Annotated in this window: 70 protein-coding genes and 1 pseudogene (1 of these 71 cut by a window edge); 55 read left to right on the forward strand and 16 right to left on the reverse strand. The window is 40.6% G+C overall.

Annotated features, from left to right (window positions below; translation table 11 throughout):
• Positions 1-197 precede the first annotated feature (197 nt).
• The gene (locus CL181_RS12035; RefSeq protein WP_097299554.1) at positions 198-929 is read right to left on the reverse strand and encodes a glucose-6-phosphate isomerase family protein; all 732 of its coding nucleotides are present in this window, start codon (positions 927-929) and stop codon (positions 198-200) included.
• 180 nt (positions 930-1109) lie between these two features.
• Between CL181_RS12035 and CL181_RS12040 the strand changes: the two genes are divergently transcribed.
• The gene (locus CL181_RS12040) at positions 1110-1304 is read left to right on the forward strand and encodes a hypothetical protein (protein ID WP_097299555.1); all 195 of its coding nucleotides are present in this window, start codon (positions 1110-1112) and stop codon (positions 1302-1304) included.
• A gap of 259 nt (positions 1305-1563) precedes the next feature.
• Positions 1564-2922 carry a sulfatase-like hydrolase/transferase gene (locus tag CL181_RS12045; RefSeq protein ID WP_097299556.1) on the forward strand — a complete coding sequence of 453 codons (1359 nt, stop codon included), beginning with the start codon at positions 1564-1566 and terminating at the stop codon, positions 2920-2922.
• On the opposite strand, the gene purH is transcribed toward CL181_RS12045, so the two are convergent.
• On the reverse strand, positions 2919-4523 hold the full coding sequence (purH, locus tag CL181_RS12050; RefSeq protein WP_097299557.1) for a bifunctional phosphoribosylaminoimidazolecarboxamide formyltransferase/IMP cyclohydrolase: 1605 nt from the start codon (positions 4521-4523) through the stop codon (positions 2919-2921). The genes CL181_RS12045 and purH overlap by 4 nt on opposite strands.
• 123 nt (positions 4524-4646) lie before the next feature.
• Between purH and trmY the strand changes: the two genes are divergently transcribed.
• The 11 genes from trmY (at position 4647) to gltA (ending at position 13903) form a co-directional block, all read left to right on the forward strand.
• Positions 4647-5228 carry a tRNA (pseudouridine(54)-N(1))-methyltransferase TrmY gene (gene trmY / locus CL181_RS12055; RefSeq protein WP_097299558.1) on the forward strand — a complete coding sequence of 194 codons (582 nt, stop codon included), beginning with the start codon at positions 4647-4649 and terminating at the stop codon, positions 5226-5228.
• A gap of 233 nt (positions 5229-5461) precedes the next feature.
• Positions 5462-6301: a hypothetical protein gene (locus CL181_RS12060; protein WP_097299559.1), complete on the forward strand. Its 840-nt coding sequence runs from the start codon at positions 5462-5464 to the stop codon at positions 6299-6301.
• A gap of 39 nt (positions 6302-6340) precedes the next feature.
• Positions 6341-7579 (forward strand): tRNA pseudouridine(54/55) synthase Pus10, encoded by a 1239-nt coding sequence (locus CL181_RS12065; RefSeq protein ID WP_097299560.1) that lies wholly within the window; start codon positions 6341-6343, stop codon positions 7577-7579.
• Positions 7580-7607: 28 nt separating this feature from the next.
• Complete coding sequence (locus CL181_RS12070; RefSeq protein ID WP_097299561.1) at positions 7608-7898, forward strand: 50S ribosomal protein L21e; 291 nt, start codon at positions 7608-7610, stop codon at positions 7896-7898.
• Between the two features lie 11 nt (positions 7899-7909).
• Positions 7910-8260 carry an RNA polymerase Rpb4 family protein gene (locus CL181_RS12075; protein ID WP_097299562.1) on the forward strand — a complete coding sequence of 117 codons (351 nt, stop codon included), beginning with the start codon at positions 7910-7912 and terminating at the stop codon, positions 8258-8260.
• Between the two features lie 80 nt (positions 8261-8340).
• Positions 8341-8931 carry a DUF655 domain-containing protein gene (locus CL181_RS12080; RefSeq protein WP_097299563.1) on the forward strand — a complete coding sequence of 197 codons (591 nt, stop codon included), beginning with the start codon at positions 8341-8343 and terminating at the stop codon, positions 8929-8931.
• Entirely contained in the window at positions 8928-9686 is a 759-nt protein-coding gene (gene rsmA / locus CL181_RS12085; RefSeq protein WP_097299564.1) for a 16S rRNA (adenine(1518)-N(6)/adenine(1519)-N(6))-dimethyltransferase RsmA, read from the forward strand. The genes CL181_RS12080 and rsmA overlap by 4 nt, the downstream gene beginning before the upstream one ends.
• A gap of 52 nt (positions 9687-9738) precedes the next feature.
• A complete protein-coding gene (locus CL181_RS12090; RefSeq protein WP_141398893.1) occupies positions 9739-10536 on the forward strand; it encodes an HAD family hydrolase in 798 nt (265 codons plus the stop codon).
• A 77-nt stretch (positions 10537-10613) separates the two neighbouring features.
• Entirely contained in the window at positions 10614-11570 is a 957-nt protein-coding gene (gene thiL, locus CL181_RS12095) for a thiamine-phosphate kinase (protein ID WP_097299566.1), read from the forward strand.
• Positions 11571-11690: 120 nt separating this feature from the next.
• Positions 11691-12536 (forward strand): sulfide/dihydroorotate dehydrogenase-like FAD/NAD-binding protein, encoded by an 846-nt coding sequence (locus CL181_RS12100; protein ID WP_097299567.1) that lies wholly within the window; start codon positions 11691-11693, stop codon positions 12534-12536.
• Positions 12530-13903 (forward strand): NADPH-dependent glutamate synthase, encoded by a 1374-nt coding sequence (gene gltA, locus CL181_RS12105; protein ID WP_176505199.1) that lies wholly within the window; start codon positions 12530-12532, stop codon positions 13901-13903. The genes CL181_RS12100 and gltA overlap by 7 nt, the downstream gene beginning before the upstream one ends.
• 10 nt (positions 13904-13913) lie before the next feature.
• On the opposite strand, the gene CL181_RS12110 is transcribed toward gltA, so the two are convergent.
• Genes CL181_RS12110 through CL181_RS12120 form a run of 3 tightly spaced genes read right to left on the reverse strand, consistent with a single transcriptional unit; the run spans position 13914 to position 15160 of the window.
• Positions 13914-14705 (reverse strand): hypothetical protein, encoded by a 792-nt coding sequence (locus tag CL181_RS12110; RefSeq protein WP_097299569.1) that lies wholly within the window; start codon positions 14703-14705, stop codon positions 13914-13916.
• A 24-nt stretch (positions 14706-14729) separates the two neighbouring features.
• Complete coding sequence (locus tag CL181_RS12115) at positions 14730-14948, reverse strand: DUF2283 domain-containing protein (RefSeq protein WP_097299570.1); 219 nt, start codon at positions 14946-14948, stop codon at positions 14730-14732.
• Positions 14945-15160 carry a DUF4258 domain-containing protein gene (locus CL181_RS12120; protein ID WP_097299571.1) on the reverse strand — a complete coding sequence of 72 codons (216 nt, stop codon included), beginning with the start codon at positions 15158-15160 and terminating at the stop codon, positions 14945-14947. The genes CL181_RS12115 and CL181_RS12120 overlap by 4 nt, the downstream gene beginning before the upstream one ends.
• Positions 15161-15319: 159 nt before the next feature.
• Between CL181_RS12120 and CL181_RS12130 the strand changes: the two genes are divergently transcribed.
• Positions 15320-16006: a thymidylate synthase gene (locus CL181_RS12130; RefSeq protein ID WP_176505200.1), complete on the forward strand. Its 687-nt coding sequence runs from the start codon at positions 15320-15322 to the stop codon at positions 16004-16006.
• A gap of 129 nt (positions 16007-16135) precedes the next feature.
• Here CL181_RS12130 and CL181_RS12135 read toward each other — a convergent pair whose 3' ends face one another.
• Positions 16136-16855 (reverse strand): winged helix-turn-helix transcriptional regulator, encoded by a 720-nt coding sequence (locus CL181_RS12135; RefSeq protein WP_097299574.1) that lies wholly within the window; start codon positions 16853-16855, stop codon positions 16136-16138.
• 180 nt (positions 16856-17035) lie between these two features.
• On the opposite strand from CL181_RS12135, the gene CL181_RS12140 reads away from it, so the two are divergent.
• The 23 genes and pseudogenes from CL181_RS12140 (at position 17036) to CL181_RS12240 (ending at position 33005) form a co-directional block, all read left to right on the forward strand.
• Positions 17036-18022, forward strand: a complete 987-nt coding sequence (locus tag CL181_RS12140) for a DUF4367 domain-containing protein (protein ID WP_176505201.1) — start codon at positions 17036-17038, stop codon at positions 18020-18022.
• 31 nt (positions 18023-18053) lie between these two features.
• The gene (locus CL181_RS12145) at positions 18054-18260 is read left to right on the forward strand and encodes a hypothetical protein (protein ID WP_097299576.1); all 207 of its coding nucleotides are present in this window, start codon (positions 18054-18056) and stop codon (positions 18258-18260) included.
• Positions 18261-18285: 25 nt separating this feature from the next.
• Positions 18286-18873 carry a MarR family transcriptional regulator gene (locus tag CL181_RS12150; RefSeq protein WP_097299577.1) on the forward strand — a complete coding sequence of 196 codons (588 nt, stop codon included), beginning with the start codon at positions 18286-18288 and terminating at the stop codon, positions 18871-18873.
• Positions 18863-19828 carry a hypothetical protein gene (locus tag CL181_RS12155; protein ID WP_097299578.1) on the forward strand — a complete coding sequence of 322 codons (966 nt, stop codon included), beginning with the start codon at positions 18863-18865 and terminating at the stop codon, positions 19826-19828. Before CL181_RS12150 ends, CL181_RS12155 begins: the two co-directional genes overlap by 11 nt.
• A gap of 53 nt (positions 19829-19881) precedes the next feature.
• Complete coding sequence (locus CL181_RS20455; protein ID WP_176505202.1) at positions 19882-20031, forward strand: hypothetical protein; 150 nt, start codon at positions 19882-19884, stop codon at positions 20029-20031.
• On the forward strand, positions 19992-20417 hold the full coding sequence (locus CL181_RS12160; protein WP_141398894.1) for a hypothetical protein: 426 nt from the start codon (positions 19992-19994) through the stop codon (positions 20415-20417). The genes CL181_RS20455 and CL181_RS12160 overlap by 40 nt, the downstream gene beginning before the upstream one ends.
• A gap of 301 nt (positions 20418-20718) precedes the next feature.
• Positions 20719-21909: pseudogene (locus tag CL181_RS21195) on the forward strand (S-layer protein domain-containing protein).
• 1 nt (position 21910) lies between these two features.
• Positions 21911-22441 (forward strand): hypothetical protein, encoded by a 531-nt coding sequence (locus tag CL181_RS12175; protein WP_097299582.1) that lies wholly within the window; start codon positions 21911-21913, stop codon positions 22439-22441.
• Between the two features lie 233 nt (positions 22442-22674).
• Positions 22675-23283 carry a hypothetical protein gene (locus CL181_RS12180; RefSeq protein WP_097299583.1) on the forward strand — a complete coding sequence of 203 codons (609 nt, stop codon included), beginning with the start codon at positions 22675-22677 and terminating at the stop codon, positions 23281-23283.
• 16 nt (positions 23284-23299) lie between these two features.
• Positions 23300-24040 (forward strand): PGF-CTERM sorting domain-containing protein, encoded by a 741-nt coding sequence (locus CL181_RS12185; RefSeq protein ID WP_097299584.1) that lies wholly within the window; start codon positions 23300-23302, stop codon positions 24038-24040.
• The gene (locus tag CL181_RS12190) at positions 24030-24977 is read left to right on the forward strand and encodes a hypothetical protein (protein WP_097299585.1); all 948 of its coding nucleotides are present in this window, start codon (positions 24030-24032) and stop codon (positions 24975-24977) included. Before CL181_RS12185 ends, CL181_RS12190 begins: the two co-directional genes overlap by 11 nt.
• Positions 24978-25002: 25 nt before the next feature.
• Positions 25003-25164: a hypothetical protein gene (locus tag CL181_RS20460; protein ID WP_176505203.1), complete on the forward strand. Its 162-nt coding sequence runs from the start codon at positions 25003-25005 to the stop codon at positions 25162-25164.
• 375 nt (positions 25165-25539) lie between these two features.
• A complete protein-coding gene (locus tag CL181_RS12195) occupies positions 25540-26112 on the forward strand; it encodes a TIGR00730 family Rossman fold protein (protein WP_097299586.1) in 573 nt (190 codons plus the stop codon).
• A 48-nt stretch (positions 26113-26160) separates the two neighbouring features.
• Positions 26161-26334, forward strand: a complete 174-nt coding sequence (locus tag CL181_RS12200) for a winged helix-turn-helix domain-containing protein (RefSeq protein WP_141398895.1) — start codon at positions 26161-26163, stop codon at positions 26332-26334.
• A 116-nt stretch (positions 26335-26450) separates the two neighbouring features.
• The gene (locus CL181_RS12205; RefSeq protein WP_097299587.1) at positions 26451-27332 is read left to right on the forward strand and encodes a hypothetical protein; all 882 of its coding nucleotides are present in this window, start codon (positions 26451-26453) and stop codon (positions 27330-27332) included.
• A 15-nt stretch (positions 27333-27347) separates the two neighbouring features.
• The gene (locus tag CL181_RS12210; RefSeq protein WP_097299588.1) at positions 27348-27860 is read left to right on the forward strand and encodes a hypothetical protein; all 513 of its coding nucleotides are present in this window, start codon (positions 27348-27350) and stop codon (positions 27858-27860) included.
• A gap of 169 nt (positions 27861-28029) precedes the next feature.
• A complete protein-coding gene (locus tag CL181_RS20465; RefSeq protein WP_176505204.1) occupies positions 28030-28206 on the forward strand; it encodes a hypothetical protein in 177 nt (58 codons plus the stop codon).
• 90 nt (positions 28207-28296) lie between these two features.
• The gene (locus CL181_RS12215) at positions 28297-29100 is read left to right on the forward strand and encodes a PLDc N-terminal domain-containing protein (RefSeq protein WP_097299589.1); all 804 of its coding nucleotides are present in this window, start codon (positions 28297-28299) and stop codon (positions 29098-29100) included.
• A 20-nt stretch (positions 29101-29120) separates the two neighbouring features.
• Positions 29121-29933 (forward strand): hypothetical protein, encoded by an 813-nt coding sequence (locus CL181_RS12220; RefSeq protein ID WP_097299590.1) that lies wholly within the window; start codon positions 29121-29123, stop codon positions 29931-29933.
• 3 nt (positions 29934-29936) lie between these two features.
• A complete protein-coding gene (locus CL181_RS12225) occupies positions 29937-30212 on the forward strand; it encodes a hypothetical protein (RefSeq protein WP_141398896.1) in 276 nt (91 codons plus the stop codon).
• Entirely contained in the window at positions 30209-30619 is a 411-nt protein-coding gene (locus tag CL181_RS12230) for a hypothetical protein (RefSeq protein WP_097299592.1), read from the forward strand. The genes CL181_RS12225 and CL181_RS12230 overlap by 4 nt, the downstream gene beginning before the upstream one ends.
• 9 nt (positions 30620-30628) lie before the next feature.
• Positions 30629-31846 (forward strand): hypothetical protein, encoded by a 1218-nt coding sequence (locus tag CL181_RS12235; RefSeq protein ID WP_097299593.1) that lies wholly within the window; start codon positions 30629-30631, stop codon positions 31844-31846.
• Positions 31815-33005, forward strand: coding sequence for a hypothetical protein (locus CL181_RS12240; RefSeq protein WP_097299594.1), 1191 nt, complete (start codon positions 31815-31817; stop codon positions 33003-33005). Before CL181_RS12235 ends, CL181_RS12240 begins: the two co-directional genes overlap by 32 nt.
• A 37-nt stretch (positions 33006-33042) precedes the next feature.
• Here CL181_RS12240 and CL181_RS12245 read toward each other — a convergent pair whose 3' ends face one another.
• Positions 33043-33609, reverse strand: a complete 567-nt coding sequence (locus CL181_RS12245) for a hypothetical protein (RefSeq protein ID WP_097299595.1) — start codon at positions 33607-33609, stop codon at positions 33043-33045.
• Between the two features lie 150 nt (positions 33610-33759).
• Here CL181_RS12245 and CL181_RS12250 point away from each other — a divergent pair, with 150 nt between their 5' ends.
• From CL181_RS12250 to CL181_RS12325, 17 genes are all read left to right on the forward strand, one after another.
• A complete protein-coding gene (locus CL181_RS12250) occupies positions 33760-34206 on the forward strand; it encodes a hypothetical protein (protein ID WP_097299596.1) in 447 nt (148 codons plus the stop codon).
• Positions 34203-34922, forward strand: coding sequence for a DUF1673 family protein (locus tag CL181_RS12255; RefSeq protein ID WP_097299597.1), 720 nt, complete (start codon positions 34203-34205; stop codon positions 34920-34922). The genes CL181_RS12250 and CL181_RS12255 overlap by 4 nt, the downstream gene beginning before the upstream one ends.
• Complete coding sequence (locus tag CL181_RS12260; RefSeq protein WP_097299598.1) at positions 34919-35917, forward strand: hypothetical protein; 999 nt, start codon at positions 34919-34921, stop codon at positions 35915-35917. Before CL181_RS12255 ends, CL181_RS12260 begins: the two co-directional genes overlap by 4 nt.
• Positions 35918-35930: 13 nt before the next feature.
• Positions 35931-36704, forward strand: coding sequence for a hypothetical protein (locus tag CL181_RS12265; RefSeq protein ID WP_097299599.1), 774 nt, complete (start codon positions 35931-35933; stop codon positions 36702-36704).
• 1 nt (position 36705) lies between these two features.
• Entirely contained in the window at positions 36706-37407 is a 702-nt protein-coding gene (locus CL181_RS12270; protein WP_097299600.1) for a DUF1673 family protein, read from the forward strand.
• Positions 37404-38138 (forward strand): DUF1673 family protein, encoded by a 735-nt coding sequence (locus tag CL181_RS12275; RefSeq protein WP_097299601.1) that lies wholly within the window; start codon positions 37404-37406, stop codon positions 38136-38138. The genes CL181_RS12270 and CL181_RS12275 overlap by 4 nt, the downstream gene beginning before the upstream one ends.
• Positions 38135-38833 carry a hypothetical protein gene (locus CL181_RS12280; protein ID WP_097299602.1) on the forward strand — a complete coding sequence of 233 codons (699 nt, stop codon included), beginning with the start codon at positions 38135-38137 and terminating at the stop codon, positions 38831-38833. Before CL181_RS12275 ends, CL181_RS12280 begins: the two co-directional genes overlap by 4 nt.
• The gene (locus CL181_RS12285; RefSeq protein ID WP_097299603.1) at positions 38830-39276 is read left to right on the forward strand and encodes a DUF1673 family protein; all 447 of its coding nucleotides are present in this window, start codon (positions 38830-38832) and stop codon (positions 39274-39276) included. The genes CL181_RS12280 and CL181_RS12285 overlap by 4 nt, the downstream gene beginning before the upstream one ends.
• Positions 39277-39290: 14 nt before the next feature.
• Positions 39291-39806 (forward strand): DUF1673 family protein, encoded by a 516-nt coding sequence (locus CL181_RS12290; protein ID WP_097299604.1) that lies wholly within the window; start codon positions 39291-39293, stop codon positions 39804-39806.
• Between the two features lie 34 nt (positions 39807-39840).
• The gene (locus tag CL181_RS20470; RefSeq protein ID WP_176505205.1) at positions 39841-40011 is read left to right on the forward strand and encodes a hypothetical protein; all 171 of its coding nucleotides are present in this window, start codon (positions 39841-39843) and stop codon (positions 40009-40011) included.
• Positions 40012-40068: 57 nt separating this feature from the next.
• Positions 40069-40638 carry a DUF1673 family protein gene (locus tag CL181_RS12295; RefSeq protein ID WP_097299605.1) on the forward strand — a complete coding sequence of 190 codons (570 nt, stop codon included), beginning with the start codon at positions 40069-40071 and terminating at the stop codon, positions 40636-40638.
• An 87-nt stretch (positions 40639-40725) separates the two neighbouring features.
• Positions 40726-41004, forward strand: coding sequence for a hypothetical protein (locus tag CL181_RS12300; RefSeq protein WP_141398897.1), 279 nt, complete (start codon positions 40726-40728; stop codon positions 41002-41004).
• Positions 41001-41798 (forward strand): DUF1673 family protein, encoded by a 798-nt coding sequence (locus CL181_RS12305; RefSeq protein WP_097299607.1) that lies wholly within the window; start codon positions 41001-41003, stop codon positions 41796-41798. Before CL181_RS12300 ends, CL181_RS12305 begins: the two co-directional genes overlap by 4 nt.
• A 21-nt stretch (positions 41799-41819) precedes the next feature.
• The gene (locus tag CL181_RS12310; protein WP_097299608.1) at positions 41820-42263 is read left to right on the forward strand and encodes a hypothetical protein; all 444 of its coding nucleotides are present in this window, start codon (positions 41820-41822) and stop codon (positions 42261-42263) included.
• A gap of 256 nt (positions 42264-42519) precedes the next feature.
• Positions 42520-42978, forward strand: coding sequence for a DUF2178 domain-containing protein (locus CL181_RS12315; RefSeq protein WP_097299609.1), 459 nt, complete (start codon positions 42520-42522; stop codon positions 42976-42978).
• A gap of 119 nt (positions 42979-43097) precedes the next feature.
• Positions 43098-44144 carry a DUF4367 domain-containing protein gene (locus tag CL181_RS12320; protein ID WP_097299610.1) on the forward strand — a complete coding sequence of 349 codons (1047 nt, stop codon included), beginning with the start codon at positions 43098-43100 and terminating at the stop codon, positions 44142-44144.
• Positions 44145-44501: 357 nt separating this feature from the next.
• Complete coding sequence (locus CL181_RS12325) at positions 44502-46565, forward strand: sodium-translocating pyrophosphatase (RefSeq protein WP_097299611.1); 2064 nt, start codon at positions 44502-44504, stop codon at positions 46563-46565.
• A 165-nt stretch (positions 46566-46730) separates the two neighbouring features.
• Here CL181_RS12325 and CL181_RS12330 read toward each other — a convergent pair whose 3' ends face one another.
• Both CL181_RS12330 and CL181_RS12335 read right to left on the reverse strand, forming a co-directional pair.
• Complete coding sequence (locus tag CL181_RS12330) at positions 46731-48140, reverse strand: hypothetical protein (RefSeq protein WP_097299612.1); 1410 nt, start codon at positions 48138-48140, stop codon at positions 46731-46733.
• A 171-nt stretch (positions 48141-48311) separates the two neighbouring features.
• The gene (locus tag CL181_RS12335; protein ID WP_097299613.1) at positions 48312-48983 is read right to left on the reverse strand and encodes a hypothetical protein; all 672 of its coding nucleotides are present in this window, start codon (positions 48981-48983) and stop codon (positions 48312-48314) included.
• 285 nt (positions 48984-49268) lie between these two features.
• On the opposite strand from CL181_RS12335, the gene CL181_RS12340 reads away from it, so the two are divergent.
• The gene (locus CL181_RS12340) at positions 49269-50357 is read left to right on the forward strand and encodes a hypothetical protein (protein ID WP_097299614.1); all 1089 of its coding nucleotides are present in this window, start codon (positions 49269-49271) and stop codon (positions 50355-50357) included.
• Positions 50358-50475: 118 nt separating this feature from the next.
• Here the strand turns inward: CL181_RS12340 and thiC are convergent, their stop codons facing one another.
• The 7 genes from thiC to CL181_RS12375 all read right to left on the reverse strand — a co-directional run.
• Complete coding sequence (gene thiC, locus CL181_RS12345) at positions 50476-51756, reverse strand: phosphomethylpyrimidine synthase ThiC (RefSeq protein ID WP_097299615.1); 1281 nt, start codon at positions 51754-51756, stop codon at positions 50476-50478.
• 83 nt (positions 51757-51839) lie between these two features.
• Positions 51840-53300 carry an RtcB family protein gene (locus CL181_RS12350; RefSeq protein WP_097299616.1) on the reverse strand — a complete coding sequence of 487 codons (1461 nt, stop codon included), beginning with the start codon at positions 53298-53300 and terminating at the stop codon, positions 51840-51842.
• A gap of 225 nt (positions 53301-53525) precedes the next feature.
• Complete coding sequence (locus tag CL181_RS12355; protein WP_097299617.1) at positions 53526-53987, reverse strand: archease; 462 nt, start codon at positions 53985-53987, stop codon at positions 53526-53528.
• Entirely contained in the window at positions 53987-54286 is a 300-nt protein-coding gene (locus CL181_RS12360; protein WP_097299618.1) for a hypothetical protein, read from the reverse strand. Before CL181_RS12360 ends, CL181_RS12355 begins: the two co-directional genes overlap by 1 nt.
• 110 nt (positions 54287-54396) lie before the next feature.
• A complete protein-coding gene (locus tag CL181_RS12365) occupies positions 54397-54576 on the reverse strand; it encodes a 30S ribosomal protein S27ae (RefSeq protein ID WP_255251561.1) in 180 nt (59 codons plus the stop codon).
• The gene (locus tag CL181_RS12370) at positions 54573-54917 is read right to left on the reverse strand and encodes a 30S ribosomal protein S24e (RefSeq protein ID WP_097299620.1); all 345 of its coding nucleotides are present in this window, start codon (positions 54915-54917) and stop codon (positions 54573-54575) included. The genes CL181_RS12365 and CL181_RS12370 overlap by 4 nt, the downstream gene beginning before the upstream one ends.
• 2 nt (positions 54918-54919) lie before the next feature.
• Positions 54920-55261, reverse strand: partial view of a GTP-dependent dephospho-CoA kinase family protein gene (locus CL181_RS12375; protein ID WP_255251559.1) — the 3' portion only. Its footprint extends 192 nt past the window's final position; the window shows 342 of its 534 coding nt (coding positions 193-534); its start codon lies off the right edge, out of view; the stop codon is at positions 54920-54922.

A 55261-nucleotide genomic window follows, 5' to 3' on the forward strand; every position in this document is an offset into this window, starting at 1 on the left:
AACGGAAGGGATAGCGCACGGCAATGCACGATGTAACTTCTTGTCACGAGCACAACAGGATAATTACCAACATAAATTGAAGCAAATTTTATATCGTACATTAGGCTGACATATAGTAATATCCGAGACCTTTATCATGGGATCGGTAAATATCCCGCTTATTTAAAAATCCCGCCCAAAATTAGAATCTATTGCAATTATTCACCAAGCACTTCTTCGAAAACCCATGCATACTCATGAGGTTTTGTGAGGAATTCGAGTGTTTTTAAATCCCGCACGAGCCCGTACATCTCTTTGCTTTTCTGCAATCCTATTTCTTTAAGATTTGCGGGTTTGCCAGGCTTAATTTCAGGCACATGTTCATATCGCGGATTTTTAACCATTCCTTTATCCAGAATGAAATATGCGCCTCCGCCCTTTTCTTTTATTGGCTGGTATATGGACTCAAAGTCGCGCGCCACCCAGTTAGCCATTTTCAATACTTTATTTGATGCATTGATGGTAAGATGCCCGTAGCCTGGAGGGATTATTACCTTATCGCCTGCACCTGCTTTTACCAGGATCACATCATTTATTCCTTCATTATCCGGTTTTTGCAGTATATACGTTGCTTCGCCGCCCAGTACTTCATATATTTCAGGATACGTGATTTGCGTTCCGGGAACAAGAGGATGGTAATGACCTGCTGTTTTTACAAATTCATTTCCCAGCATCTGAGGCGGGATTACTGTGATATCGTACCTCAGGCCATGTTCTTTCATGGCAGCGGCATCTTTTTTGCTCAGTGACAGCTCCCGGTACATATAATATAATTCCGAATTTTCTGCTTTTGAAAGCCATTTGCGGTCATAAATGACATCTTTCATGTCAAAAAGCCTGCGTACACCCGGTTTAACACCCTTAGATATGATATCCGATATCGACTCCATTATACACTAATTGGTGTAGTTTATTATATATATTCTACCTAGTGTCTTGTCAAGTGTCAATTAGCAACAAATAACCGAAATAAAATGATCTATAGTATTCCGCAAACTTCTGAAAAATGAAGACTTTTTTTCCTGAAGAAAATACATTGTTAGTTCTGGAAAAAGATTCTGTTGATTGCTATGGGGTCTGAAGAAAACAAACCGCAGATAAACGCAGATGAACGCAGATTTGTAGCATCAAATCCAGTGCATCTTATCGGTTCGTGGGATTTAGCGTTCTTCCTATTTTTAAGTTTCTCATATGTGTATGCTTCGGGAACGATTCGGCGCGTGGGAGAATATGGTTTTGGGGTTATTATTTTTCAAAAACCGTAGCATTAAATCTGCGTTCATCTGCGTTCATCTGCGGCTAATTTTTTCAAAAGCTGAACATAGTAATTCTTGCATGCCACAATTGCGCCGCATCCATAACAGTTGATCACGTTTTTTATATAATTTGCGGAAAACTATAATTATCTCGATCTCATTTGACAATTTAGCCTTGACAGGACACTAGTGATGATTATTGTATGGAATTGTGTTATTCATTTGTGTTGCGCAATCTTTTTATTTTATTCCCGCTAATCAGCGCCATATGATAAAAAATTTTGTAATTATATTATTATGTATATTATTATTTTCAACACCATACACCGCATTAGCGGTATCTGAGGTAACATTGAACGAAGTGAAAAGACCGCAAAGCGCTATCCTTTTCATAGTTGATGGTTTTGGCTCTTCATATTATTATCCTGAAACTTCACCTTTGGCATTAGACGGCTCTCTTCTTTCAAAAGCAAAGACCGGGAACCTGTCATTCGGGGCAAGGATCGCGGATATAAGGACAAAACATCCTGTAACGGGTATTGCGCATTCTATGATCGTAACAGGTTTTTCTGATGCAAATGAGGAGACTGTGGGTTATCCGGGGGCAACAATATTTGACATCACAAGAGAACATGGCTTTGTAAATCTTGCTATAATGCAAAGAGGGGATTTTATGAATATGCGAAGCGAACAGGATATAATTCTATTTGCGGAAAATAATTCTATTGATGAGCCCCTGATGTCAATGCAAACAAAGAATGCGCCTGATGGCGTTTATGATCTGATGTATGAGTGGAAGATGAAACTTCCTGCTTATCTTGATGATAAAAAAGGTGTGGATAAATATTCTGCATATAACAGATGGGGCATTGATGCTGCAAATGCCGCAGCTTCAGACATGATAAAAAAACATCCCTCCCGGAGATTCCTCCTGACCGTGAATATCGGAGCAATTGATAGCGGAGGACATAATATGGGGGATGATGATTACATGAAGTTGATCGAGAGCCTTGATTCGGATATCTATCCCCTTTATAAAACAGCGCTTGACAATAATATTGCATTCTTCCTGACAGCAGATCATGGCATGTCTTTTGCAACAATGAATTCACGACGTGGAGGTCATAGTTCCGATAAATATTCAACAAAGATTGAAAGCCTGAAAATACCTCTTGTAATACTCTCCCCGAATGCTGTAACGGGAATCATCGGGGGTGAATATCAACAGGAAGACCTCGCTCCCACGCTTCTGGGTGTGCTTGACCTTCCAGATAATCTCCAGTACGGAGATGGCAATGCCATCAATATAAAAAAATATGCCAGTATCTATGTAAAAGCTGATTCGAAGTACCAGGTCTCATTATGGAATAATGACCAGAAACTATCCGAGCGCTCGGATTCCGAACTTATTTTCTCTGGCCTCCCCCTGAATTCAAGTTATACCCTGAAAGCAACAGGAGATGGCGGTACATTTGAAGAAATAGTGTCGCTTGATTCTGATAAACAATTCAGTTTTAAAAAACCGGAGAGTTCATTCAATATCAGTAACAGGAGATTGATAGCAATTATTCTCATATTGATAGTTAATATTGCAGGATTGATTATCATAAGACGGATCAAGGATTAATGGTAAAAATGCCTCATACCCGTAAACACAAGCGATACTCCCAGCCTGTTAGCCGTAGCAATAACTTCCTTATCCCTTATCGAGCCTCCCGGGGACACGATGTACCTTATATGATTCCCGGCTGAATGAATGATGCTGTCATCGAACGGGAAGAATGCATCTGATACCATGACGCACTCACTCATGATGTTTTTAACAAATTCATCCTCGCTTATATCCGGTTTTTCCCTTTCATAAAGGATCTTCAGGTTCTCTCTTGCTTTTGTGGCAGCCAGTTTCTTTATCGAATCCACCCTGTTTGGCTGTCCAGCACCTATCGCAAGTATCTGGTAACATCCTTTTTCATACTCCCTGGCAATAACTACTGCATTTGATTTTGTATATTTGCAGGCATTCAATGCAAACTCAGAAAGTCCCTTCTTTTCTTCGGGAAATTGATGCTGCGTCACAACATCCCATTTTTCATATAATCCCCGGTTCCTTGACTGGACAAGCATTCCTCCCACGATATAGCGGTATGTATTCTCAAGCGGCTTTCCATCATCCATTGATAATTCAAGGATACGAAGGTCTTTACTCTTGTTTTTGAGGTAAAAAAGCCCTTCTTCATCATATCCCGGGGCGATAATAAGTTCCACGAACCTGCCTTTTAAAAATTCAAGAGCAGAAAGATCAGGTTTGCGGGTCATGCAGATTATACTGCCAAACGATGAAACAGGATCCCCGTCCCATGCCCTTGACAGCGCTTCCTTCAAGGTATTGCCAGTTGCAAGTCCACATGGATTGCTGTGTTTTACGATCGAAACTGCTATTTTCTTTTTGCATCCGAGAACCACATTCAGGGCGCTTTCCGCATCCACATAATTGTTGTAAGAAAGCGCTTTTCCATGCAGTTGTTTTGCATTTGCGATCGTGGGTTCTGTTACGCCGGGCTCTTTATAAAATTTCGCGCTCTGGTGCCAGTTCTCACCATACCTGAGAGTTGTTCCTCCAACGAATTTCATGCGAAGGATATCTTCATTCCCAAGGGCGCAGCTTAAGTATGTGTCAATCGCGCAATCGTAATCTGCAATTCTTCTAAAAGCTTTGACTGCAAGCTTTTTCTTAGTTTCAGGGCTTATAGCACCTTTTTTAAGTTCTTCCAGGATCAAAGGATAATCTGCTGTGTCAGTAATTACAGCTACATGATTGTAATTTTTTGCAGCAGCCCTTACAAGAGCCGGTCCTCCGATATCTATATTTTCAATAGCATCTTCAAGGTTTGCTTTACCTTCCACTGTTTTTTCAAATGGGTAAAGGTTAACAGCCACGATATCAATAAATTCAATACCATGTTCCCTGGCATCCTTTACATGGGATGGTTTATCCTGTAATGCAAGAATAGCGCCGTGGATTTTCGGGTGAAGTGTTTTTACTCTACCGTCCATCATCTCAGGGAATCCCGTAATATCGGAAACATCTCTTACATTTATCCCGGCTTTCTTTAATACCGAGTAAGTCCCGCCTGTCGAAATAATCTCAAATCCGAATCTGGCGAGCCCGGAGGCAAAATCAATTATACCATTTTTATCAGAAACGCTAATTAAAGCTTTCTTGGGCAGAAAATATCACCTTACCTTAATGGAAAATCAAAGTTATAAGTTTTTCTGACGATGAAAATTGAATTTTCGTCATCTTCCAAATCTTAATATACATTTAATATGCTTCAGGCATTTCTCCCTTACATGAAAGATTTTATAATCATCGGACATAAAGCAGTCACAGGAACGTTTTCCCTCAACGACCTTCCAGGGGCTGCCGGGCGCATGGACATCCTGTGCAGGTGCGTTAATGCCGCGCTATTTCTTTCTCATGATCTGAGAAGAGATGTTCGTGTTTTTCTTGTACTGAAAGGTGAACCATCCCCCCCAAAACTGATATGTTTTGATGGCAGCGCGGTCAGGTACCTGAGTCCTGATGAACGAAGCGCCGCATCATTAATAAAAAAAGCGCTTGAAAAGAATGCACAGGATTTCTGGACTGAATCCACGCCAGGAGTTAGCGTGAGAAAAGGAGATCTGGATATTCTTTTAAAGGAGCTGGATAAGAAAATCATATATTTACGGGAAGATGGCGAAGATATCCGCAAAAAGAATTTCGGTGAAGCTTTAGGTCCTTTATTTTTACTTGGAGACCATCTGGGTTTGACTGAGGATGAGGAGAGAATAGTTGCGGGATATAATCCTGAAATAATCAGCGTAGGGCCGCTCTCTTTGCATGCAGACCACTGCATCGTATTATTGCATAACGAGATGGATAGGAAATAGTTACTTTCAGATCGTCAGGCCAACAGGTTTCATAATTTTTATATTTTTTATATTTTTTGATGGAAAGTTTTAAAACGGATTAACAATATATTGTTGTTTATTATAATACTTATGATTATGTAACCAGTTTTAAGAAAAGATGGTTTACGTTTTTCATAAGACCCGAATAAAAAAGATTGAGCAGTGTCCTGTCGCCAAACGTGGCACTGCCCAGGCCCCCTTTGGAGAGAGCGATGAATCTATTAACCGCGTCGGTATTAATCCTTTCCGGAATACTTGCGCTTCAGCTCGTATTTGTGGGCGCGCAATCCCAGGCTGTAAAAGGAGCAAATATTGTATTGCCAGAACCTGAAACACCTGCCTGGGCGGCTGCTGATATTCAATTACAAACTACGGCCGCTCTGCTTCCTGAACCAATGGAAATAACATATCCTGAACCAGCATCCATACCGGCTATGAGGCCCTACCGGATCAATAAAGACCACGATATCTGGCATGCAAGTGATCCTGCTTCATATATTGATCCGGATAATGAATGGGTAAAGTACTATGCTTCAAAATTATACATAGATTATGATGGAAGGTTGCGATATAAGAACAAACCGGTTCCGCTGAGAGTTGATACGGAAGGCAATGTTCTCCAGTGGACGGATGAGCCATTTATCAATACATATGTTTCAGATAATGATCAGTTCCATTACCCTCCGGACGAAGATGCGTGGGTCATGCCCGAATATTACCTGACCAATGGAATGAAGGATGACTGCGATGGCTGGATGGTTACAGTCACAAGTATGATGCAAAGCGGAGAACTATCTGTTAAGGAAAATTCAAGTTTTATGAAGAAAGTTATTCCTTCTAAAGCTGTTCTTGGATATATGGGACAATACAGGGATGGGTGGACTGAATATAAGGCTTACGACAAGACCTTTTTGACAACTACAGCGTTAGTGAGTACTGGTTTTAATGAGAAGCAGTCAGCCACTGAGTTCATAGAGAAAAAAGACAAATCAACTGCAAGACCTGTTTTTGAATTTGATAATAAGCATTTCGGGGATTATAAAGCCTGGTAATGGAAACATATTTAGAACACCATGCATAATGTGAGCCAGATGACAATCCTTGATACAGCCCGTAAGATCGTTCATGAAGGTCCGATATGCGACCACTGCCTGGGCAGGCAGTTCGCAAAGCTTTCCACCGGGCTTTCCAATGACATGCGCGGGGCCGCACTGAAACTTGTGCTTGCTATGCATGCAGGAGCAGAAAAAGACAAAGAACTGCAGGATGAGCTTGCCAGAAGCAGGGGTGAAATAAAATGCTGGGTATGCAATAATCTTTTTTTGAAAATAGATCCGTGGGTAACAAAGTCTATTGAGGTTCTTTCGGATTATGAATATAATAATTTCCTGGTAGGAACAAAGGTTACAGGACTTCTTGCTGAGAATGAAGAGATCCTGTGGGCAGAAAGCGGGACTACGTTTGCCGAACCTTTGAAGACAGAATTGAACCGGGAAGTCGGGAAAAGGATAGAAAAACTTACGGGAAAGAGGGCAAACCTTAAAAAACCACAGGTTGTGGTGCTTCTTGACCTTGAAAATGATACTGTTGATGTAGAAATAAATTCGCTTTACATCTACGGCAGGTATCGGAAACTTATCCGCGGAATACCCCAGACAAGGTGGCCATGCCGGGAATGCGGAGGGAGAGGATGTGAACGATGCGATAATACCGGAAAGATGTACCAGGAATCAGTGGATGAATTGATAAAGCCGCATCTAATGTCAGCAGCGCGATGCGCAGATACTGCTTTTCATGGCGCAGGGCGCGAGGATATCGATGCCCTTATGCTTGGGGATGGGCGGCCATTTGTTGTTGAGGCAAAAAGACCCCATATCAGGAGTCTTGACCTGGAAGCCCTGGAAGCCGGAATAAACCGTGGTGCACAGGGTAAGATCGAAGTGCTTGGATTAAAATTCGTTGAGAGTGAAACTGTTGAACAGCTAAAATCCATGAAAGCGGATAAAGTATATCGTCTCAAGGTCACCCACAATACAACAGAGGAAAAACTTAAATCATCCATTAACGTAATAAGCCAGACTCTCATCAAACAGAAAACACCCACCAGAGTACTTCACAGGCGCGCGGACCTTGAACGAGTACGAAAGGTACACTCGGTCGAACTCGAATCGTATAATGAAAATACTGCTGTCCTCGTCATTAATTGTGAAGGCGGACTATATGTCAAGGAGCTGGTTTCTGGCGATGGCGGGCGCACAATACCCAGTGTAGCTTCACTGACAGGAAGCGAGGCAAAAGTTATTGAACTTGAAGTAATTAAAGTAGGATAAAATAACAATCATAGTTCGGAGAAATATTATGGCAAAAACCCACGGAACAAGAAGAAAATCACGATATAAATTAAAGAAAACAGTCAGAGAAAAAGGATTATCACCGATCAGCAGGGCGATCCAGGAGTTCCATGAGGGAGACATTGTGAACATTGATCTTGACCCGAGCATCCAGAATGGAATGCCTCATCCCAAATTCCAGGGCAGGACCGGAAAAGTCATGACCCAGCGTGGCCGGGCCTATATTGTTGAAGTCAGGGATGGCGGACTGATGAAAGAAGTTATCATTCTTCCAGAGCATTTAACCCCCCAGAACTAACTGGTGAAACAATGTTAGTGAAGCAGATAATCAGTGAAGATATTTTGACTCTTGGCGAGGTAAGGAGCCTGCTTGAAGAGGTTAGAGAAGAGAGGGCAAAGGAAGACAAGGAACTCGGATATGAGTTGCGTAAGGCGATCTCTCATGCTGAAATGTTTGCCAGGCTGGAACCAGGGAAATCCCGGGAATTAATGAACGAGTTATTAAAACTTGAAAAAATGAAACCGGAGATAGCTGTAAGGATAGTCGATATCCTTCCTCTGACCAATGATGAGGTCAGGTCGATCTATGCGAAAGAACGATATACCCTGAGTGAAAAAGAACTGAAGGATATTCTTGAGCTAGTGATGAAATATACCTGAAACTAATTATAAAACTATATAAACATCTTTCTATATATTAACAGTTTGAATTAGAGAAATTCCAAAGCGAGTGGTATTTGATGATAACCCTAGGAAAAAGGCAAGAAAAAGAAGACACAGCTTACATTCTGGATTATCTACATTATGGGCGTTCTGATGATTCCCGCCCGATGTATCAAAAAAAGCCCCTTATTCATGCAATCGGGGAAAAACATTTTGTTTTGATGGAGCTTATACCTAAAGAGAATGTAGTCCCTAATGTCTATGATAAAGTTTATATCGGGGATGGAGATCGTCCTGTTATCGATCATGTCAAGAGGCGTATCACTTATAATGAGCTTACCCATGGAGCACAGCTGGAGCTTCCCGCTGTTATTGAAAAAATAGTTCTTGCAAATGAAATCCGGTTTTTGGCTTTCTTTAATGATGCATATCCGATAACAACGCGTCTTCATATGCTTGAGCTATTACCAGGAATTGGAAAGAAGCTCATGTGGGGAATAATAGAAGAGAAAAAGAAGGGTAAATTTGAAAGTTTCAAGAATCTTGTTGAAAGGGTAAAAGGTCTTCATGCTCCTGAAAAACTTATTGCGCACAGGGTTCTGGATGAATTGAAGGACGATAATATTAAATATCGTGTTTTTACAACCCCTATGCCCCCCAGAAGATGAAATGGTATAAAAAGGACCAGCATTTCTTAATTGATGAACACGTCCTTGGCAGGATCACCGAGTACGGAAATTTAAATAGTTTGGATACTGTTCTTGAAATAGGCGCGGGATTCGGTAACCTGACAGAAAAACTTGCACGCAAGGCAGGGAAAGTCATCGCGATTGAAGTTGATCCGGAACTCGCATCTTCCCTGAACAGGTTTGATAACGTTGAAGTTATTGTAGGGGATGCGATGAAACAGGATTTTCCCCATTTTAATAAAGTGATCTCTAATTTGCCTTATTCAATCTCATCACCTGTGACCTTCAAACTGCTGGAAAATAAATTCGATATGGGTATTCTTATGTATCAGCATGAATTTGCAGAAAGAATGGTTGCTATACCAGGCAGTAAGGATTATGGCCGGCTTTCGATAGCAGTCCAGTATCGGGCAAATGTTGAGATCATGGAAGTCGTGCCACGGCTGGCTTTCAGTGCTCCTCCTCAAGTCAATTCAGCGATTGTCAGGCTTGTACCGCAACCTCCCCCTTATGAAGTGAATGACGTGGATTTTTTCATGAAATTCGTAACAGCAGCTTTTTCACAGAGACGAAAAAAACTTAAGAACGCCATATTAAATAATGCAGCATTTCTTGGGATCAGTGATAAAGCGCTGGAAAAACTGCCTCCTGATATGATTGACAGGAGGGCGGAAACCATTTCTCCGGAGGAACTGGCAAAACTATCTGACATTCTTTTTGAGGAGAAAATTTAAATACCCTGTTTTCTTAGAAAAGGTAATTATTCATAAAAACGTGTGTAGGGCTATGAAAATTGCTGTGGTCTTTGACAGTGCAGGAACACTGCTTCGCATGTACCGGGTGGCAAAGAACGTAAATACTGGCGCTATTCTAGATGAGGTCGTTTCAACAGAACTTGTTGGTAAAAAACCATATTGCGCGCTTCTTGTAATGCAGATCGATTCTAACAGGCTCGAAAAATGCCCTCCAGGTATGCTGGTTTCCGATTTTATAGATAAATACAACATAGGCATCGATGTTGGCTGCTCAAGGGCCCAGGTGGATAGCGATACGGCCTTATCGGTTGTGAAAAGCGATACAAAGGCAACAATGTCTGATCTTCAGGATGTGATGGCTGCTGTCAAACAAAGATGCAAGAATATTTTCTATATGGGCGTTGGGCTCATAATCGATGTGGAAACAAGAAGCATCCAGTATGTCATCTGCACAGGTGGAAAAATCTACTCCAGCAGTTGTTCTGTGATACAGAACCTTACAGACCAGGGCATAGCCGTATATATAGCATCGGGTGACAGTATGCGAAACCTCCAGCCGCTTGCAAAAAACGTCTGTGTTCCTCTTGAATGCGTATATGAAATATCAACGCCAAAGAAAAAAGAGGGGATCGTGAAAAGATTGAAAGAACAATATGATAAAGTAGTAATGGTGGGGGATGGTATCAATGATATCCTTGCATTTCGCGCTGCTGATCTAAGTGTGCTCTCTATACAGCAGACAGGGGAGTGTCCTCCTCTTCTTTGCGAGGAAGCGGATATTGTAATAAATGATATCAAGGAGATAATCGGGATAGTGGAAAAAATGTAGCATGTGAATTATCCAGACTTCATAATCACATAATCGTGTGGAAAAGCTATAACGTATATAAACCAAATTATCACCAAATGAAAATCCGTGAACTCAACGAGCGCGTCTTAATTGAACATATTACAGGATTACTCACAAAACCCGGAAAAAATACGGTGGTTGGCGCAGGTGATGATGATTGCGCTGTTCTCGATATAGGAGGAGACGATTATCTTCTTGCGACAACCGATATGCTTCATCGAAAGACGGATTTTCCACAGCAGATGTCAGGCTGGCAGATAGGATGGATGTCGGTGGCTGTAAACCTGAGCGATCTTGCTTCAAAAGGAGCTAAGCCACTTGGGATTTTAATGGCTATTGGTGTTCCCCCCGATACAGAGCTTGATTTTTTTGATGATATCATAAAAGGTATGGATACTTGCGCGCGAAGTTTCGGTACACAGGTCATCGGAGGTGATATGGATTCACATGAGGAATTAACGATGACAGGGACTGCGCTTGGACTTGTAAATAAAGACTTACTTATAAGAAGAAGCGGGGCAAATCCGGGAGACCTTGTATGCGTAACAGGAAATCTTGGTACTGCAGGAGCCGCACTGATTTTATTGAAAAAAAATATTAATGCAGGCCAGCAAATACTAAAATCCCTCTTTGAACCCATACCCAGAATAGATGAAGGCATGGCACTTACAAAAACACATGCTGTAACATCGATGATGGATATAAGCGATGGGCTTGCGTTATCAATTCATGATCTTGCAAAAGCAAGCGGCGTGGGGTTCAAAATATATGAAGATAAACTTCCGGTTCTCATGGATGTCAAAAAAAAATTAAAAGGCGATGAATTGTTTGAGGCTGTTGTTTTTACTGGCGGGGATTTTGAGTTATTATTCACAGTTCCGCCTGATAAGATCAATAAAGCCAGGAATGCCTGCTCATTTACCGTAATAGGGGAGGTCATAAAAGAAGGCATTTTCATTGAAAGATCAAATGGGATCGAACCACTTAAGGGGCGCGGGTTTGAGCACTTCTGATATAACTCGTACCCGCTGATTTTCTTTTTTTATCGAAAAACTTTTCGATAATTATGAATCAAGAAACGGATAATTTTTATATTCCAAACCCACTTAGAGCCTTATTATAGAGATGAAAAAATGCCATTTAAGATCTTAAAGAAACAGGAACTTGTTCCTGCGATCCATTTGATGGATATAAGCGCTCCCCGTATTGCCAGGAAAGCACAGCCCGGACAGTTCGTCATCCTGAGGATTGATGAGACAGGTGAAAGGATACCTCTTACGATCGCTGATTTTGACAGGAAAAAAGGAACTATTACGATGATCTTCCAGGCAATGGGAAAAACAACCACACAATTGTCAACACTGAAAGAAGGTAATTATCTTCTGGATTTCATCGGGCCGCTGGGGAATCCGGCCCATATTGAAAATGAAGGAACAGTGATCCTCGTGGGCGGAGGCGTGGGTGTCGCACCTGTTTTCCCGCAGGCCAGGGCTTTTAAGGAAGCCGGGAATAAAGTAATCTCCATCATCGGCGCACGAAGTGCAAATCTCCTGTTATGGGAAGATAAAATGAGAGAGTTCAGCGATGAACTGTATATTACAACGGATGATGGTTCAAAAGGCCACCATGGTTTTGTGACTGATATTGTTAAAAAAATACTTGAAAGTGGAACAAAAGTGGATAGGGTGATCGCCATAGGTCCGCCAGTAATGATGCGGGCTGTGGCTGGTGTTACAAAGCCATTTAATGTTAAGACAATAGTCAGTCTTAATTCAATAATGGTGGATGGGACAGGTATGTGCGGCGCCTGCAGGGTGCTTGTCGGCAATGAAACCAGGTTTGCATGCGTGGACGGGCCGGAATTTGATGCGCATCTTGTGGATTTCACGTTACTCATGAACAGGCTTGCTATCTACCAGCCTGAGGAAAAGATTGCATTTGAGAAATATAAATGTGAGAGGGAGGGATGCAAATGTTAGATCGCCAGGAGATGCCAGAGCAGGACCCGAAAGTCCGCCGCTCTAATTTCAATGAAGTTGCATTGGGTTTTACCAGGGAGCAGGCAATAGAAGAAGCAAAAAGATGCCTCCAGTGCAAAAAACCAAAATGCATCGAGGGCTGTCCCGTTGAAGTCAGGATACCTGATTTTGTCAAGTATGTATCAATAGGTGATTTTGACAGCGCGATAAAAGAGATTAAAAGCGTGAACGCACTTCCTGCGATCTGCGGGCGTGTATGCCCCCAGGAAAGCCAGTGCGAAGCATTATGTATTCTTGGCAAGAAGGGAGGACCGGTATCTATAGGCAGGCTTGAACGCTTTGTCTCGGATTATGAGCGTAAATTGAAAGCGGAAATACCCAAAAAGCCAGAGCCAACAGGAAAGAAAGTCGCGGTCGTTGGTTCAGGGCCTGCCGGACTAACAGCAGCCGCAGACCTTGCAAGAGTGGGTCATTCGGTTACGATCTTTGAGGCGCTCCACGCTGCAGGAGGTGTTCTCACATACGGGATCCCGGAATTCCGGCTTCCGAAAGATATCGTTCGCGCCGAGGTGGAGTATGTCCAAAAACTCGGAGTTACGCTTCTTCTTGATTCTGTGATCGGGAAAATTGATACTGTCGATGAATTACTCTCTGATTTTGACGCCGTGTTCCTCGGAACTGGCGCAGGATTGCCAGTGTTCCTTAATATTGACGGAGAGAACTTGAATGGCGTTTATTCGGCCAACGAATTCCTGACGCGTGTAAACCTGATGAAATCCTACAAATTCCCGGATTACGATACACCGATCAAGAAAGGCAAACATGTGGTTGTCGTAGGCGGGGGCAATGTGGCAATGGACTCAGCCAGGTGCGCCCTGCGGCTCGGGGCTTTGGAGGTCACGATTGTTTACAGGCGGGGAGAAGAAGAAATGCCGGCGCGGGCCGAGGAAATTGAGCATGCAAAAGAAGAAGGCATCAAATTCAGGCTCCTCACAAATCCAGTGCGACTCAATGGCGATGCCAAAAACTGGGTCACTGATATTGAATGCATCAATATGTACCTGTGCGAGCCTGATGAGTCGGGAAGATGTAAACCAATGCCTCTTGCAGGGTCGGAACATAAAATCGAGGCGGATGTTGTAATAATCGCTATCGGGACATCCCCGAATCCTCTTGTGCCGCGGACCACGAAAGGGCTTGAGATGTCAAAGCACGGGACGATCATCGCAAAAGAAAACGGCGCGACCACAAAAGAAGGAGTTTTCGCAGGAGGCGACGCAGTTACAGGCGCAGCAACTGTGATAAGCGCAATGGGCGCGGGTAAGATTGCAGCAAGGGCGATTGATGAGTATTTGAAGGGGAAATAATTTCAGGACTTTAAATGAAATCTTTTGATTCTAATAATTCAAAGTGTTTAGACCAAGATCCTTTCATAAAATGCTTTGCCCTTTCAAACAGGATATTTTCGTGATTTTTTGATGGGATCACGAAAAAAATTCTACTTGTTCCTCGATGATAGTGCAGAGCAAATGCACCGTTGCAGCCCTTGAAATGTTCATTTATTTGAAAAAAATGTAATTTGAATTGCCTTTCTGCAGGAGTATGTTGACGTTGTTGATAAATAACCAGACTTTGACCTCTTTCATAATAAGGCGTAAGTTCATCAAAGAAGGCATATTTTGGGCCTCGATTATTATGACGCTTTACACTCCGAACCTTAAGTCCATTATCAGGATCTATGAAGATAATTCTGCAATCAACTGTTGCATCAAAAGCTCCTTGTATCCATTTCCTTCGATGTTCAATCCGCAGTTTGCGCGCTTTTGGGCTATTAGAAGGCATGCCTTCAAAATTAAGGAATTCTTCGCAAAAAATAGTGCTTATAGGTAGAATTCCACCCTCACGGATATACGATATATCTCTTCCCTTATCATGACAAATATTTGCGAGTCCATCATACAATTGAGGATCACAATTTCTAAAGTTTTCATTTTCCGAAGATTGTTCGAGATATTTTATATGCTTTCCATCATTATTGTTTTCATTTGGTACGAGATACCAAATTACACCAAGTGAAAGATGGAAATTATCAAATTCAGATATGCACAACGAATTTAGTAATCCATATTTTCCAAAGTCCCCTATATCACAAACATATTGATTTTGCATTTATTAAAATCCTGACAATTGTACTTATGCTGGAACCCCTTCAACTGGCATATCGATGTTAATTTTACCAAGAGAAGCAATAGACATTCTTTCCGATACTCCGACGATTTCGATTCCGAATATTCTACCTTTATCGTCAAGATCTACCATGATGCCTTCTTCAATTTTCTTTGTCTTTTGAACCTTGCCCTGCTGGAATTGGATATATAAGCAATCGGCATCTTTATCATACGTTATATTCATGTTTCCTCTAACCAATAAACGGTTATTACTATAATATCATCTTCCTTTATATATACTACTTCGAGAGTTTTATCGCCTATTATTTTTCTTGCCAATCTACGCTTTCCAAAGCTCTCATTGGCTTCATCAGGGTTCAGGATGGCAGAAGCTACAATATTTTCATCTATTCCTCTTTGCTGCATCCTGGAAAGGGCATGCTTAGTGATTATCATGTTGATTTAATTTTAATTTTTTTAGGTTTATTCTCAACTGCCCTTTAAATAACTTTGTTACAAATCTTCCAAATCCATATACATATGCATAGAATTCAGATTCAGGAATAGATATTCCCATCGCAAGCCTAATATCACATTCAGGAAATACAGATGAGCATGAAATATCCACCCACAAACCTTATTCAGGCATTCGGTCTTGCGGATGCATGGGCGCAGGCTGTGAATTTTGTCATGAAAAACGGCATGGAAATAAAAACGGAGTATGGCCCCATGTCAAAGGATATCTGTTCGGTCATTGAAATTCGCGAGCCTTTTGCAGAACCCATGCTGCATCCGCAGTTCCCTACAAAGGAATTGCATGTGAAGGAGTATCTGCGGCAGTGGGAAAGGGATTATGACTGGAAAAAACAGGGTTTTGAGTATAATTACATGGACAGGCTCATAAATTATCCCTCGCGAGGTAAGGATGTTGACCAGCTAAAAGCAATAAAAGATCTTTTGCCAAAGGGTGTTTCAAGAAGGCGGCAGGCAATCACATGGATACCGGAGCGCGACCTTTTTGTTCCGGAAGACCAGCCCTGCCTGCAAAGAATCTGGGTAAGGGCAATTGGCGAGGGGAATGCGGAAATGCACTGCATGTGGCGCTCGCGGGACCTTTTTGCAGCCTGGAACAGCAATATGGTAGGTCTTGTTACAATGATCAGAAGGGAAGTCCTGGAGCCCAATAATCTCAAACTCGTCAAGGTCGTGGATTTCTGTAACTCACTGCATATTTATGAAGCGGACTGGGAAGCTGCATCGAAAGTAAAACCATTGCCAAAGAGCCCGCAGATGATGAGGTAATTATTTCTCGTACTCTTTCTTGAACTTTGAGATATGGCAGGGAGTATTAAATGTTATCCTCCTCATGCCCGGGAGCTATATGCACAAGCTTGAAAGAATGCTGTGAGGGTTAACATTTTGCTCATGAGGTTATACGTATTTCCGGACAACAGGCAGGAATTCAGAGGAAATATAGTGTTTTAGGGTAGTGCTTGCATACTCTGATTTTACAATTCCGTTTTTTATCATTGTTTTCATATGAGAAGCTACGGTAGATCGGTTGATTCCTATAGCAATGGCAATTTCTCCGTATGATAATCCAGGATTTTTAAGAAGGGTTACTAAGATCTTCCCTGGCGTGTTTTCTCTCAGGGCAGATAGCACCGCCTGTTCCGAACTGGAGAAGGCTGAGTTATTTAAAAAATATCGTTTGTATGTTTTATTTTGAAGGCTGGTTATCAGCCCGGCCATTTCCAATTTTTTTAAATGGTACTCAGCAGTGCCTTTATTGATTTTCAATTCTGAAATAAGCTCCCTGAAATAGATACCAGGGTTTTCCTTGATAAAGGTATACATACTCAACCGATTCTTGTTATCCAGTGCATTAGACCTTAATATTCTTTTGAATCCCCCCAGGATAAGAGGAATTATCTTGAATGAACCCAGAAAAGCGAATATTAATCCTGAAAGCCAGGCGATTTGAATCCACAGGGGAAGGTCCCAGAAGGTGACGGTTGCATCAGCGCCGCTGGAGTCTGTCAGCCCATCCTGTAGTGCATGTGGCTCAACCGTATAGCCGCCGGTATCGGCGATAGCAACATGGTTAAAAGCCAGAAATAATATCAGTATTAAAGCTGTCCATTGTTTCATATCAGGATTTGCAGGGGATTGTCACAGAAAATATATAAAGTTAATGCAATAATCATTATCCTGAAACGCTGGTTTCAATTATATGCAACGTCTCGAATGTAGTCATGCATAAAATGTATCTATTGTTTCACCCGTAGGAAAACTCAGGCGCAAATGCGCTATAAATATACAGGTGATAAAATGAAGAAATCAATACTGATCGGAATATCCATCATAACGGTTGCATGGATACTTCTTGCAGCAGTTGCACTGGGTTTTGGAGAGACAGAGATTTCCCAGATTGATATAAAAGGAGAAATCCAGTATGCTCAATCTAATGTCTCATTCAGGATTATCGAGCCAATGTATATTCCCGCCGGCTATAATTTCGAGAGCGTGGAAGGAAAAAAGTTCAGAGGTGCTGCGAAAGATCTCGATTTGGCATCGTTCTCCTATAAAAATGGAGATGAGCAGTTAACCATCAAAGAGACAATAGTGATAAAAACCATACAGAACACAGAACTATCCACTTTACCCGAAGACACCAGGGAAATCGTAGATATAAATGGAATTGAAGGCCGATATTCTGAAGAGAATGGCATAAAGCTCCTGGGCTGGAAGATAGGAAACCTGAGTCTTAGCATCTCCAGTTGGAAAAACAAAGGTCAGAACCAGACAAGCAGTTCTCTTGGCAAAGAAGATATGATAAATATCGCGAAGTCTGTCAGGGAAAAGACACCGGAAGAGGCTATCGCAGAAGCACAGACTAAAGTATCCTTTAGTATTCTTCAGCCAACTTATATCCCGGAAGGATACAGGATGAACACTGCGCAGACTACAGGAACAAGGTTCAGGGGTACTTCTGTGGAACTTGAACAGTCAAGCATTTTTTACATAAAGGGAGATGAGTTTTTCGCCAAAAATGAGATCCTTAACTTAAGAGAATCACTGACCATAAAGGAAGATACAACTTTTCCTGAAAGCACATCAAACATCAAATGGAAATACATAGATATAAATGGGGTACAGGGACATTTCCTTGAGGAACCAGATGGTGTAAAGTCACTGAACTGGGAAATAGGCAATCTCAGTTTAGCCATAAGCAGTCAATCATACAACGAGAGTGATTTCAAAGGCACATCGCTAAGCATGGAAGAAATGGTAAAAATGGCAAGGTCTATCAAATGACCTGTCATTGGATTTTTATCGTGATGCGGCTATGAGATGGCTTTTTGACAGGAATGTCCTTGAAAACGAGTCCATTCAGGAGCTACCTGAGCGATCGTCTCCTGAACCAACCCTGACAGCAGTACCACAGATAACAGAATCCATAACAGCAACAACTCCCAGAGCGCCGGGTTTTGGCGCAACGCTTGCAATAGGAATTCTATATACAATCTATTTATTTAAAAGGAGGTACAATTGAGAGCTCAGGTTAAGGAGCAAGTTCAATGATTTCAAGGAAAACAGGGACAATGGTACTTGCAGGGGCTGTTCTGATGGTAACAGGCGTTATCGTCACAAGCATGCTGCTTGCCACAAAGCCGTCGATCATCCAGATAAACGATGGAACTTTCAAAATCCTTGAACTTCCTTACACTTATACCAAGAACGATGCTTACGTCCTGGTCATCGGTTCGGCAGTCGGCGGCATGATGCTCTCGTATATCTTCACAACTCTGCTTGCAGCAGGAAAAAGCGAGGTCAAAGACATGATAACGACGGAAAAACCAGTGGAAATCCAGGTTTCCCATACGGATATAGCTGCATCTGCAGATGTCAAAGAAGAATCGCTATTGATCGAGGCTGTCTTAACAGCACTGGAAGGGGATGAGAAGAAACTGGTTAAGGAGATCGCAGACCACGGCGGCGAGATGCTTCAGAATGAACTTGTGCTTTCTCTGAATTTCTCAAAAGCAAAAGTCTCAAGAATGCTGACCGACCTTGAAAAGAGAGGTTTGGTGCTGAAAAAGCAGTATGGTCTGACCAATAAGGTTGCCCTGGCTGGCAAGTTGCGAGGTGAGAATAATGAAAAATAAGATGATGACAGGGGCGATAATAGCAGTTGTGATGCTATCTGCGGCGGTGTTATTCTGGTATTTTAGCCCGTCAAACGTCAGCATTTCAAGCCTGGAAGAGCCTAAAGAACTCGTAATAGAACAATTGAGTTTTCTGACAATTAACTTGCAAAATAATGCTTCAGAGGATGTAAATGTAACCATAAACGTGAAAAACGCGTTTGTTGATGAAAAAGGAATGAGCTTAAAAGGATCTATCTTTTGGGTGGAGGACAATTCCAGTTGGTTGCAAATAAATGCAACCGAGAAACCTCAAAAAGAGGTCAGATTAAAACCGGGAAGTAACAGGATAGATGCCCAGATTGGATACCAGCTAGCTGGAACACAAACAGTCGAAGTTGATGTATATCAGCTGGGAAAACTCGCAGATTCAAGAACGATCGAACTCAATGTTCTCAAGCCAACAATTGAGGTGCTTCTTGAGAAATATGAAAGCAGAAATGGAACCAATGAAATACACTCTGTTTATGGTTATTTGCAGCTAAGAGGAAAAGGCTACGCTCCGGGTGTTGCAGTCAATATCTCGGTAATTGATGAAGTAACAAATGCAACAGTTAAAACGGTTACAAGAGGATATTCTTTACACAGTGAGGAAGACATACCATATTCCTCTCAACCCCTTGTGATCTGGCAGAACCGTATTTTCACCTACGACCCGGTGACGGGGGCAAAAATAGATACCCAGACCGATACATATTCACCCATCGTAGTTATTGAGCTTGCTGAGGGTGAATCTTCCACAGAGAAATATGCAAGGTCTCCTGTTGTGGTAAAAGGCAAAATGGGAGATAGATACAAAGTGGTTGTAACCGCAACGTGGGTGGACCAGGTTATAAGTTCTGAAATGAAGATACCTTCATCCCCTCCGACTTATGAGCTGTCGTATCCGTATAGAAGGTTCAGAAGTGAGCGGTAATAAAGAGAAAAATTGAATGTTAAGTATATTCGAAAAAGACATCAGGAGGAATTATGAATAAACTCGTCGTATATGTGCTGCTTGGAATATTCGCTTTCGGTATATTCTCAAACATGGCAGCTTCTGCACTCTCTGAAGAAAAGATGCTGCCGGTCGGCAGCACATGGGAAAAGACGGCTGGAATCTCTCTATTAAATCTGTAGATAAAACAGCAACGCCTGGGTTCATATTGATTTCTCTTTCCTATCAGAATAAAGATCTTGGGGATGCCAGATTTGAAACCGGTAAATCTTACATCTACAAGGGAAAGAATCCGGATGGCTCAGAAGTGCCGCTTTTAACAATCAAAGCCGACAACATATTTGTTGGCGCGAATATTGACGCTGTCCGGCTGGCGCTCAACTGGTCTATACCCGAAAGTGGCGTTACGATAATTGAAGTGCCTGTGGAATCTGTGCAGATGAAAACCAAGACGCCAGTACCCACGCCAACAGCGCAGGCAAGTCCGGAGGCACCCGGGTTTGGGAGGGTTTTGGGGATTGTAGGGACTCTGGCTGTCTGGCAGATATTAAGCGCAAGGAGGAAATAAAAATATGATAGGCAATACAAAAAAGAGATTAACAATTTTTTTATTACTTTTCATGGTTGGGACTCTTGCTGGTATATTCGGATATTTGAATGCAAAGATTACTACTTTTGAAGAGTGCGAGAAAGCTGGCTTGCTTGTTCGCAGCATAAGGGTGTATGATGGCAACGGCCCTATTGAGGCAGAGTGCGTGTTATGGGGTGGCGAAAGTTTCGTTAAAGAAATATCTCAAGATCAACCAGATAATGTTAGTGTATTATCTGCTCCTTTCTTTCCAACGCAAAAGGAGCCTGCTACGAGTTATATGCAGGCGTTATTAGGAGCAGATAATCCGGAAGAATTGATAATAAAAGACGGTTGTCTTCGTGCTGGCAGCTTTTTGCTTGTATGGCCATATGGTTTTTCATTAAGCGCCGATAACGGAACATTTCAGGTTATTGACAGCACTGGCAAGATTGTGGCGCGCGTGGGAGATGAAATAAAAGTTGGCGGGGGTGCTGATGAAACGCCGGACGGACGCGTAGCCAGAGGTTATTCCGCGCAACTGCCAGGTGAACGTTGTTCAGGTCCTTACTGGATTGTCGCAGAGGTGATAACAGTAGACAAATCCACTTCACCTGTCGCTATTGCACCTACTTTAAAATCTGCCCCTTCACAATATTTCCCTGGTCAGGCTTTTGATGAGGCATCGGGTAATTTAACAAAAAAATGGGATGCTGAGAATTTCAAGGGTTTCTGGCACGATCCAGATACAAGCGCTTCTACCGAGACTCTGGTTATAAATCAAAGCATACTAAACAACAGCTATAGAATGATAGAAAAGCACAACCTGATATACACGACAAAACCAGTGCCTTTAAAATATCAGGTTTATGCTCAGGCAAACTTGACTCCAGAAGGTACGGATGGATTGTATCAAACAGCAGGCTGGCTGGGAGAGAAGCATGTGTATTTGCAGGGGAACAGGCTTGAGAAGATAATATTTGAGCAGAATGCAACAGAGGAAAAAGAATTGACCATTGGCGGATCTTGGGAATTGGGAGAAGGATACAGGTTAATCGCCAACTCAATTAGTGCAAGAGATTTGGCTGGCAGACAATCGTGGCTTACTCTCTTCAAGGATTCGAATACGCTCGTTGATATAATCATGGTGCAGTATGGATCGGGTAAAATTTTCACTTATTAGATGAACTTGAGCGATAGTATTCCAAATTTTATGATATATTGTTCAAGAGTTGACAGTTTACAATATACGGATGCGGCTTATTTCAAATATACATGGCTCAGGTCCCAGGATATTGCCAGGATCAGGGAAGGCGATACCTCCGGCGTCATGGAAGTAATTTCTGTTAAAAACGGTACAATTGAACTCAGGAATAAAGAACCGATTGATCTGTCTCCTGGAAATGCTGTCCATTTGATGGGGGATATCAGTATTCAGGTAGAGAATTCTGAAACTGGTTTACTATTTTATCCAATTAAATGGGGGAGATAGCATGAATAACACGATCATTAGACGATGGAAATATCTCTTATTCCTTTCAATTGGTATCCTCTCATTTTACATAAGCGGCTTCCTGCTTGGGATTTTAAGCGAAATATATGGGATTGGAATACACGGAACTGAGGCAGTATCTTTCATGATATTTACCTACGTTATCCTGCTGGTAGCAGGATTAGTTATATCCAAAGAACGCTCGCCTGGTTTTATTTTGAATGGGCTTGTGATCTCTTTTGCGGCAATGTTCCTGATATCTGTTGCTTTTTTCGCGTTGGGCGCATATAGTGACGCAAATGCTAAATGGATTGCCGCTCACAGATTACAAACTACGCCTGAAAATTTCGTTATTATAACTGAGGAAGAATTAAATCAATATCCTGCACTCAAAGAAGCCATCAGAAGCCAGGGTACTGTGAAAGTAAAGCCGGAAGAATGGAAGAGAACCGATGATTTCCTCGATCAGAAAGGTTCCAGATTCGTTAAATTGGGTGAAGAATATTATGAAATCGGATTTGCCACAGTATAGTGGGAACATGCAGCTGTAGCAAGTTGGATATTAAAAGAGATTGCTATAACTACGAATCAATCCGTAATTTAAGAAAATCTTTTATAAGTTCAACACGTAGATGATTGTCACAGAAATTATATATTACAGTCTTGAAAATATACGTTCAGAGGATACAGTGCCAGATAAATACACAAGGGGTTTAAAATTCTACATGATTTTAAAACAGATTTTCGGTAGAAGAAGGGATTGAAATGATAAAGATGAAAGATCAGTTACAATTTATCCATGTATCGTTTGTGCTTTTACTTTTCATACTTTTTGCAGCCACACCTGTAGCATCAGCTTTGATGGTAAAAATGAGCGTAGAAGACCTGACAAAAGAGGCTGACGTAATCGTTATAGGAGACATTAAAGATGTGGAGAGCAGGTGGAGTCAGGGAAGGACTCCAATTAATACGTATGTAATGCTTTCTGTTGAAAACTATATTAAAGGCGGCGAAGGGCAGGAAACGCTGACAATAATCACTCAAGGAGGAAGCAAATGGGGTTTTACCGTCTGGGTGGAAGATGCCCCGGATTTCACGAAGAATGAGAAGGTGCTGGTTTTCCTGAAAAAGGCAGGACGTGAGTTCAGCGTTGCAGGTTGGGCGCAGGGTAAGTATATCGTTGAAAATGAGGAGGTGCTTGATAGAAGTGGTGAGAAAGTATCACTGAAGGACTTCTTGCGCCGCGTAGAAGATGCGATGCCGCCACAGGATGCTGCAACCCCAGCAGCGCAGGCAAGCCTGGAGGCGCCCGGATTTGGGATGGTTATTGGGATTGCAGGGATTCTGGCTGTTTGGTGGAGATTAATAAAGTAAGGAGGAAATAAAACAAATGTATAAAAATTTAAAATGTGTTTCCTCAGTTGTCCTTGTATTAGTTTTGATACTGCTGGGGGTATTTATAGTTGTGAATGCTCAAGGGCAGGATAGTAGTGGAAAACCTGCATTGGATAATAAGGATCCAGTGTTGTATGATGCACAAATATATGCGTCAAATAATAATGTTAGTACTGAGGAAGCTCTCCGCCGATTCCAACTTCAAGATATTGCGGGGAAACTGGATGGGGAACTGAGCAAGAATGAGACCGGAACCTTTGCTGGACTTTGGGTTGAGCACACTCCGGAATTCAAGGTTGTTGTGCAGTTCACTCGTGATAGTGAAGAGATAATCAGACCGTACTTGAAGAAGTATCCAGAGTTAACCGACATTGTTGAGGTGCGCCCCGCAAATGTGTCGTTGGCGAACCTCCAAAGGGATCAAGCAGATGCGTCATCTTCTGTCGGTGCTTTAGGTATACGCGTACAGTCAGAAATCGATGTACATGAGAACAGTGTTAAGTTATATGTGGCTAAAGCTGATAAGAGCCGCTTTGATGACGCTTTACAAAAAGGAGAGATACGATTACCTGATACAGTCAGGGTGATTACGGTTGATGCCATGGCAGAAGAGTACCTGGAAGCACCTTCATCACCAGCGGCGCAGGCAAGCCCGAAGGCGCCTGGATTCGGTGTTTTAATGGCCTTAACCGGTTTGCTGGTTGTAATGATGCGGAGGGAAAAAAATGAAAACTAAGATCAAAATTTTAATCATGGGAATTATAACTGTAATTTTAATTATAATAAGCGGATATTTGATATCCCAACAAGAAATAGAGCCGCCACCTGCGATCCTTGAGATAGACGGGAAAGAGCAGGTTTCAGGGATAGGCAGCTATTGCTGGACGGATACATGGAATGCTCTATGCGCAGATATGATAGGTCTTCCGACAGCGCAGGAACCGCTGATTGCAAGCTCGCCTTTTACAGCACATCTGCGTTTGCCTCTTCAGGAACCACCTTATGAGTTGCAGTTCAGCGTCGTTCAGGTTACAGAAAAGGATGAACTTGCTTTTAATGGGCGCGGCTGGCGCTGGTGGAGAATTAATGAGGGAGAACGCTTCACTCTACCTCTTGAGCATGAGACGGATATAGAGCTGCCGCTTGAGCCCGGTCTTTACGTTCTATACGTTGCCTCCTGGTGGAAAGAGGAGGGTTCAGCAAGCTACGGCTTCCTGGTGGAAGTGCAGGCTAATGGTACAGGAGTGGCTCCTGCAACACCTGTACCTGTATTTCCAGTTAATCAAACACTGCCATCGAAGGATACCAGACCTGCTATCATATCAATTCAACCCGATTTTGGAACTATAGAAACAAAAGTAGTTATCACGGGTACAGGTTTTACTGCCAAAGATAATAATATCGCCTTAAGGTTGAAACCTGAGAATAGCTCTGCTCCCTTTAAAATTGGTTACATTAATAACCTTGTATCCCATGACGGCAGGATTATTGAATTCGTAATGCCTGAATTGTTAGATGTGTGTGCATTTCCTCTACATGAAATAGCCCCGGTTACGGTATGTCCTGACATAAACATATTCTTTAAATCCGGGAAGAAGACTCAAACATATCCTATATTTATTGTTAATCAAAATGGCACGAGCAATAGTGTAAACTTTACAGTATCAAGATAAGACACTGGAAAAATGGAGTAAATGTATGGTAGCACCGCTCTGGCGCAATCCCACACTCTACGGCTTGCTTGGATTAATCCTTGTAGCAGCCAGTCCCACGCTTTATTTCTTTTTTGCAGGCATACCCGGAACAAGAGTTACGGAAACAGAATACCTTTTGATGGAAGATTCTAGCACCAAAAAATGATTCACTGTATGCTTGCTTTACTATCTTTTTCTGTTAAGATTTTCACCAATTGCTATATTCGTCTTGAAGATAAATCAAATGTACTGGCTACCTCATCAACGGTTTCACCCTTTTTGATACCCAATCGATTCCTAACTTGATCTTCCGGTTAGTCATCTTCACCATTGGCTCTGATGACTTGTAATTCGAAGAAAAATCCTGGCGAAATAATTTCAGGACTCTGCACACTGAACCAAATATAGAGATATTTATATATTCCTATCTGACTGATATGCATTCGCTCTTGCCCCTATTGTACTGCGATAAAACTATATTGTGTTCAGACCATTTGTTGCAGAAAAGTGATGTTAATTAGCATATTGGAAAAGTGAAAATATGATCAAAACAGTTTGCGTCTTCAGTTCATCAAGTTCAGCGGTAAATTCTGTGTACCGTGATACAACTATAGAATTGGGAAAAAGACTCGGTCAGGAAGGTTTTGGTTTGATCTTCGGCGGCGCAGATGTCGGATTGATGGGCGTTGTCGCGAGAACCGCGCAGAACCACGGAGCCAGGGTTACCGGCGTGATCCCTGAGTCATTAGTGGAAAAGGGCATAGTCTATCAAGAAGCTGATGAATTAATTGTATCAAATAATTTACGTGACCGGAAGGAAATCATTGAATCGAAATCTGATGCTTTTATTGCGCTGCCCGGCGGTTTTGGGACACTCGAAGAAATTATCGAGATACTCACCCTAAAGCAGCTCCAGCTTCATAATAAACCGATTGTTTTTATCAATACGAATAGTTATTACGATAATTTGATAGCCCAATTTGAAACAGGGTATCAGGAGAATTTTGCGAAAAAAGAGTATAAAGAACTGTATTATATCTCAAAATCTGCTGATGCTGCGATAGATTATATAAAACACTATGTACCGAAACAATTACCAGGCAAATGGTTTTGAAAGTATGGTTGGTTATTATGGGAAACATATGTAAATAATAACAAACACATGTTAAGGTTCACAATCAACTCCATTCCGGAGCTTTCAAAGCTGCCCGGATTCCTCGGGAACGAGCAGCGCCTCTGCATACTAAAAGCAATAGCAGTGCAGGAGAAGTATGCAAGGGAAATCTCGGAGGAACTTGGCATCTCAAGACCATACCATCATTCCAATATTATTTAAGACCACCACAGCGTGTGATTTCAGCATTTAAGCAATCCATTATGAAATGGATTTCATGGTAATTGCAGGCAACTTATTTTGGTTCTTTCATCCTTTGACTTAATGAGGTGACATATATGAATGAAGAACAAAAAGATGAAGGAATTAGAGGAAAAAAGATGCTGACAGGTAAAAGATTGGTATTTGCAATACTCGGCGCTGTACTTGCAGGAGCAGTTATTGCAGGGATATACTACTACGAAAATACGTACAAATTCCGGCAGTACAATGTAGATGTTAACTCGGATATGGGAAAAGTTGCGACAAAAATAGCAATAGATACTATGATAGACGAGGGTTATAAACCAAACGAGCTTATTCCGCGTGTTATCAAGGCTCAGAATACCGGCTTTGATTATCAAGGTACACAGAGTCCTGTCTATGATATTGTGCGGCTGTGGGTGCTTCTATCAGAGCCCGACACTTACGAGAATTATACATTATTCACTAACCATCCGATTAAAAACGGAGAAAAAAGCATTTTATTATATAATTTTGTAACCCCTGTCGAGGGTAGCAAAAAGATGCCTTGGAAACCAGGAACTGCGGAATGGCCTCCAAGGTATTACACAATAACCATACAGGATTCGATAATCGAGGCTTCATTGGACGGTGTGAAGAGGGCACGAATTATAAATCCTGCAATTGTGGACATGAGCGCACATGAGAATAAGAAGCAAATAGACCTGATTAATGAGGCTGGATACAGATATGGTGGTACCAACATCACTTATGATACGAATATTCTCGTGTTATATGCATATGGCGCATACAATCCATGGCCTCGGGAGTCTGTTGAGGTCGTCATAGATATTGTAGGCAACAATGCAAAAATATCCGGGATCATAAAATATGAGGGGAGTTCTGAATCTAAAGACGAATATTATATCGATAGAAATGTGGAAGAGAGAAAATGGTACATAAAACCTAAGACAGTGCCCATTAAACCCGAAAATTAACAGGACTGACCTTTCATGGAGATTAAAAAACAAAACCAGAGGTTTGTGGCAGCAATTATCGTACTGGTTATAGCAAGCTTCGTCCTGACAAACAAGCTTCTCGGAAGCAGTCCTGAACTAAATCTTGTGATGAATGGAAGTACCGTAGTCATTGAGAGACCTGCGAAGCTCTTCACGTACTCAGACCTGCTGCTGAGTACGTTTAGCTCTTTTGTTTTGGGCACAACAATCATGTATCTGTTAGCAGGCAGATGGAGAGGGTATCCAGAACAGCTATCATTTGAATCAAAACCAGTAGAAGAAGATAAAAACGAAAAGTGGCGAATGGTTCTGGATGCTCTTAAAGAGGATGAACATAAAATCTACAGAGAAATCCTTGATGCAGGCGGAGAAATGCTCCAGAAAGACCTGGTGGCTCTCTCCGGTTTTAACGGACCGAAGGTGACCCGCACCCTGGATAACCTGGAAAAAAGGAATTTTATAGAGCGAAAGAGCTATGGCATGACAAACCTGGTAAGATTGAGATAAAAACAATACTACAGGAAAAGGTCCGATTAAACAGTAGTTGAATAGCAGCTTCCACTATTTCATGTTAAGATTTGTAGTGGATTGTCACAGAAAATATATAAGGTATGCTACCGTGAAAATAATAAAACGGTTCAGAAAAAATAAATTAAACCCATAAAAAGAGATACAAATGGTTGAAGTAACTGGAAAGCTTGCACTGCCCCTGGTGGTACTGGGTTTTTATCCAATGGTAAAGATCCTCGGAGAAATGATAGGCGGCCCTGATATCCCAATATTTTTATTGTTCTTATGGAGTCTTTCATTGTCCGCTTCGATGCTAATATTCTATAAAGAATTTAAAAAATGAAATTTGACAAATATCCTATGGAAGACAAAACAGCAGGAATATTATTTTGGGTGCTACTATTGAATTGAAAATCACAAGGAGCGATGAAAAATGATAGGTGCAAGTGAGGTCATCCTGTTTCTCTTTATCCCGGTGCTTGTTTTATTGATCGTTTTATGGCTCTGGATGCTGATAGATTGCCTGAAGAGGCGGGATGATATGTTCAAATTCGGTGGAAATAATGCCCGGCTCATCTGGATCCTGGTTATAATTCTTACAGGGGTTATCGGGGCAGTGATCTATTATTTCCTTATTAAAAAAACGGATTCACATGAGGATAGGATTATTGGTATTGCTCTACTTGCTTCCCTGGCTATCATTGTAATTTTAATAGCCAGTGGTCTCATGGTAAATACAAGAAGTACTGTTTCTATCGAGCCATATCCTCCAGGTAAATTACCACAATCCATTGAAATTCCAACAATATCACTTACTCCCAAAGTAACACCAGTATTGCCTCCGATTAATCAAACATTGCCATCGAATGCGACCACAATTCCGGCTACCATGGCAATTCAACCCGATACCGGTACTATCGGAACAAAAGTTGTTCTCACTGGTACAGGTTTCACTGCCAGAGACAATAACGTCGCCTTTAGATTGGAACCTGAGGACAGCCCCGGGACATTTAAAGTCGGTTACATTAACAACCTTGTATCCCGTGACGGCAAAACTATTGAATTCGTAATACCAGAAGTGTTAAGTGCATGCGCATTTCCTCTGCCTGAAACAAATCCAGTTACAGCATGTCCTGCAATAGGTATCCTCTTTAAATCCGGTACTCAAACATATCCTGTCTATGTTGTCAATCAAAATGGCACAAGCAACCGCGTTAATTTTACTTTGTCGCGGTAATCAGAGGAGATGATATAAGCTTGAAAGACCCTGGAAATAGAAAGTTAGCGACAATTATTTTTATTCTATCATTCCTTTGGATGCTGTCTCCGGTTTACCTTCCGGATGACTATTCGGGATACATTGGAGAAGAAAAAGAAATGATAGAAACGGCGGTGGATGACGCCGATGTTGAGTTAGGTCCTATCCAGAGATTTAGTGTTAAAAGCCTTATAAGATACGATTCCGAATGGGAAATAAAAATCATTCACTACACAATTTTTAACATACCAGTTAGAGAATCTAACATAACTGTACGATCAGATGATGGTTTTCATGCCACAGATGGCAGCTTCACAGATATCATACCCTTTGCATCATGGATTATTTTGATATCTGCTCTTGCTACGTGTTTTATTGTATTTGTTTTTCCTGTTCTGTCTATTGGTTACTTAATCAATAAAAAATGGCGGTTTGTACATCTATTGAGAAATCCTAAAGTTTACGGTTTACCTGGGTATATACTGGTAGCAGCGCCCTCTCTTTTATTCTATTTTGAAATGATAGCCGGAATTCGCTATTATCCTGCAACTCATATTGCGGAAACAACATGGCAGGGCGCTTATCAGCCTTTTTACCTGTATCTTATTCTTGGAGCAACAGTTGCTGCTATAGGCTGTTATCGAAGCGCACTTATGGCATGGCTCGGCAGCATTCTTGTCCTGGCTCTTTCAATATCGTTAATATTCAGTGCAGGTTTCCTACCTTTTATAGGCGCCATCGTTCTTTTAGCAGGTGCTGCCTTAAGGACCTTTAACAAAACCAAAGTAAGTGAACCTGAGGAGAACAAATGAATTTTGAAGGTAATAGTAATGTCAAATAATAGGATTGGCAATGCGGCAGGAATATTATTTTGGGTTCTGTTATTAACTTCTGCATTATATATATACATTAAGGGAATTAGAAATTATGCTGATGTACCCATATATTTGGCTGCTCTAAGAATCATTGAGTTTTTTGGATTAATTATGGGAATCATGGTTCTTATTCTATTTTTCATTGTTCTCATAGCCATTATATTAACATTGTTCAGGCCACATAGAATTAAACCAAATGGGAGAGATGAAAAATGATAGGTACAAGTGAGATGTTGCATAGACAAATAGAGAAGTTTTTATTTCTTCTCATACCATTCCTGTTAATTGTGTGGATTGTTATAGAAAGAGTAAACTTAAGGAAAATGGCTCATTCTCACGATAAAGGGAAATGGGCAATTCCTTTAGGAGTAATTACTTTTATAGCGGTGTTGAATAGCATTATTTTTTCGTTCCTGTCAATGGTTGTTCTGGATTCTATCGAAATGGATCGGGTTTTCGGAGACTCTGGTATGCTCGCCATGATGGTCATAGTGCCGCTTATTCCCTCAGGGCTGATTTCATTTGCAATTCTCCAAAATCGTCAATGGGTGTCTTATACCCTCGTGTTAACTTTAATAGCAGGGCTTTATCTTGTTTTCTCATGCTTCTATTGTATAGGATAAGTGATAAAAATGAACAATAATCGGAAAAATGCATTATGGCTGGCAGGTCTATCTTTCGCAGCATCGCTATTGGTTTCGGCATACATCACGACCTTCCAGTACTCTCCAGTAGTTGTCATTTACCCCTTCATTTCCCTCCTTGGAATAATCGGAATACTTTTGAGGAAAAAAGAAGTTTTGATTATCTCTGCGCTCATATCCCTTGCCCTCATGATCCTTGGCATAATGACTGTCGGCGGGCTATTTTTTATTTCTTCCTTACCACTTTTAATCTCAACTTTCGTGTATCCGGGTGGTTTCGAAAAGGTGGATGTAGATAAAACATCAAAAAGAACTGCAAGAATAATAATGATCGCATCTTTATTTGCTGCCGTTGCAGCAGGCATTGTGGAATTATCGTGGCTCTATGTAAAGTTTTCATCCGGAAAATGGATACTTTCTGATATTGAATTCGTATTCCTTATTTTACTTCTGTCAGTCTTACCCGTACTGGGATTGATAGGAATAAGCAGGGGAAACCGGGACTTTTTGAACACATCGGCTGCAATATCCATAGTATTAGCAGTATTTATGGGAATATTTCTGAGAAGACCCATGTTCCTGGTCTCTACATTGTTATTGATGATCTCTGCATTTGTATATGGAAGCGGAATCAAGAGGCAAATAAAAAAAGAAATCGAAACAGAAATAGAAATAGTTGATCCGGGGTTTAAGAAAACTGCACTGGTTTTGGCAGGTGCATCCATGCTGGTTGCCGTAATCATAACATTGTATTCAGAAATCGTATTAATTGCTGATGGTTGCTATACTTACCACACATCATCGACCAGCGGCGGTACGATATGCAGTGATTTTCGCCCTGACTATGTGATTCCTGTACTCCTTTCCTTTATTGGGATCGTCGGGATTCTCAGGGAAAATAAACTCATGCTTTATTCATCGGCAGCAGTATCTTTTGTGCGAATGGTTGTGTATTTATCGCAAATTGCGGTTTTATTCTTGCCATCATTCCTGATGCTGATAATCTCGGCATTCGTTTACCAAAAGGGGATAAGGAAAGCAGAAGGTATGGAAGAAGCTTCACAAAATAACAAGCAATATTATGTTTTATTGCTACTATTCGTCTTCGTGATTCTCTGGATTATCGGAGTGTATATTTTCGTGCAGCCAAGCAGTATTACGGGAGAAAGTGGATATGGACAAGCACCGGCTAAACAAATTCCTTAATACAGCGATATTACTGGCGAGCCTGTCTTTCATAGCATCGTTATTTGCAGCTTTATTTATTGCAGAGCGCATCATGGCGCCTGCATTCGCAGTCCTTGTATTCATTCCTCTTCTGGGATTGATAGGGATACTTAAGAAAAACAAAGAGATTTTGATTGCATCTGCCCTCATATCACTCTGTCTGGCTATATTAACCATAGTGTCAGTTGGTATGCTATTTTTACCCTCTTCAATAATCCTGGTTATCTCTGTTATGGTCTGTTTAAGAGAGGCAAAAAAGGAAGAGCTGGCTGAAAAAGCAAAGAGAACCGCACAACTGGCGGCTTTTGCATCTTTAATTGCCGCCATAGGTATAGCAGTATCCGAATCGTCAGGGCAAAAATCGCTTTCTGCACCTCTCCTGGTAGCTGAATTGTTATTCTTCTATTTGCCTCTTATTCTTCCTCCGATAATGGGGCTGGCTGGAATAAAACTAGGAAATAAAAATTATTTGAGCTTATCTGCTGCTTTTTCCATGGTCGTTGCCATCTCTTTGATGTTGCTTTCTCGGAATCCCCTGTACCTGGCATCACCTCTGCTACTGATTTTCTCTGCTTTTGCATACCAGGGTGGAATAATCAGAGCTACCAAAAAAGAAATCATAGATTCAAAGATAAAAAAAATTGCGTTTGTCCTGGCCGGTATTTCGATATTTGTCGCAATAATCACTACGTTGTACATTGAACGTGTATTGATCGTTGACGGCTGTTATAGTTTTCAGACATCAACCGATAGCGTCCGAATATGTGAAGATTTCCGCCCCGGTTATGTGCTTCCGGTTATTCTTTCTGTTATCGGGGCCGCGGGAATCCTCAGGAATAACAAAATCATGATAAATACTTCGGCTGCATTATCTTTTGTAAGGCTGGTTACATCTTTATCAGCAATAGATACTTTATTCGTGCCCTCATTTGCAGCGCTTATAATTTCAGCGTTTGTATATCAAAAAGGAACAAGGAAAGGGGATACACTTATTGAAACATGGGAAAACAGCAGGCAATATTATCTTTTATTACTCCTATTTGCTGTTCTCATTATCTGGATATTTTCAGTTTATATATTCATACACCCAAACACCAGCGGAGGATCAGGTGGTTATTTCCCGCCAGACCACCCATGATTACCGATTTTTGCAAAAATATATACTAAGATACTGATTATTGCACATTTACATTTACCAGGAAACCATAGGTTACGCTTCCCTTTTCTTTCCATCTTGGGTAGACCTCAATTACATAAAGCCCCGGCAGAAGCGACAAATTTATATCCGACTCACGCTCTGGAGTCAGGTTAGAGTAATTTCCTTCCTTTATATGCCATGCCCGATCATTTGCAAATGATCGGATTATTTCATCTTCATCTGTAACCTGAATGACTTTGAGTTGTAACTCCTGGGGAGGCTCATTAAGGGGAAGGCTAAGGTGCGCCGCAAATGGAGAACTGGAACGCAGAGGCTCAACTGGAGTATGGATTCCTTCATAATCAGCACAAACAGATGTTGAACTCATTGTTATTCCTAAGACTTTATCTGCCTCATCCCAGCAATATGAGCCGATTCCTGAAATCTGTTCATTCCCATCTACTTTAAGGAGCGCAGGTGGCGGCTTTAGTATTTCCATTTGTCGCGGTTGCATTGAACTGAAATTTATGATCACCAGGATTAAAATCGCTAATAGAACCGATAGTATAACTCCTATAATTGCAAATTTGATTTTACTATTCATTTTTTCTCTCTCCAATCTATTAGATATATTTCAATCATCCACGTATCAAACCCATAAAAGATTTTCTTAAACTACGAATGGATTTGTAATTATATTTTTTCCAGGTTATGTGTCATAATCTTTATATTGTCAATACTCATATATTGACACATGTTCCTTCCTTTAAATGACAAGCAGTTTGAATTCTGGAGGCTGAGGCGCAGCGGTATTCTCAGCATAGACATAGCGCGCCTTTTCAATATCTCCAAACAGGCTGTTTCAAAGGCGCTCCTCACGATGGATGAAAGAATAGAAAAAACCCTTCTTGAGATGGCACGTGCTAACCAGATAGAGGTAGAGAAGATAAACATGGAGCGAGGCATCCTGTTCGGGCATTCCGTGCCTTTTAATGCCAGCGCCATAATTTTCGTATCTGCAAAGCATGGGATGCAGGTATGGTACGAGCATGAAGGGAATTGCGGCGCCTGTACAAGATATGCACAATGTATTGAACTGCTGTGGGATTTTGCGGATGAGATGAAGCTTAAGCTTGAGAAAACTGATGATCCCACGAAGCTGGCTGAGGAGCTTTTTGAGAAGTTGAGGGGATTGGCATGACGATAAATATAGATTATATCTTAAGAAAAACGATTGGCTGGTGCCCATTAAAGGATAGAATGTTTGTGCAAGTTCATGAAAGTGGCAAGATTTGCAATTCCAATAAAGATCAAGCCAATAGTGGAATAGCAAATAATGTAAATTTACCTCTTGATATGTTTGACTGGCGCAAGTTTGCAATTATATTAGCTCTTGGTTTTTCTGCCTTCATTTTAATTTTCGTAAATTATTTAAATAGAACCGCTGCAAGTTATTTTGGCATCATATTGCTTTATTTTACTTTTATTGCATTTTTTAATCTGTCCGATAAGAACAAAGTATCGATTGATTCTGAAAAGCTGGTTATAAAGACTTCTTTCTTTGAATCCATCAATATCCTGAAACATGATATAACTGATATAAAAACAATTGACAATGTTATCTACAAATACAGTTGGGTCAATTTAGTTTTAATTATTCTTATTTTAATACTCGGGTTTTTCCAGGTCCTGAGTTTACATGGCCAGATAATACGGTCTGCTGACATGGAAGATGCAGTATTACATATTGCCAATTCGATGTTCATGTTTTTTATCCTTATATCAAGTTTCTATCGAAGCAATCGCAGATCCAGGTATCCAAAAACCATCCGGATAGATACTGCAACAAAAAACATCACGCTCTACCCGATAAATGAATCTGAGTTTAATATTCTGAAAGGAGAATTAGAGAAATGACGGGCACTTTTGTTGAGAATATTAGAAAAATGATGGGGTGGTGCCCGGATGAGAGTATAGCAGAGCGAAAAAGAAGGTTAGTAGAATATGAGATAGAGCCAATAAATGCCGGTTTATCGGTTAAAAAATGGAAATTAGATTTATTAATAATCGGGCATATCTGTGCTCTGCTATTTGCATCTTTGTTTATTTTACCGATGAGCGTTTATCAAGCTTTTGATCTTTACAACAGCCCATATCTGTCGCTAAACCACGGTCAGTTTTCAGCAGATATTACATCATCAGTTGCAAGCACACTGTTTTCGATTGCCACTGTTATGCTGATTTATAATATTACCGTCTTTAAAAAATTATACTCTAAACTCTGCTATTTTAACATAATCCTGCTTTCGGGGTTATTTGTAGCGATAATTTATCTACTTTCTTTCTATGGAGATTACAGGCTTGAGTGGAGCATCGACTGGGCGTTTGTTCTTGCATTGTTCCCCTCGATTCCAAGCATTTTGAGCATACGGTTCAATAAAAGATATGGAGAACAGAAGTTAGTTCCAGAAGGTTCAGGCCTGGTTGAACTTATTAAGCGTACTATGGGCTGGTGCCCAAACGCAAGTGTAGCCTCCAGAAAAACAGTAAAATTAGAAAGCATCGATAATGAAAATTTTATTGGAATTCGTCCTCCTACAGCAGAAGTCACTGTTTTATGGCTGAGCAGGATTTTTGGTATACTGGATTTGCCTATCGCCTTTATTGCGTTAATTGACGGATCCCTTATTTTTACTATTCTTAATCCTTCCTATATCCCTAAAACAGCAGAGCAGTGGATAGGTTTCTTCACCGCCATATCTGCTGTAGCAGGCGCTATGGCAGGACTAACCGCAAAAAGCAGTCATTCAATGGGGCGGAAGATAATCCATCTTTTGTTTGCGGCTCTTGGAGTAATTATGACTTTCAACACACTGGCCAGGCTATTTTTGTCCACTGGCTGGCTTTCGTAGAGGAGCAAAATGTATGCCGGGAAATATTCATGAAGAAAAGGTGGTAAAATTGAATATCGAAGCAATTAAGCGTACTATGGGCTGGTGTCCGAATGTAAATCCGGTGATACATGAAAATATCAGAAATGTCGATTTTGCACACCTTCCGCAGGAACCTCTTGGCAAACCACGTGTTGAAAAATTTCAATCCAAAAATGTAATGTTTTCTGCTAACAATATCTTGTTCACTATTTGCCTTGTGATCAGTCTGAATTTGATATTGGCTGTGGCCAGAAATCTGGACTATGCAATCTTGATCCCAGTTCTTGTTGGAATATTATCCTTACTTTACCTCATTGTGGCTATAACTTTTAAGGCGCATATTTTAATTGATGAAAACGGTGTGCATTTAAGAAATTTCGAGCTAAGGGACGTATTGCTAAATTATAGGAATGTTAAATCAATAACTATAAGAAAAGGCGTTAAACTTCCAATCGGACTAATTGTGATAGGGTTACTGCTTCTTGCTGCAATGCTTGTTATGTTGCTTACTTACTCATTGAAGTCAGGAGACTGGAAATTGACCCTATCGATTGCTTGCCTATTGCCCTGGCTTTTGCTAGTGAAACACAAGCAAGATAAGGAATATCATAATCTGAATACACAATTGTACATTCAGCATGAAGACAAGAATCGACATAAAAGATGGTATGAACTAGCGAACACATCCTATTATTCGATCATAACAGACGAGACGACAGCATCTGAAATACAGGCTTCTATTGAACATTACAGGGGTGCAAATTAAAATGGTCTTTTTTAAATCGGTCAGGAAATTGATGGGCTGGTGCCCGCAGGAAACAGATTTTCCCACTGTTAAAGGCGTGTTTAATACAGACTACGCCCATAGTGATAAGAGACAGTCCAAATATTACCCTGTTGAGAACATGGACGTACCGATCCAGATGTTCGACCGGCGCATTTTTTCAATTGTATTAACCCTGGGTATTTCAGGTTTTATTTCAATATTCTTTGATTTATTTAATGGATTTCCTGGTTATGTACTGGTTTATATTATCTTTATTTTACTATTTATCAGCATTGACCGGATCAAAATATCGATTGACAATGAAAAGATACAGATAAGTACACCTCTCCTCAAACCTGTCAATATTCCAAAACAAAATATAAATTGCATAAAAATTATCGACAATTCTATTTACAAACATAGATGGATAAATATTTTCTTAATTATCTTTATCATGCTATTCATTTTTCTGCAAGTACTGACTTTATACCGCAAGATAATACGTTCAACGCCTCTGGAAGAGATGGTATTTAGTTTTGTTATGCCTATTTTTTTGATTTTTTTACTCATATCGCCCCTTCAAAGAAATATTCGCAGGTCGCATTATCCAAAAGCCATCAAGATAGAAACTACAAATAGCATCACCCTCTACCCAAGAAATGAATCTGAGTTTAATATTCTTAAGGGGGAGTTGGAGAAATGATGGGCAATTTTACAGAAAATATCAAAAGAATGATGGGCTGGTGCCCGCAAAAAGATTTTGATTTCACGCACCTGGATAATATGAACAAGACGAACATGAATGCCATTTATTCACAAAATAAGGTGCCAGAATATGATCGTGGTCGGGTAAAAATCCTTGTAGATAGTTCGCGTGATGCCGGTATAATAAGTATTTTAATGCCTGCCACGATCATTTTTTTTATTTTTTTTATATTTATGACCATCAGGAACAAATACTCTGTTATAGATATAATCCCAATTTCGATATATTATTTTGCCCTTATAATATTACTTCTTCAGAATAGAACATCTGTGGAGTTTGCACATGATTGTATAATTATCCACAGACCTCTGTTAAGGCCCATCACAATACAAAGAAATGCCATTTTAAAAACCGAGATCATTAAGAATTCCATGTACAGAATGCGATGGTTCTTTTTGCCATTGGCCTTTTTTGCATTGTTATTAATAATCCGACATAATTTAATCGCTATTTACCTGAACATAATGAAATCGTCTCCTCTAATAGTGAAAGTTATTGATGTCTATTCCATGCCGATGACAAGTTTACTTCTTTTTGTGATTTCCTACCATTACCTGGTCAGATCATACAACCCGGCTTTTCTCAAAATAACGACAAAAAATCGCGAAGTTACATTCTATACCAATAATCTGCAGGAACTGAAAAGTGAACTGAAGGTGGTTCAATGACAGCTTTCATAAAAAATATCCGAAAAATCATGGGCTGGTGCCCGCAGGAAAAAATTGTCTACAGGAGTGAAGATGAGTTTATTTCAGACTATGCCTCTCGAAGTAAGATCCATACTAATAATAATTCCATTAATGAGGATATGGATGTACCGCTGCAAATGTTTGACTGGCGCATCTGGGCTATTATTCTGGGTTTTGCGGGTTTAATTATAATCGGCAGTGCATGGGCAGGTACATATCGATATTTTATACCTGTGTCTTCTATCCTGATTGCTTTGCTTATCGTTTTTTTCCATACAAAATTATCTATTGGCAGTGAAACATTGAAAATCACCACGCCGATTTTAGGTGATACCGTAATTCCTAAAAGTAGCATCAAAAGCATAGAAATATTTGAAAACTACGGAAACAGGCATAAGCTGCGAAGCCTGGTTTCGTTAGTGGTGATGATATTGCTGTCGATTTATTTTGTGGTTGCCATGCCAGACTCTGTCATGAATATATTGTTCCTTATTGCAATTTTTGGCTTTGCATATACATTATATGCCACTATCCGCATATCGAATTATCCGGATATGATCAGAATGAACGCTGGTGGAAGATACATTTTGCTTTATCCTCGCAATGAGCATGACTTTTTGAAATTGAAATATATTGTCCAGGGTATGCCGGGTTGTGAAAGGAGGAAGGAATGACCGCATTTATCGAGAATATCAGGAAAATGACGGGCTGGTGCCCGAATACAAGCGTGGCGTCAAGAAAAACAGTACAAGTACAATTAGAAAGCATCGATAACGGAAATATTGTTAGGACCCGTCCTCCTTCAGTGGAAGTCACTGTTCTATGGCTGAGCAGGATTTTTGGTATGCTGGATTTGCCCATTGCCTTTGTTGCTTTGATTGACGGCTCCCTCATTTTTACTCTTCTTAATCCTTCCCATATCCCTAAAACAGCAGAGCAGTGGATAGGTTTCTTCACTGCCACATCTGCCGTAGTAGGCGCCATTGCAGGACTAACCGCAAAAAGCAGTCATCCAATGGGACGAAAGATAATCCATCTTCTGTTTGCGGCTCTTGGAGTAATTATGACTTTCAACGCACTGGTCAGGCTCTTTTTGTTTGCTGGCTGGTTTTCGTAGAGGGAGCAAAGTGTATGCCAGGAAATGTTCATGAAGAAAAGGTGGTAGGATTGAATATTGAAACAATTAAGCATGTTCCAGGCTGGTGCCCGAGTGTGAGCATGATGGAAGCAGGAAAATCCGTGCAGTTCGATGACATGACAGCGCCTGATAGTGGCAGGGAATTAACTTATACTACCGCAGGATTTTGGAACAAATATCACAACAGGATCTTACTGAACGCAGTTGTCCTTACGTTACTGGCAATGACTTATTACATTTCATATGGGCGATATGATCCTGATAATTTCCTGGCAGGCATAATCTATGGTTTAATATTTGGGTTTATGATAGCAGTAATTCTAATTGTTGGCTTCATCGCAGCAAAGACCGATCTCCGAATAAGTGGTATTTATGCCACTCTTTCAGGTTTCATTTTGTTTGTCTGGACACAATACCTTGAGGTGATCTACTGGGAACGGAAAAACAGGAAGATGCTTATAGTTGAGAAAACATCTTTTTATGCAGTTGATACAGGTGGTAGCAAGTGATTCTAAATAAACAGGCAATAGGTGGCACATTTATATGAGCGCAACATCCGGATACGCAATTGGATGGGGAACTCTTGCATTGATCAATGCGGGAATCGCACAGGGGAAGAACAGGAGCGGTATCAACTGGTTCCTTCTTTCAATATTTTTTGGCCCTGTCGCAACATTAGTTCTGGTTGCATTTTGTGATAAAAAGAAGGGATAACGTGATTGAATTGCCGGTGAATATCGTGGATAAAGTAAAAAGAATGATGGTAAAACAATGAAAACACTCACCGACTATCAGTTTTCTAATGTTATAATTACTGGTTGTGCAGCATATTTCGGTTTTTTAATTGCCGGCCTGGTTCTCCCATTCCCTTCATTTTTTTTTGTTTTGTCAATTTTGTCAATTCTTCTTACCTCTGTGATATTATTTGTCCAGGATAGAATCACAATAGAGTTAATTTCAAATGCAATAATTATTAAAAGAACGATCTTTAAGCGTGTTGAAATATCAAAAGAGAGCATTCTGAAAATTGAAGTCCTGAAGAATCCTAACCATAGATTCCGCTGGGCGATAACATCACTTGTGATAATAGGATTGATTTTCTGGTTAATGAATATGATAGATACATTATCCCGCGTCTTAGAAAGAGATCCATTTTTATATTTCATCGCTATGGCTTTTGCAGAATCCACAATATTGATATTTGTCATAGTCCTGACCTATAAATGGTACATCAGGTCAAAGTATGAGAATTACCTGAAAATAACCTCAAGAACGAATAGGGAAGTCAATATTTATGTGGATAATCCAACAGAAATAGTAAATAAATTAGGGGCAGATTAATGATTATTTTTGAAGAAACCGTACGAGAAACAATTGGCTGGTGCCTGAATATTAAAATTAGTGGATATTCTGGGAAGGCTGCGTAATATGATAGTCGATTTTAGGGAACAGGTAAGCAAACAGGTTATTGAAGAAGTCAGGAACAGAAAGTATCTTAAAAAAATAAATGATTTATCTTACGGTATTTTTCTTGTAAGCTTGCTGTCGCTTTTGTTTTCCGGGATTTTATTCGTGTCCGGCATAGATTTGTATAATGGTCTCTTGTGGTTTAGCGTATCCTTATTTTTTTCATCAATTGTTGTTTGGACAATGTTAGGCATTTTCGTATATGTGAAAATTATTCATAAAGGAAATAATTTATTATGAATTCCAGAGATACGGTTGAAGTAATTAAAAAAATGATGGGCTGGTGCCCTGTTGCAGATACAAAAACCAGCGAGCCTCCTTCTGGAGAAAGTTTTGCCAGTAAGCCAGAAGGCGGGGGCGATGCATCTGGGAAGTCATTTGGATCGTTATTCGAATGGGATTACATCGTTAAGGAAGAACTGTTGCGCTCGATTGCTGTTTTATTCTATACGTTTATTGGCATCGGGTCGTTGATCAAGTATGGTTATATCAAAGCAGACCTGACTGATACATTTTTCCTGGCGCCGATCGTAACCTTTGCCTTTTTTGTAATCATGGTCTTGTACAGGAAGAATACACTGAGCCCCATAATATACTGTTTTGAAAATACCAAACCGTTCAGAGAATTGGCTATCTTGATTGCAATTTACGCGGTATATCTTTATTTCTCACTTCAACACCCTGTGCTTCATAGCATATGGATTCTTATCATCTTATACATAGCCTCAAAACTTGGGAAAATATTCGAACTTAACCGCCCCACAGGTGTTAAGATGATGCTCTTCGTTGCAGCAGCATCTGCCTTCGTCCTTATTCGATATTATGCATTGCAGTTACCTCTGATGCCCCTCATAAAAGGCATCTTAACTCTTGAAGCAGTTATGCTGGTATTTGTGGTTCTGTCAAAGTGGATGGGATTTGAAGAACCTGATTATCTGAAAAGAATGGATCGGAAAGGTTTCCTCATATTCGTGGCACTTATTGTTGTCTTATCGATAATTGGGGCAGCGGTAATGATCGGGCTTGACAGGTAATCAAATAGAGGAGAAATTGTTATGAATGCATTTAAGAAAATAAGGTTATGGCTGGGCTGGTGCCCGAACGCGAACATGAACAGGAAAATCACCATGCAGAGGGAGATCGAAATCCCGGAAATGGATTTCTATTCAAAACCGCCATTATTCAGTCCAATTCTGCTGAAGGATGCCTATTTTATGGGAATAACAAAAGAGACTGTAATTAGTATACCAATAGTATTGATCTTAATTCTCCTTTATTTCCTCAGGTTCAGTTTCTTTTTCGAATCATATTCAGTTTATCTGATATTACTTTCCGTGGTGCTGCTCCAACTCATTGTTTCAAAAGCAGGTATTGAAATTAGTGACAGAAGCATAAAGGTAAAAACTATACTTAGCCCTCTTATGGGTTCGACTTTTGAATTTAATAGATGGGGCGCCCCGGGTAAAAATCATTGGGAGCCTGATGTGGATAATTGTTAGTTTTGGTTTTGGTTATCAGATGTACTCGGTATCAAAGTCCGTGTCAAATATCCGGATACGGTTTTTGCCGCATCCATCTGTTAATAAAATGACGATACACACAACTAATGCCGGGCAAATAGCTGATCTGATAGAGAAGGCCAGAAATAGAAATTTTGGTGATTAGAATAATCATTTTAATGAAAAAGAAAGTTTTAAATAGTTGTATATACCTAACATAATGTTATATATAACTAACATTTAGAGGTTTGATAGAATGAACAACTTCAGAAAAGGGTGGTATTTGATCCTCGTTCTTGGGTTTGTATCCTTAGTAATTTCAATAATCCAGATAACTTTGGGAAGAAATCCGGAAATTTTAGGAGGAAGACCGTCATATAGCCAAAACGTAATTATTGACATCATTCTCTCATTTGACTTCATCATAACTGCCTCGCTTTTTCTATCAATGCCAGGAACAGGAGCTGTGGGCGATGAACGAACCAGAAGAGCTGCCGAAAAGGCGAGCTTATATGCATTTCTGATTCTTGTGGGATGCCTGATCTTATTGAGTGGGGCAGGCAATTTAGGCGGGATAAACAGTTTGTCCGGGGCAAACAATTTTTTGCTGGCAGCCAGGAATTATTCGTGGATGCCTTTTATACTTGCACATATCGGAATATATTCGTGGGTTATATTTGTCTACTATTTTGTTAAAAAGGGTGATATTGAATGAAATTCGGAAAATATAAGGTATTTTAAAAATTATTGGAATGCTGGAATATTGCGGTTATTAACGTGATAAAAAACGGGATTGGGTCGCGTTTCTGACAAAAATAACAAAGGAGGAAATATATGATTAAAAGAACAGGAATAGTTCTGCTCGCAGTAATTATAATATCCCTTATATCGGGATGTACTGCAAACATGTCTGCCGAGCAGATCGCACAGCAGATGAAAGCGAAACAGGATAGTATCAAAGACTATTCAGCCACTATGGTAATCGCCTCAGAATTTGGGGGCAAGAGCGAGATGGCAAAAGCAAAAATGATGAACAAGATGCCTGATAAGAGCAGGATTGAATATCTTGAGCCTGGCGAGATGGCTGGCCAGGTCATGGTCAATGACGGCAAGACTATATGGAGTTATGACCCTGGGAAAAATGAGGTAACCAGGATGGATATGCCTGAATTTGCCAATCTTTCTGAGCAGGATTACACCCAGTCTATTAAGGAAATCCTGAACCAGACTGACATATCTTACCAGGGCACAGAAAAATTTGAAGGGAGAAGTGTATATAATATCAAAGCATCGCCAAAGAACGGCAGTATGATGGGCATGCATTATAATATGCTGGTGGACAGTGAAAACTGGATGCCTCTCAAGACAGAGGTGTTTGATAAGAATGATAAGCTCATGACTTCAATGGAATATCGGGACATAAAATTCAACATCGGCATACCCGATAGTGAATTCGAATTCAAGATACCTGAGGGCGCAAAGGTGGTTACAAAAGAGCGTCCGGCGCCGCCCAAACAAATGACACTTGAGGAAGCCAGGAAAGAGGTAAATTTCACAATCCTTGTGCCTTCTTATCTGCCAGAGGGTTTTACATTCAACAGCAGCACAGTGTTCAAATTTGAAACTATGGAAACTGTGTCGCTGGAATATAAGAAAGGTTCTCAGATACTTTCGCTTTCCGAGACACTCCAGGATGAATCAAATCCTTCGCCGGATATGGGCGAAGTCGAGAAAGTCAACATTAATGGTGCACAAGGGAAAATAATATCAGGATTTGGTGAAACCAAAATACTGATATGGAACAATGGCAAGCTTGGATTAGTGCTTTCCAGCCAGTTAAGCAAAGAAGAAATGATCAAAGTAGCGGGGTCGATAAAATGACCCTTTGCTTTTTATATTTGAAAATAAGAAATCTCAGATTCCGAGTCGCGCCCCGGAATGGCGTAGACACGTATGACTGCGGGCATACGTGTGCACGCAATCGACGCATGCAATCGGCTGGTGTAGCAACCGACGTGGATTCCCGCTCCCGAAGGGTAATCGGGACGCCGATAAACGCGTATTTGTGATAGCGTATCTGCATTCGTATCTGCGGTTTTATGATTCCAACAAACATCAACAGATTTTACACCTGCTAATAAATAAATGCCTTAAAAATTCGCTCCTTAAAGCCAGCTCATCAAAGGTAAATAATATATATAGTTAGAACTAACTTGGCGGAGCAATATAGGAGGAATTATGGACATTACGAATTTAATGTTGTATTCAGCCCCGCTTGCGGGAATTATTGGTTTAATATTTGCCGTATATCTTGTTTTGTATATTATGAAACTTGATGCCGGATCAAACAAAATGAAAGAAATCGCAGCAGCCATACAGGAAGGCGCCATGGCCTACCTGAACAGGCAGTATAAGACCGTCGCAGTGATCGCGGTCATACTTACTATCGTCATCAATTTTGCAATAAATACACCCACTGCTCTGGCATTTGTCCTTGGGGCGGTAATGTCGGCAGCAGCAGGATACCTGGGCATGAACATATCTGTCCGGGCCAATGTGCGCTGTGCCAATGCCGCTAAAGAAGGAATGAAAAAAGCCCTTGATGTGGCTTTTAAGGGCGGCGCTGTAACAGGGATATCTGTAGCAAGCTTTGCGCTTCTTGGTGTCAGCGGACTGTTCATAGCCTTTGGCGGTAAAGCTGATGCCGTAGATAAAATCGTGGGATTCGGTTTTGGCGCTTCACTTATCAGCCTTTTTGCAAGGATAGGAGGCGGCATTTTTACCAAAGCCGCAGATGTAGGAACAGATCTTGTAGGTAAAGTAGAAGCAGGTATTCCTGAGGACGACCCCCGCAATCCCGGGGTTATTGCAGACAATGTCGGAGATAATGTAGGCGACTGCGCAGGAATGGCAGCAGACCTTTTTGAAACTTATGCAGTAACAGCTCTTGGTGCAATGCTTATCGGTGTTACTGTGATCGATAAATATCCGAATGCGGTCATTTATCCGTTAACTCTTGGAGCAGCAGCCATTATTGCTTCAATAATCGGTATATTTTTCGTAAAACTCGGAAAATCCGGAAATATAATGGGTGCAATGTATAACGGAGCGATCGTTGCAGGAATAATATCGTTGATATTGTTCTATGTGATCACCGGGCAGATGATGAATGGTGATATCCGCTTATTCGTATGCGCTCTTATTGGCCTTGGCGTGACTGCGGCAATGATACTTATAACAGAATATTATACTGCAACTGAGTACAGCCCTGTCAGGCAGATTGCCAACGCATCAGTAACAGGCCCTGGAACAAACGTTATTACCGGTCTTGCAATTGGTCTTCAGAGCACTGCAATGCCTGTGATCGTAATATGTGTGGGTATTCTATCCTCATATTTAATAATGGGCGGCGTGGCAGATCCTACCCTTGGTTTGTATGGCATTGCAATAGCAGCGGCGGCCATGCTTTCAGTCACAGGAATAATAATTGCTATTGATGCTTATGGCCCTATAACAGATAACGCAGGCGGGATAGCTGAAATGGCGGAATTGCCTAAAGAAGTAAGGGATATTACAGACCCTCTCGATGCAGTTGGCAACACAACAAAAGCAGTAACCAAAGGTTATGCCATAGGTTCAGCAGCATTAGGCGCACTTGCGCTTTATGCAGCCTATAGCAGCGAGATAACAAAACTGCGTGGAAGCCCGTTAGAACTCAAGCTTTCAGACCCGATGGTATTAGTCGGATTGCTCATCGGCGGCATGATACCATTCCTTTTCGCAAGCTTCCTTATGGGAGCTGTTGGAAGGGCAGCAACTACCATAGTTACAGAAATCAGGCGCCAGTTCAGGGAAATAAAAGGTATCATGGAAGGAACGGCAAAACCGGATTACGGACGCTGTGTAGATATCGTTACCATTGCAGCCCAGAAAGAAATGATAATACCCGGCCTTCTTGCAGTACTTTCTCCCCTCCTGGTAGGTTTCGTCCTTGGACCGGTTGCACTGGGAGGTCTCCTTATTGGTGTTATTATCTCAGGACTTCTTCTTGCTCTTATGATGACAACAGGAGGAGCGGCATGGGATAATGCCAAGAAATACATAGAATCAGGAAACCTTGGCGGAAAGAGACTGCCTGACGGCAGCAAGAACCCAACGCATGCGGCGGCAGTTGTAGGCGATACAGTTGGCGACCCTACAAAAGACACAGCAGGACCGGCTATCAACCCATTGATAAAAGTCATGAATATCGTGGCAATATTGTTCGCAGCGCTGATATTGAAATACAGTTTGATGGGTTAAAGTAAGGAGGGCATGTGGCGGATTAGCCGCATGGCCCTATTAATATATTTTTTTTATCCTATTAAAAAAAAATACCTTTATCACGTAAAGTATTCACTTGACTTCGCCACCTACGGCTAAGTGATGTGAATTTTTATCCCTTTATACAATTTGCCAGATGGCTTTTTACCAGCGTAATTTCAGACTATTATCTTCATATTTTTTGATAAAATCCCCTAAAATACTGATCACTTCATTTGAAATATTGGATAGTACTCTAAATTTGAAGGCATTTGGAGGGTATACAACAGTAACTGTCAAATTGTTCAGGAATTTTCTGAGTAATCTTATGTCTCTGACCAGTGGTTTTTTAGCTAAATAAAGTGTCAAATTGACAAGGAAATTCGTGAGGAACGTAAGCAGCAAATAACCTTTGACTGCAAGAGGACTCCAATGTCGTATCGGTCTCAACTCTAACCCATCTTTCAAACCCCGGATGAATTTTTCAGCTTTATCCCTATCTTTATACAAAGAAAGAATATTTTCGGGTTCATCATCGACAGAACTTTCAAGAGCAAAAAATCCCTCCAATCCATTGATGAAAGGATTACTTATCGGAGCAAGGGTTTTTTGTATACTTCCATGCAGAATAATGTAACCGTCTTTCGTTATGACTGAGCCAAGTTTCTTTCCTTTTTTAACTTTCTTCAGGTCCTTATCGTTTTTTTCGAGAAGCTTTAGATATTTTCTCTCTCTTTTTTGTAGCTGCTCCTGATACAGCTTTTCTGAAAAGAAAATATAATTTGTTTCATCTTCTTTTTTAAGTTTGACACACTCATAAAAAGAACCGTTCATTTCAAATCTTTTTGCGTTTCCTTTCTTCTTTTCCTGCAGAAAAAACTGAATAATTGATTTGTAGCTTGTCTTTTTCTTAGCTTTCAATGTAAGATAATGATATTTAATGTCCCCATTGCGAATCATTTTTTTATTTGTTTTTGTGTTGGCTCCACAATCGAATATCAAAATACTGCCTTCACCTAATACTTTTGATACAGCTTTGAAAATATGATCGAAATGTGTTTTATCCTGGACATTTCCTTTTTGGATTGTTAATGCTGTTGGAATATTGTTGATTCCGGTACTGATCCCAAATGTGATTTGTTTCTTTCCGGGAGCTCCATCTCTTGAATAACCTAGAGCACCCATTTCAGGTTTAGTTCCTTCAAAATATGTTGACGAGAAATCTACGAATTGTTCTTTTGAGACGAGATCGTTTTTTACCAGGAATTGCTGATGAAGTTCTAAGATAATTTCAAACTTATCTCCAACTCGCTCAATTGTCCTATAAAAAGTTCGTTCTGCTGGTGTTTCTTTCAATCCCAAATATTCAAAGGCTTCATCGGGGTAGATATTTGGGATTTGATTAATGGAAACATTGTCTGTCAATTTGTTGTAGATCAATGATTTTACGATTTTCTGGAAATCCTTGGCTTTTCCACCAATTTTTCCAAACAAAAAATCAAAGTAACCAAAATCTTTTTTAATTCTATCGAGCAATACAATATTGCCTATTGGGAAAGTTACATTTTCATGCAAGGTTGTTCACAAAAACTTCTGAAATGTGATTTCCCTTTTATAGGCTATCTGGCGAAGTCAAGTATTCAAAACAGAGAGACCTTTACAATTCGTGTTGGTAGCTAGTTCAAAGTGCAACACACTTCACTTAATTGATGAAACTAAAAACAATCTATATTTCGTAATTAACTTTCATTGCAAATAACTTTTTGTTGGGTAATTATGCTTTCTTTTTTTCAGTTCATCAATATAATCAGCCAATTTATTTTCAGATTTTTTTTTCTCAAAATGGCTACGAATAGCCTTCATAGCAGTGTCATTCTTATTAAGGCGTTTTCGCATATAATGCCCATTGTGATTCCTTCTTTTTTTATCCGTCGGGAATTTTTCGTTAAACCATTCTTTCCATACTTTTTCATTTAATTCTATTGAATCTGTGATTGATAGAAAGATAGAAGAGTCTGATTTAATAGCAATGCGACTTTGAACTTTTCTTGTAGCAGAAATAGGGAATAATCCTGTAATGAAATATCCATTTCTATAATCTTTATTATCAGATTTCTTATTTCCTTGATATTTTGTAAAAAAAATTATATAACTTATTCCATTCTTCTCGGCGTTTTTAATAATATTTTGATTACATTTAGAAAATTCATTATACGATTGATTCTCATAACAAGGTTCTTTCTTTTTAACATAATCTCGGAGAGGTAGTTCTACATCTCGGCAAGAATAAAAATAACAGAATTTCCCATTTCCAAATTTTTTCTCATTTGGGGATGGATAGTTTGTCCATTCAATATTTTTACCAGAGTTTTCTATTTCTGATTTCTTTACATTACAAGGTTTGCTTTTACATGCCATATTTATCTTGACATTATTACATAACTATTCTAATATATATAAATATATTATGTTTCAATTCGTATTGGTAAATTGAAATCTATATTGATATGGTTGCGTTCGTCCGGCGTGTTTGTTTATTATTAAGCTAAGAACAATTCAACAACGTCTCACGTGCAACATTTCGCCGGGTCCATTGTCGTATGGATCATATACAATAATTGACCGTTGATTTCATGGGACGTATTTTTGTGAGAACAAAGCATTATTATTTATAGTCCTTAGTAATCTTCAACTAAGGTTTAAATGGTAACCATTGAATACTTGAATGAAACTGCAAAAATAAATCTCTGTCCAACTTGTTTTGAAATATACAAAGCGTCAATTGAACAAAGCATAAAAGATTTGTTATTCAATCCTATAGATGATTGGAGAGATGTTGAATCAAATATCACTCAGATGGTATTGATAACTGGAATTTATTTGTTTAGCTGGGATGGAATCCAAGGAAACGATAACGAAATATTCAAAAAATTTCTAAAAAAGAACTTTGGTATTGATTGGGGAAAAAACGCAAAAATTGAAAAAATGGATGACGGTAAGACCATACAACTATCAACAGGAAAAAATTATCTTTCACTAACATTAAACGATGAAAAAACCAAGGCAAACCTAGAAATCGATAACGTTAAAACCGCTGAATATACTATAAAGAAGGTAAATAATAAGCTAAAAATATACAAAAAAGTTTTCAAAGGTAAATTAGATTTCTTATATTTTGCTAAAGACCTATATTTTATATGGGACGAAAAAGATGAATGGAGACTCATAAAATTTCTAAAACAGAATTATAGTATTGATTGGGTAAAAACCGCAAAAATTGAAAAAACGGATGATGGTAAAACTATACAACTATCAACAGGAAAAAATTATCTTTCGTTAACACTTAACGATGAAAAAACAAAAATAAGTCTAAAAATAGACGACGGTAGAACCGATGAGCTCATATTGAGGACAGGAAAAGAGGTATACAAGGAAGGCTCAAACGTGGCATTTGGTGAAGAAATTGATATGAAGGCTTTCCAAGAAATTAAGGTGGTATGGGGTTTCACAAAAAAAATAGATGATCTCTATGAAAAAGGAATCCTTGGAGATTTTTCTCACAGAGTTTTGCATGAAGCATACGAAGTAAGAAATAAAATACATGACCCGTCTATTGTTTCTCCGTTTTCTGAGCAAGACCTAATTCTGTTTCACAATGCAAGTTTAGTTACACATGGAATATTACAGGCGATACAGATTGAAAGGGGAGAGGACATATCAACAAGTCTTAAATCTATATCAACTAATCTCAAAAATGGAGCAGAAGAACTTGCTAAACAATGTTTGTTATAACTGAATCAATGCGTGTGTTGGCACATTAGGGCAATTACCAACACGAATAGAAACGCCCTCAAAAAAGAAGAATCAAGAGTCCAGCGAATAAAACTCTCAAAAATTTTAATTTCTTTTTTCAGCGTTCAAAATTAAAATTCTGTTTTACGATCTTAAGGGCGCAATAGTTCCCGCACATAGTGCATGCTTCTTCGTCATCCGGGGAGCGGCTGTCTCTTACTGATTTTGCATATTTGGGGTCGATCGCAAGCTCATACATCTTTTCCCATTGAAGATCTCGCCTTGCTCTTCCCATGTCCATATCACGCTGGCGATCTTTGTTCTTGACCATATCACCTATATGCGCCGCGATCCTTGCAGTTATAACCCCCTGCCTTACATCATCCACATTTGGAAGAGCAAGATGTTCAGCCGGTGTAACATAACAGATGAAATCCGCACCGTAAGCGCTTGAGAGAGATGCGCCGATTGCCGCCACGATATGATCGTATCCCGGCGCGATATCTGTAACAAGCGGCCCGAGCATATAGAAAGGCTTCTCGCCGCTTAAACGCTTCATGAGTATTACGTTCGCTTCTATTTCGTCAAGAGGTATGTGACCTGGCCCTTCGACAATCGTCTGGACACCGGCTTCATGCGCCGTATCTGACAACTCCGAGTTCATGATCAGTTCCTGGATCTGCGCCCTGTCAGTGGAATCATGGATCGCACCTGCACGCATGCCATTACCCATGCTGAGTGTGACCTCATGTTCTTTCATTATCTCAAGGAGATAATCGAATTCGCTGTATAGCGGGTTTTCTTTCTCATTATGCAGCATCCATGCGGTCATAAAAGCTCCCCCGCGTGAACAGAGTCCTCCGAATCTCCCCTGTTTTTTAAGCCGTTCCACGGTGAAAAGGTTAATTCCCGTATGTATCGCCATGAAATTTGTGCCAAGTTTTGCCTGTTCAGCTGTGACTTTAAACAGATCATCTTCTTTCATCTCCACAACAGAACCGTATTTTCTTATCGCTTCTATAAAAGCCTGGTACAGGGGCACACTTCCTACTGACAGGGTCGTAGAATCAATGACCTTTTTCCTGATATCATAAAAATCCCCGCCTGTTGAAAGCTCCATCAGGGTATCGGCGCCCGTTGCTTCTGCAACCCTGGCTTTCTCGATTTCCATATCGATATCCACAATATCGGATGATGTTCCGATAGAGGCGTTAACTTTTGTACGAAGTCCTTTTCCGATGCCGCATGGCTTTGTATAGCGATAAGGGCTGACCGGAATGACTATTCGCCCGCTTTCTATCCCGCGGCGCACAAATTCAGGTTCAATGCCTTCAACTTCTGCTACTTTTTTCATTTCTTCTGTAATATTGCCGTTTCTTGCTTCAGTGATAAGACTCATAAAAATTACCGGGTTTCGAAACGTAGCGCTTATACTTAAATATGTTCAATCAGAAAAATTGATTTTAAATCAAGTAAAGTTGATTATCCCTTTGCTACTCCCAATGGCATGAGCTTTACGACTTTTCTGGCTATGCCAAGCTGGTGCACTACGTTAACAACTTCTTCGCTTGATTTATAGACACCGGGAGCCTCTTCTGCAATTATCGAAGGATGCGTGGCCCTGACAGATATTCCCATTGCTGCCAGATCTTTTTGTATAGTTTCACCATGGAATTTATGCTTTGCAGCCCCGCGGCTTGAGACCCTTCCCGACCCATGACATGCGCTTCCGAATGTGAGTTCCATTGCCTTTTCTGTCCCATGCAGCACAAATGACGCGGTTCCCATACTGCCCGGGATCAATACTGGCTGCCCCACTTTCCTGTAAATCCGGGGAACATCAGGATGCCCGGGAGGAAATGCCCGTGTAGCGCCCTTCCGGTGGACATAAACCATCTTTTTTTCACCGTCAATGGTATGCTCTTCCAGTTTTGCCACATTATGTGCCACATCGTAAATGAGCTCCATTCCAAGATCATCCCGTCCGAAAAAGCGTGTAAATGCTTCCCTTACCCAGTGAGTGATCACCTGCCTGTTCGCCCAGGCATAATTGGCGCCAGCAGCCATGGCTTTATAATAGTCCTGGCCTTCCTGTGATTCAGCAGGCGCACAGGCAAGCTGCCTGTCAGGAAGCTGGATCCCATATTTATGTGTGGCTTTATCAAGTATCTTGAGATAATCATCGCATATCTGGTGACCTGCGCCCCGCGAGCCGCAGTGTATCATGACCGTGACCTGGCCTTTATGGAGCCCGAAAACCTTTGCAACTTCAGGTTCATACACTTCATCCACATATTGCACTTCAAGGAAATGGTTGCCGCTGCCAAGCGTGCCGAACTGTGGTTTACCTCTTTTTCGCGCCTTCTCACTAACTTTTGCAGGATCGGCTATTTTCATGTAACCATTCTCCTCACAATGCTCGATATCTTCTTTCACTCCATATCCGCTTTCCACTGCCCATCTGGCGCCGTGAAGGAATGCATCTGTCAGTTCGCTCTCTGAGGCGCGAAGTTTGCTTTTTGAGCCCACGCCTGATGGGATTTCATGGAAAAGAAGCTCGATGAGTTCTTTCATCCTGGGGCGCACTTCATCCACCATGAGATTTGTTTTGATTATCCTGACCCCGCAATTGATATCGTATCCAACACCACCCGGGCTTATAATACCTGTATCCCTGTCAAAAGCCGCAACTCCCCCGATGGGAAAACCATAACCTGAATGCGCATCAGGCATTGCCATGGCGAATTTCTGGATACCCGGAAGGGTTGCAACATTTGAAACCTGGGTAAGTGTGTCAAGTTCAAGGCTATCAAGCAATTGAGATGAAACAAAAATGCGCCCGGGCACTCTCATACCGGGTTTGTAATCCATGGGTATGTCCCATATGTAATCATTAACTTTCTTGAGGATGCTTGCAACATCGTTTGTACTTACTTCTGACATAGTTATACCTTCCTTGTCCTTGCTTTGCGTTCGTTGTTGATTTTCACAGTTTTTTTCATATTCATCTATGAAGTTGGTTCATAGCCGACTTTGGGATGAATAAAACCCCAACCACCGCAAAGAGCGCTAAAGTCGCAAAGATCAATTTAATATCAATATAAAATGGTTGATTAATATCCTTATTCGTCGCAAAGTTATTAAGTTTGATGCAATTTCGAGTCAATTTCAGGTATCTACAACAACCTGAACCCGGAATCTCCCTGTCTCATCCTGTTCCACCTCAAGTTCATGTAAAGTCACAGCTTTCACCTGTGTATCGAATTTATGGTTCGAAAGGTCAATTGGCACACCCGATGCTATCCCCTTCAATGAAAAACCCTCGCCTGTTTTCTCGATTTTTTCAATCCTGAATTCAAAGAATATGATCTCATCGACTTCAAACAGGTATAATAATTCGGATAGCCAGTCAACAAGAAGCATTTTAATATCAGAGGATGTTAATTCGATATTTCTTTCCTCGCTGGCCTGCAGATTTGATGTATCTATCATCACATTGAACAGGGCAAGCGCAGCATTCCCAAATGCTTCTTCAAGTGTAAGGCCAAAAGCCCTGAACTTGGCATCTGCTATGTGGTACAGATATTCGTATTTTCCTTCATATTTTCCAACGCTCTTTTCCCCGTCCATCAGTCTTCGAATCCGATCCTCTTGATATCCTCAAGTACATCTTCGATCTTTTCAAGCTCTGTCCTGAATTCCGAATATGCCTCTTTAGCAGATTTTGTGGCAACAGCGCCCTGCGTGGAAGGAGTGATCAAACCCTGCTGCTCAAGAACACGCAGTGAATATCGTACAAGGTGGTCAGGTATATTTGTTTCAATAGATAATTTTAATATTCCGATAGGTCCGCTATATATCACTTTCTTTAGAATGATGAGATGCCTTTTTAACAATTCAAGTTCGTGCTGGACTCTCAGGGTTAGCATAATCAGTCTTTAGAGTTGTAACTACGAGCATATCTAATTTAGCATATAACTCCAAAAATAATGCAATCGAAAATACTATTTGTGGATAATTAAAATAAATGAAAAAAAGATTATTTCTTGAATTCGGTGTAACCGCACTTACCGCAAGAATTGCGGTTCTTGTGTTCACCAAGAAATATCCCTGGTCCGCATCTTGGGCATGAGGGTTTTACCTTTTCTGCTTTATTTCCGCTGATTTTGTAGAATTTATTTATTGCCATTGAAATCCCTTTATTTTTCTTTTTCTTTATTTAGCTTCAGGTTTAGGTTCGACCGGGGCTGCAACAGGTGCTGCCTCTGCAGCTTGTCCTTCAACTACCCTGGGCGCATCCCTTGCGATCAGGTGCTGGTGAGCAAGTTGTTTCAGGCGTTCTTCTGTCTCGTAAAGGGACACTGTCCCGACCATTTCCTGCTTCCCATATATCGTATCTAGATGCTCAACCACGATCAATTCCGGCTTGGAATTGAGCAGAGCTGCAAGTTTGTTCTTTAATTCTATTCTCGTAGCTGTTGTTTTATTTTTTACAGCAACCGAAATCTCTCGTCTTTTTAACAAGGGATTTGTCTTATCTTTGATAATTTGGATTTCCATTATTATTTCTCCTTAAATTTCATTCGATTAAGTAATAATTGTATTTCTTTCTTCTTATCCTCGGTAACGCGGACAACTACCGCCCCTTTGTCAGGCAAACCATATATAATTACTGATGATATGGGCGCCATGGCGATCGCAGGAAGAGCTGCCAGATCTTCTTCACCCTTGATGACAATCTGTATGTGTTTATCGGATCTCATAGCCGCCTGGATTTCCTGCAATAGTTCTTCCGTTATTATTCCAGGTGGGCTTTCCACAGTTATGGTACTGAAATGACCATGCTTTGTTCCCTGTGTAATCTGATCGGAAACAGGGCTGCGTTTTGTCTTATTATCAACAAA

It is taken from the genome of Candidatus Methanoperedens sp. BLZ2, assembly GCF_002487355.1.
Classification (GTDB): Archaea; Halobacteriota; Methanosarcinia; order Methanosarcinales; family Methanoperedenaceae; genus Methanoperedens.

What these genes read in the sequence shown, in the direction of transcription:
- CL181_RS12035 (WP_097299554.1), bottom strand. Translation starts at nt 929, where the DNA reads ATGGAGTCGATATCGGATATCATATCTAAGGGTGTTAAACCGGGTGTA.
- CL181_RS12040 (WP_097299555.1), top strand. Translation starts at nt 1,110, where the DNA reads ATGGGGTCTGAAGAAAACAAACCGCAGATAAACGCAGATGAACGCAGA.
- CL181_RS12045 (WP_097299556.1), top strand. Translation starts at nt 1,564, where the DNA reads ATGATAAAAAATTTTGTAATTATATTATTATGTATATTATTATTTTCA.
- trmY (WP_097299558.1), top strand. Translation starts at nt 4,647, where the DNA reads ATGAAAGATTTTATAATCATCGGACATAAAGCAGTCACAGGAACGTTT.
- CL181_RS12060 (WP_097299559.1), top strand. Translation starts at nt 5,462, where the DNA reads ATGAATCTATTAACCGCGTCGGTATTAATCCTTTCCGGAATACTTGCG.
- CL181_RS12065 (WP_097299560.1), top strand. Translation starts at nt 6,341, where the DNA reads ATGACAATCCTTGATACAGCCCGTAAGATCGTTCATGAAGGTCCGATA.
- CL181_RS12070 (WP_097299561.1), top strand. Translation starts at nt 7,608, where the DNA reads ATGGCAAAAACCCACGGAACAAGAAGAAAATCACGATATAAATTAAAG.
- CL181_RS12075 (WP_097299562.1), top strand. Translation starts at nt 7,910, where the DNA reads ATGTTAGTGAAGCAGATAATCAGTGAAGATATTTTGACTCTTGGCGAG.
- CL181_RS12080 (WP_097299563.1), top strand. Translation starts at nt 8,341, where the DNA reads ATGATAACCCTAGGAAAAAGGCAAGAAAAAGAAGACACAGCTTACATT.
- rsmA (WP_097299564.1), top strand. Translation starts at nt 8,928, where the DNA reads ATGAAATGGTATAAAAAGGACCAGCATTTCTTAATTGATGAACACGTC.
- CL181_RS12090 (WP_141398893.1), top strand. Translation starts at nt 9,739, where the DNA reads ATGAAAATTGCTGTGGTCTTTGACAGTGCAGGAACACTGCTTCGCATG.
- thiL (WP_097299566.1), top strand. Translation starts at nt 10,614, where the DNA reads ATGAAAATCCGTGAACTCAACGAGCGCGTCTTAATTGAACATATTACA.
- CL181_RS12100 (WP_097299567.1), top strand. Translation starts at nt 11,691, where the DNA reads ATGCCATTTAAGATCTTAAAGAAACAGGAACTTGTTCCTGCGATCCAT.
- gltA (WP_176505199.1), top strand. Translation starts at nt 12,530, where the DNA reads ATGTTAGATCGCCAGGAGATGCCAGAGCAGGACCCGAAAGTCCGCCGC.
- CL181_RS12110 (WP_097299569.1), bottom strand. Translation starts at nt 14,705, where the DNA reads ATGCAAAATCAATATGTTTGTGATATAGGGGACTTTGGAAAATATGGA.
- CL181_RS12115 (WP_097299570.1), bottom strand. Translation starts at nt 14,948, where the DNA reads ATGAATATAACGTATGATAAAGATGCCGATTGCTTATATATCCAATTC.
- CL181_RS12120 (WP_097299571.1), bottom strand. Translation starts at nt 15,160, where the DNA reads ATGATAATCACTAAGCATGCCCTTTCCAGGATGCAGCAAAGAGGAATA.
- CL181_RS12130 (WP_176505200.1), top strand. Translation starts at nt 15,320, where the DNA reads ATGAAATATCCACCCACAAACCTTATTCAGGCATTCGGTCTTGCGGAT.
- CL181_RS12135 (WP_097299574.1), bottom strand. Translation starts at nt 16,855, where the DNA reads ATGAAACAATGGACAGCTTTAATACTGATATTATTTCTGGCTTTTAAC.
- CL181_RS12140 (WP_176505201.1), top strand. Translation starts at nt 17,036, where the DNA reads ATGAAGAAATCAATACTGATCGGAATATCCATCATAACGGTTGCATGG.
- CL181_RS12145 (WP_097299576.1), top strand. Translation starts at nt 18,054, where the DNA reads ATGAGATGGCTTTTTGACAGGAATGTCCTTGAAAACGAGTCCATTCAG.
- CL181_RS12150 (WP_097299577.1), top strand. Translation starts at nt 18,286, where the DNA reads ATGATTTCAAGGAAAACAGGGACAATGGTACTTGCAGGGGCTGTTCTG.
- CL181_RS12155 (WP_097299578.1), top strand. Translation starts at nt 18,863, where the DNA reads ATGAAAAATAAGATGATGACAGGGGCGATAATAGCAGTTGTGATGCTA.
- CL181_RS20455 (WP_176505202.1), top strand. Translation starts at nt 19,882, where the DNA reads ATGAATAAACTCGTCGTATATGTGCTGCTTGGAATATTCGCTTTCGGT.
- CL181_RS12160 (WP_141398894.1), top strand. Translation starts at nt 19,992, where the DNA reads ATGGGAAAAGACGGCTGGAATCTCTCTATTAAATCTGTAGATAAAACA.
- CL181_RS12175 (WP_097299582.1), top strand. Translation starts at nt 21,911, where the DNA reads ATGAATAACACGATCATTAGACGATGGAAATATCTCTTATTCCTTTCA.
- CL181_RS12180 (WP_097299583.1), top strand. Translation starts at nt 22,675, where the DNA reads ATGATAAAGATGAAAGATCAGTTACAATTTATCCATGTATCGTTTGTG.
- CL181_RS12185 (WP_097299584.1), top strand. Translation starts at nt 23,300, where the DNA reads ATGTATAAAAATTTAAAATGTGTTTCCTCAGTTGTCCTTGTATTAGTT.
- CL181_RS12190 (WP_097299585.1), top strand. Translation starts at nt 24,030, where the DNA reads ATGAAAACTAAGATCAAAATTTTAATCATGGGAATTATAACTGTAATT.
- CL181_RS20460 (WP_176505203.1), top strand. Translation starts at nt 25,003, where the DNA reads ATGGTAGCACCGCTCTGGCGCAATCCCACACTCTACGGCTTGCTTGGA.
- CL181_RS12195 (WP_097299586.1), top strand. Translation starts at nt 25,540, where the DNA reads ATGATCAAAACAGTTTGCGTCTTCAGTTCATCAAGTTCAGCGGTAAAT.
- CL181_RS12200 (WP_141398895.1), top strand. Translation starts at nt 26,161, where the DNA reads ATGTTAAGGTTCACAATCAACTCCATTCCGGAGCTTTCAAAGCTGCCC.
- CL181_RS12205 (WP_097299587.1), top strand. Translation starts at nt 26,451, where the DNA reads ATGAATGAAGAACAAAAAGATGAAGGAATTAGAGGAAAAAAGATGCTG.
- CL181_RS12210 (WP_097299588.1), top strand. Translation starts at nt 27,348, where the DNA reads ATGGAGATTAAAAAACAAAACCAGAGGTTTGTGGCAGCAATTATCGTA.
- CL181_RS20465 (WP_176505204.1), top strand. Translation starts at nt 28,030, where the DNA reads ATGGTTGAAGTAACTGGAAAGCTTGCACTGCCCCTGGTGGTACTGGGT.
- CL181_RS12215 (WP_097299589.1), top strand. Translation starts at nt 28,297, where the DNA reads ATGATAGGTGCAAGTGAGGTCATCCTGTTTCTCTTTATCCCGGTGCTT.
- CL181_RS12230 (WP_097299592.1), top strand. Translation starts at nt 30,209, where the DNA reads ATGATAGGTACAAGTGAGATGTTGCATAGACAAATAGAGAAGTTTTTA.
- CL181_RS12235 (WP_097299593.1), top strand. Translation starts at nt 30,629, where the DNA reads ATGAACAATAATCGGAAAAATGCATTATGGCTGGCAGGTCTATCTTTC.
- CL181_RS12240 (WP_097299594.1), top strand. Translation starts at nt 31,815, where the DNA reads ATGGACAAGCACCGGCTAAACAAATTCCTTAATACAGCGATATTACTG.
- CL181_RS12245 (WP_097299595.1), bottom strand. Translation starts at nt 33,609, where the DNA reads ATGAATAGTAAAATCAAATTTGCAATTATAGGAGTTATACTATCGGTT.
- CL181_RS12250 (WP_097299596.1), top strand. Translation starts at nt 33,760, where the DNA reads ATGTTCCTTCCTTTAAATGACAAGCAGTTTGAATTCTGGAGGCTGAGG.
- CL181_RS12255 (WP_097299597.1), top strand. Translation starts at nt 34,203, where the DNA reads ATGACGATAAATATAGATTATATCTTAAGAAAAACGATTGGCTGGTGC.
- CL181_RS12260 (WP_097299598.1), top strand. Translation starts at nt 34,919, where the DNA reads ATGACGGGCACTTTTGTTGAGAATATTAGAAAAATGATGGGGTGGTGC.
- CL181_RS12265 (WP_097299599.1), top strand. Translation starts at nt 35,931, where the DNA reads ATGCCGGGAAATATTCATGAAGAAAAGGTGGTAAAATTGAATATCGAA.
- CL181_RS12270 (WP_097299600.1), top strand. Translation starts at nt 36,706, where the DNA reads ATGGTCTTTTTTAAATCGGTCAGGAAATTGATGGGCTGGTGCCCGCAG.
- CL181_RS12275 (WP_097299601.1), top strand. Translation starts at nt 37,404, where the DNA reads ATGATGGGCAATTTTACAGAAAATATCAAAAGAATGATGGGCTGGTGC.
- CL181_RS12280 (WP_097299602.1), top strand. Translation starts at nt 38,135, where the DNA reads ATGACAGCTTTCATAAAAAATATCCGAAAAATCATGGGCTGGTGCCCG.
- CL181_RS12285 (WP_097299603.1), top strand. Translation starts at nt 38,830, where the DNA reads ATGACCGCATTTATCGAGAATATCAGGAAAATGACGGGCTGGTGCCCG.
- CL181_RS12290 (WP_097299604.1), top strand. Translation starts at nt 39,291, where the DNA reads ATGCCAGGAAATGTTCATGAAGAAAAGGTGGTAGGATTGAATATTGAA.
- CL181_RS20470 (WP_176505205.1), top strand. Translation starts at nt 39,841, where the DNA reads ATGAGCGCAACATCCGGATACGCAATTGGATGGGGAACTCTTGCATTG.
- CL181_RS12295 (WP_097299605.1), top strand. Translation starts at nt 40,069, where the DNA reads ATGAAAACACTCACCGACTATCAGTTTTCTAATGTTATAATTACTGGT.
- CL181_RS12300 (WP_141398897.1), top strand. Translation starts at nt 40,726, where the DNA reads ATGATAGTCGATTTTAGGGAACAGGTAAGCAAACAGGTTATTGAAGAA.
- CL181_RS12305 (WP_097299607.1), top strand. Translation starts at nt 41,001, where the DNA reads ATGAATTCCAGAGATACGGTTGAAGTAATTAAAAAAATGATGGGCTGG.
- CL181_RS12310 (WP_097299608.1), top strand. Translation starts at nt 41,820, where the DNA reads ATGAATGCATTTAAGAAAATAAGGTTATGGCTGGGCTGGTGCCCGAAC.
- CL181_RS12315 (WP_097299609.1), top strand. Translation starts at nt 42,520, where the DNA reads ATGAACAACTTCAGAAAAGGGTGGTATTTGATCCTCGTTCTTGGGTTT.
- CL181_RS12320 (WP_097299610.1), top strand. Translation starts at nt 43,098, where the DNA reads ATGATTAAAAGAACAGGAATAGTTCTGCTCGCAGTAATTATAATATCC.
- CL181_RS12325 (WP_097299611.1), top strand. Translation starts at nt 44,502, where the DNA reads ATGGACATTACGAATTTAATGTTGTATTCAGCCCCGCTTGCGGGAATT.
- CL181_RS12335 (WP_097299613.1), bottom strand. Translation starts at nt 48,983, where the DNA reads ATGGCATGTAAAAGCAAACCTTGTAATGTAAAGAAATCAGAAATAGAA.
- CL181_RS12340 (WP_097299614.1), top strand. Translation starts at nt 49,269, where the DNA reads ATGGTAACCATTGAATACTTGAATGAAACTGCAAAAATAAATCTCTGT.
- thiC (WP_097299615.1), bottom strand. Translation starts at nt 51,756, where the DNA reads ATGAGTCTTATCACTGAAGCAAGAAACGGCAATATTACAGAAGAAATG.
- CL181_RS12350 (WP_097299616.1), bottom strand. Translation starts at nt 53,300, where the DNA reads ATGTCAGAAGTAAGTACAAACGATGTTGCAAGCATCCTCAAGAAAGTT.
- CL181_RS12355 (WP_097299617.1), bottom strand. Translation starts at nt 53,987, where the DNA reads ATGGACGGGGAAAAGAGCGTTGGAAAATATGAAGGAAAATACGAATAT.
- CL181_RS12360 (WP_097299618.1), bottom strand. Translation starts at nt 54,286, where the DNA reads ATGCTAACCCTGAGAGTCCAGCACGAACTTGAATTGTTAAAAAGGCAT.
- CL181_RS12370 (WP_097299620.1), bottom strand. Translation starts at nt 54,917, where the DNA reads ATGGAAATCCAAATTATCAAAGATAAGACAAATCCCTTGTTAAAAAGA.